The sequence below is a fragment of the Nostoc sp. LEGE 12447 genome, from assembly GCF_015206985.1.
GTDB lineage: Bacteria > Cyanobacteriota > Cyanobacteriia > Cyanobacteriales > Nostocaceae > Nostoc.
The window spans coordinates 1-57,671 of record NZ_JADEXT010000022.1 but is presented as its reverse complement, the minus strand read 5'-3'; the positions used below and the strand labels follow the sequence as shown (position 1 = coordinate 57,671).

Genomic DNA, 57,671 nt, shown 5'->3' with positions numbered 1-57,671 from the left:
CGGTAAAATGTTGTGCCGATGATTTCTGGAAACACTTCCCAGATGTTTTTACCCAGAAGTTCATTTTGTTTTTTTCGCAACAACCGTTCTGCTTGACCATTAATGTAGGTGAATCGCGACTTTTTATCCAGGGCAAAAAACCCATCAGTGATGCTTTCAAGAAGATTATTGATGCGGGTTCTCGCAGCTTCAGACTGGACGCGGGCTTCTTGCTCTTGGGTCATGAGTTTTTCAGTAACTTGAGATACCTCAGTTACATAACGCCTAAGTTCTAGTTGGTCGATTACCAAACGACTCAGAGCTACAAGCGCCTCCACTTGTTTTTGGCTTAATTCTTTGGGAACTTGGTCAATTACACACAGAGTTCCCAGCATATCTCCTCTGGGAGTAATTAAGGGTACACCTGCATAAAAGCGTACATAAGGATAGCCAGTTACTACCGGATTATTTGCCAATTTTTCATCAGCTAGGGTATCAGGAACCACCACAACATTACGCCGCTCTTGGCAAAGGTAAGATAACCCAATACTCCGGGGCATTTCTGATACATCTAAACCTACTTTTGCCTTAAACCATTGACGGTTTTCATCAATAAAATTTACCAAAGAGATAGAAGTACCACAAATAAATGCTGCTAACTGAGCAAGATTGTCGTAAGCTTCTTCAGGTTCGGTGTCAAGAATTTGATACTGGCGGAGGGCTTCTAGCCGCGCCATTTCTGTATCAATTTGTCCAGCTTTCATTAATTTTTATTAAAAAATCTAAATGTAATATTGTCAGTCAACAGCGTAGCTATCTCAAGAGTAGCTTAACTTTTGTTAACAATTCTTAGTCATTTCCCCGCCTCTGGCTGTTCAGGAAATTCTGTTTCAATTTTGTCGTACTTCTACGGCAGGCGGGTACGCCATCGCACTAATCCTAGTGTAAACAAATTTAGTCTGCATGATGAGATTTAATTGTTGCAGACTATCTACTAGTCATTTGTCACTACGCAGAAATCGACAAACCCCTCCGTGCTTGAACTTTCTTTCAAGTTTTTCCCTCTCCGAGTCGGAGAGGGACGGTTTTAGGTAGTAAAACCAGGGAGAGGTTTCAATATTTACGCTAATTAGGCGGTTACTAGACAATCAGTCAAATTCACGTTGCTCTAGCCTACGCTGTGAATTGATTTTATAACTGTAGCGTAGAGCGATCGCTACTCTGAAACTAATAACTGTTAAACCTCTACCAAAACAGCTTCCCGCAGCTTGGCAATTACATCACTGACATTACCTGTATTCATCCGGTAACTCAGAGGATGGGCAATCAACCGCGCCGTGCTTTCATACAGAGTAGCGATTTCAATTAAACCATTTTCGCGCATAGTCCGCCCTGTAGAAACCAAATCCACGATCGCTTCTGACATTCCAGTAATCGGGCCTAATTCCACTGAACCATACAACGGTACGATTTCCACGGGTAAATCTAGACTGTGGAAATATTCACGAGCGCAATTTACATATTTTGAAGCAACTCTACCATGCGGTGGTAAATCTAAAGGCGATCGGTAAGAACTCGATGCTTTTACCGCCACTGACATCCGACAATACCCAAACTGCAAATCTACCAAGTGGGCAACTTGCGGCTGCTTCTCCCGCAGCACATCGTAACCAACAACACCCAGTTGTGCTTGACCATATTCTACATAGACAGGCACATCCTGCGCCCGCACCAACAAAGCTTTTGCAAGTCCCTTAGTATCAGGAATTTGAAGTTGGCGAGTTCCTGAATCTAAAAAAGCGCTAAAATCTAATCCCACAGATTGTAGCAAGCGGATGCTATTTTTAAGGAGTTCCCCTTTTGGTAATGCAACAGTCAGCATTCTTTTTCTTAATATCCTTGGCGATCCAGCAGTTGAATAATATCTCTATATGCTTACCACAGCAGCATGAGAATTTTATTAGTTGATGATGAAGTTGAACTAACTGAACCCTTGAGTCGCTTGTTAACTCGTGAGGGTTATATTGTTGATGCCGCTTTCGATGGCACAATTGGCAGCGAATATGCACAAGCAGGCAGTTATGACCTACTAATTTTAGATTGGATGCTGCCAGGAAAAACGGGGTTAGAGATTTGTCAGCAATTGCGACGACAAGGCAAAACCACTCCTGTGCTGTTTCTCACAGCCAAAGATACTCTCGATGACCGCGTACAAGGTTTAGATGCTGGCGCTGATGACTATTTAGTTAAACCTTTTGAACTGCGTGAGTTACTCGCCAGAGTCCGTGCTTTATTGCGTCGTTCTGGCTCTCAAACCTATGAAACCACCACCGGACGTTTAACTGTCGCTGATTTAGAACTAGATTGTGAAAATCAAGTCGCCTATCGCCAAGGACGAATAATTGAGTTATCGCAAAAAGAAAGCCAGTTGCTGCAATATTTTATGGAACACACTGGACAACTAATGACTCATGCCCAAATTATGGAAAATTTGTGGCAAGAGTCAGAACAACCCAGTAGTAATGTGATTGCAGCATTAATTCGTTTGTTGCGTCGTAAGATTGAGGTAGGTAGAGAAACAGCACTGATTCACACAGTCTACGGCAAAGGCTATCGTTTCGGTGCTTCTTCAGTGGAGTCAGTTTAGCTGTCTGTTTCCAACTCATTTCTAAAAATTAATTATGCGTTACCTGAAACCACTGTAGAGAAGTTCCATTGCAACATCTATAAATTCTTTTTCACCAGATATCTATTGGTAGGAAAATCATAGTTTTGCCAAAATTTCTTCCCACTCAGAGGGCGAGAGGGGTTGTAACTCTATCTGCATATTAAAACAATCACTAGCTGCGGTGATTAAATCTGCAATAATCTTTTCCACACTCAGACTTTGAGGCAGTTGTACAGTCGTAAAAGATTCTGCACCAAATACTTGAGCAAACAGTTCAGCATCGGGTTGCAAACGGATGGAACCATGTTGCAAAATTGCTCCACTACGTCGCAGTTGAGCGCTACCAATGAGTTTGGCACCATCTGGCAAAACTAAATCTGCACTGGTTGCTGTGCCAAAACAGTTAGGGTTGTGGATGTAACCTCGCCCTTCTGTACCGTAATGTAATTCTACGCCGAGCGATCGCCACCCTTGAATCAAAAACTCACAAATTTTTTCGTACACCTGGAGGCGACTACCCGTAATTCCAGATGTGACTACAGCGTAAGTTAAATCACCTTGGTGTAATACTGCCCGTCCACCAGTAGGACGTTGCACTAAATCCAATTTCTGCCCTTGCCAAGTCAAATTTTGCCAATATTCAGGGTATTGTCGTTGATGATAGCCAAGAGAAATGGCAGATGGCGACCAGGTATAAAAGCGCAAAGTGGAGGGATGTTTTCCAGACTGGTGCTGTTCTAGTAACCAGTTGTCAATGGCCATTTGCACATTCCCAGTCGCCTCTAGCAAAGGAATTAGTCGCCACACCTGCTTGCTATACATCTAATGCAGTATAAGCCCAATCCAAAATCCAAAATTCCTTAAGTTGCACCAAATTCAGTTTGTAAAGCTTCATCGTTGTTATCAGCGATGGTTGCCACAATCGTAATCAGCCGAGACACTTCGCCGGGAGATAACTCCGCTAAGGTGCGTGTTGAAATTACGACCACTTTGTTTTCTATAATACCAAAACGCGCTTCAAAAGTGCTGGAGCAGTTCAACTCCAACAGATAACGCAGCAATCTGGGTTCATCTTTAGCAGGTAAATTTAGCACCGCAGACCAAACCGTTATGGTGTCTTCATCGGTTGTACCGTTGAGTTGGACATATACCTGCACACTTCCGTACTTAAACTTCCAGAGATAGCCACCCTCTGGAGTATGACTAACCATCGCACTATCATCTTGTTCCAAAGAGTCGATGACATTTTCAATCACCTCCAGATGGTTAATGCCTGTTGTCTCGGCGATTAGCTCATTAATGGATTCGTCACTAGTTACGGTTTCTTGGTAGCTTGCCATACAGATTTTTTTCTCAATATACTCGCTGTTTCATCTACACATACTTTATAACTTGTGGAGGCAGTTAGTTTGAGCTTCCTTTTGGGTCTACTTTCCAAATAGCCTGGAATATAGCAAGAATTTTTTCACCTTGGAACTGGTACTTGATTAATTACCGACGCAATTACCGCATCCATTTGTAAACCATCCAGCATTGCTTCTGGTTTCAAAATGAGGCGATGACGCAGCAGTGGCGATGCAACTGCTTTCACATCATCTGGCGTGACAAAATCTCTGCCAGCTAACCACGCTAATGCTTGAGATGTCTGCAACCAAGCACCGGCGGCGCGAGGCGATGCACCCAAAGTTAAATCGGGATATTGACGCGATATTCTCACCAAGGCTAACAAATAATCAACGATCGCTTCTGATACTTTAACTTCTTTAACTGCTTGTCGTGCTTGTAAGATGTCGGCTACTGTTGCTATCGGTTTCAAACGGCTAATATCCAAACGCCTTGCTGAAAACCCAGCCTGACGATTGAGTAACATTTGCTTTTCCGCTGCTTGATCTGGGTAATCTACCACTAACTTAAATAAAAATCTATCCAATTGGGCTTCTGGTAAAGGATAAGTCCCCTCAAATTCCAGTGGGTTTTGGGTTGCAATCACCCAAAATAAATCTGGTAAGGGCAAACTTTCACCATCCAATGTTACCTGCATCTCTTCCATCGCTTCTAGCAGTGCTGCTTGTGTCTTGGGAGGAGTACGGTTGATTTCGTCTGCTAACAGGACTTCGGTAAATATTGGCCCTTTTTTCAAAGTGAAATTGCGGCTATTCAAGTCAAAAATATTTGTCCCAGTAATATCTGAAGGTAAGACATCTGGTGTTAGTTGAATTCGGCGAAAATCCCCTTGAATTAACTGTGCTAATACTTTTACCAGGAGAGTTTTACCAGTTCCTGGTACTCCTTCTAAAATTACGTGTCCACCCGCTAGTAGTGCTACTAAAAGTTGTTGTATTAGGCTCGATTGACCAACAATTACTTGATTAAGACCTTGACCAAGGTGAATTAAGATAGGATGAGTTTCGCTCATTTTTTTGCTTATAAATAATTTACTCAGAAATACTCAGGTACAGAAATATTATGCACAGCTTCAAAAAAATAATTACGAATTACGAATTTTCCTAATATTTCGCCATTTGCCCAACCAGCTTAACAGTTCTCGCTCACTGATAGGTTGTTTGTGGGATTGTAGCTTTAAAACTGCATCCAGTTCTGCTGCACTTGTGCCTGTTTTTTCTTTCCAGAAATTGATTAAGACTTGAGGTTCTAAAAGTACTTGTCCTAATCCCAAGGCTTTTTGTAGTTGGAGTTGTTCTTGTTTACCCACCATCTCGACAACAAAGTCGGTGGTATCAGCTTTCTGCAAGACTCCCGCTAAAGCTTGGATGTATGCTTCGCTATTATCTGTAACTGGTGTATTTAAAGCTACTGGCTTCCCAAAGCGGCGATTCTGGGCCCAAGTTAGCACCAATAGCAGAATACCTACCTGTACTAATATTGGAAATAAAGGAGTTTTAGCAAAAAAGCTAGATAAATCACCTTCGCTTTCTTTTTTTCTGACATCAGCATCTTTATAGCCGTGGATGTATTCATCGACAAATACAGTGTTACTATTTTCAGTTACTAAACTAGCTAAATACTTGAAATTACTTAAATAGTCTTGATAAGCGTTGGCGGCCAAATAAGGAGTAGTAGAAAAAATTACCTTTCCCTGGTTATAATTTTTTTCCCAGACAACAGCACCAAAGCGATCGCCTAAATCAACTTGCTTGGAGTTAGCTTTCTGATATCGTCTACGTGTATCAATTTTGATATCGCCTTGAGGAGATTTTTGCATAGTGCTAAACTCCGCTTCTGTAACCCGCGCCCCTGCACCTAAAATTACCAAAGTATTACCTTTTTCTACCCATTCCCGCTCTTGACTATCCAATGCTGTCTCCCTTGGATAGGCGCTTACCTGTAGAAAGGTAACTGGGCTATTTTCTGCTTGAATATCACTAAAAGGTTTTTGCCAACGCTTGATAGAAATTCCTTTCTGTTGCATAAAAGCATACCAAGCACCATATCCATCAGAGGCGCGGTTATAAGTAGAGCCAGTGCTAATTTTTGTATTATTGGGAGCCACTAACAAAGTAAGCAAAACGATCGCAGCTAGTGCGATCGCTCCCATCCAAGCAAGGCGATTTGAACGTTTCATCTTCGACTTTCACAATAATCACTTCGTTTGAGAATCAATAGTGCTAATACTTACTTATTTTTCAGGTAAAGTCAAAAATATAATTAAGTGACTTCATTTTCTCCAAGCGATCGCCTGCTTGATGAATGTTTCTAAGTTTTGGGTAGCAGTGGGATTGTCAAACAGAACGTTGGTTGAGAGTTTTAGAGCTTCACGGACTGAGAATCGCCAACCAATATCTGTTGCTAATCGCACTGCAATCTTGATATATTGCGAGGCATCATCGGCAATCGTCTCTGTTATACCCATAGTTTGCAAGAAACCATAAGAGTGCCGTCCTCGCATAAACTCACCAGGACAAGTAACAATTGGTAAATGGCAAGCGATCGCATCCAATGTTGTATTCCCACCCGCCCAGTCGAAAGTATCTAAATAAATGTCTGCCAAAGAAAGCAAGTCAAAGTAATCATCACGCGGTAAGACAGGCGAGAATACACAATAATCAAGACTATCTAACCCTACAGCCCCAAATGCCTGTTTCAGACGTTCTTGAGAAATCCCAGAGCGAAGGAACATAAACTGAGCATTGGGAACTTGAAGGGCAATTTCTGCATAAATGTAATCGTGCTGTGGTAGATATTTATAGCCAGCTTGACTAGAGATGTAGACGATAGCATCTTCTCGTAATCCAAAAAATAATCGGTTGCGGCGGATTGAGTCAACTTTGATAGCAGGATAGGAAATCCCCACACCAGGCAAACGGACAAGGGTTTCGGTGTAGTGATCTTGCCCATTCACTGGCTCCATCAGTTCGCTAGATAAGAAATAGTCAATGGTGGGCAATCCAGAAGTTACAGGTTGTCCCCAAGCCATACATTGAATCGGTGCTAAACGAAGTCCAGCAATACATAGTGTTGTAGCATCCATTCCTAATTCTGGAAAAATTAACACATCAAGGCTGTCATCAATAATTTGTTGACAAACCTGTTCTAAATTATTCGGTAAATGATAGAACTTTGTACTATAGGACTGAAATAATTGAGTGGCAGCATCAATTTGATGCCCTATATGATATGAATAAATTTCAAAATTTTGATTATCTGCATATTTCAGCCAGTTTAAGAATAAAACTGTTCCGCTCCAGCCACACAAAAAATAGGAAAGATATCCAATTTTAATTCGCTGATTGCTCCTAATAGAAGAAATCGGACGTTCCTGAATCCATTGAGGATAATTTATCGCCATAGTTTGGTGAACTAGCTGCCCATATTTTTGCTGTAGCAACACATCATTTTTTGCCTGATATGCAAGAAAAAAGTTCGTATGATTCATGATTCCTGTTAAAGCTTTTTTCTGCTCCTCAAGGCTCTTTATCCTGATTTCTTCAATTAGTTTTTCTAGCCCATGCTGAAACCCTGCTCGGTAAGTATCAATCTCATCAGGAGTATGATAAATTTCTGGCAGCATAAGATGGCTTAACATTTTAAATATATAGTTTTCAGGAAACTTATCCGTAACCTGTTGAGCGAAGTTACGAGCTTCTAAATAATTGTGACTTTGCTTGAGGCGAATAATCAACCAGAAATACAGTTCTTCTGCTTGAGGGCAATAGCTAATACCGTTGTGTAATGTTAGGATAGCCCCTTGCATCTGACCAGTTTTATAGAAAATATTACTTAGCTTCAGATAATAGTCAATCTGGTGTGGACAACTGGATAAATAGTTGCTGTAATATGGGATAGCGTTTTCGGGCGATTCACTGTCTGCGAAATAGTCACCCCATCTTTGCCAAGATTCTAGCCGAGCAGCTTCATAAACAGTTTGCTGGCAAATTTCTGATAACTCACATATCGGAATTTGTACAATTTCTGGCTGCTGGGTAATGTAGCGATATTGGTTGTTAATTGGAATGCGAAAGTTAATGAATGATTTAATAACAGACCATTCTTGTGTAGTTAAATGACCTGTAATCCCTACATTGAGGTCTTCACAGACAATTCCTTCTAAGCTCAGGGTAAAAGCAGTCTCAAAAAGCAATGAGTTAGCATTATCTTGTAATTCATTCGATAAACTTTGGCTATCAATTAGCAATGTTATATTTTGTCTAGCTGGATGTGTAAAAAGAGTTTTGAGAACATTTGTTAAATCTTCTGCAATTGCTGTTTCTAAATTAGACCAGTCAGGAAAAATAATAAAATTAATATCTCTTAATTCATTAATTAACATAGTGTTGCATTTACTAATGTCAAGTCTCCTTACATATAGGCACTACTATATATGTTTTTACAACAATGTCACCAGTAACTAAAAGATAAAAATCCGTGCAGGAGTTATGAAGCAAAAGAACCTTGACTTCTTCAAGAAGCCGGGGTTATAAACCTCTCGGTTTTTCTAAATCTAATAGGGTTCCAAGGCTCTTGAAGCGGACATGATATCACTCAAATTGCATGAGCGATCGCTCCCATCCAAGCAAGGCGATTTGAACGTTTTATCTTCAACTTTCACAATCATCGCTTTTTTTCTGTATCGTCAGTGTTAATACTTAGTTGTTTTTCAGGGAAAGTCAAAAATATTATTACTTTTCTTAAACCTGATTAAAACACCTGTAGTAACAAACGATACAAAATATTCCAGTAATAATTCTCTGATTTGGAAGTCGTAAAAAACCCCACCTCTTTTACGGGGTGGGGTTAGTATACTGACTAAGGCTATTTAAGCTCACATAATATCATTCAAATTGCACGAGCGATCGCCCCGATACAACAATAAAACCGACAGAATCAAGCCTAATCTGGGGCTGGCGAATCCCTTCTAGAATGGCTGCATTTAAAGCAGTTTCTATTTTCAATTCTTCAGCGAGGGCATTATCCCAACTTTGTTGGTTTAGACGCAGGCGTAATTGCTCTACTCTATTGGCTAATTTCTTTTCGGCGACTTTAGCACAACTTTGGCACAAGTCAATAAAATCGGGACGATTTGAAAGTAATTCCGCAGAAGTGTTACGTACTTGATAGCAGAAATTTTGCCATTTACTAGGGTCAACAAAATCGTCAATAATTCCTAAGCGCTCTTTTGCCAGATTGTAATCTCGTCCTTGATTATTGTTTTTATCTTTATATGAACGTTGCAGAATACTTAAGAGAGCTTTATCTTCAACAACGCGGATTGGCTCATTGCGACCATCAACATAGATAGTTTCTATAATTGGCGGAAATAGAGCATCAACACGTCGTTGCAAGTTTTTGAATTGAGAACTATCGAGTTTGTTATCTAGTAAAACTTGTTTGGCAATTCTTAAATTTGCCTCGACTACATAATTGCATTGGAAACCGAACCACTCCTTCCCTTCTTTTGCATCCCAAGATGAATCAGTGCGCCACATTGCAAAGGCTTCACCTCGGTCATCCCAGTTTATATAGTTCCAGAGTGCTTCGACAAATCCTTCCCCAACTCGAAAGAGTTTAATCCCAGGATTCTGGTTTGCCACCCTGCGATTATAAGTACCAAATTGGTCTAGGTAACTATCAGCAAAACGGTTTTTTAACTCATTTATGGGAACCAATGTCCGCGTTGACGGTTGATAACGTCGCATTTCTGATGAGTCGGGGTTATTGAGTCCTCTAAATCCCAACGCCTCACAAATCCAGCCTTCAATTGCTCGTTTCATTTCTAGATGACAAGCATCGTAATTATCGAGGTCTTGAAAATACTCGGTGGCAATCTCATCGTTAGCGTCAATTTCATCTAAAGCATTTTGTTCGCTAATTTTTGCGATTTCGGCTTCAATTTGCTCTTGAATTGGTAAAATCATCTCTAACAATCCAGCAGCACTTGATTGAAACAAAGCTGTTTCTAATTCTGCAAGTTTATCATCTACATAAAACTGTAAACTCGCAATTGATTGCTGGAAAATCCCAAATCCATCTTTTAATACTTGATACCAAGCATTGTGAGGGCTATCTTCTAAATAGGGACCAATCAAAACACAAGATTGGACTCCAATTTTGCTGCCAATGCGGTCAAGTCTGCCAAGTCTTTGCTCTAATTGATTCGGCGACCAAGGAAGGTCAAAATGAATTAACCAATCAGCAAATTGGAGGTTAAGCCCTTCTTCTCCTGAGCGATCGCATACTAGAATAAAGCAGTTTGGGTTATTCCTAAACTTATTTAAGCCTTCCTCAACTTTGTCTGGTGATTCTCCAAATTGATGTTTGGCGATTGTCTCTGCACCAAAGGTATCAGACAAATACCGGACTATTTCGCTACAACTTTGGACAAAACTGGTGAATACAATAAATTTTGGCAGAATATCGCCAGTAATTGGTCTCTTGATTCTCTGCTGTATTCTCGTGATGAATTCTTTTTGATTCTTCCGAACGTTTGCGGGAATTTTGAAGTATGTACCTAGCTGATTCAGCAGTACAGTTTTCAAATTTTCCGTCCGTCCTCCATCTTCTTGGGGTTGACGAATAATTTTCAGGAAGGATTGCAGAATCTCTTCTTCCCCAGAAAACTTGGGGGTTGTAGTTAAGAGGCGAAGATCATCTTCTTTAAACTCCTGGATGAGTTTAGCATGAGGCTTACCAGTTAAACGGGCGGTAATTACCTGCTCTAAAATGCCTAACCAAGTACCAGCCGCTAGAAATAACAGCAGAAAAATTCGCTGATATGGCTGTTCAGCAGGAGCAACACTACGCCATTGATTCAGCAGTTCGTGGATATCAGGCGATCGCTCGTCTAAATCGTACTCTTCTTTGGGTGTAAAATTGCGGTCAAATATCACATCTTCTACCGCCGCGCGACGGTTGCGAAGCATTCGGCGGTGTAGTCGATAGATATCGCTGACGTGAGTACGAATCGCTTGGACGATTTGGTCTTGTTCTGGAGAATTTGTTTGTAAACAATTTTCTAAATCATCCGCCAGCTTCAGGAAATACTCATCCTCAGCTAAGAGGTTTCGTAGTTGCTGCAAGTTGCTTTTGAGAACAACGGGTTCAGCATCTTCTTTGAAAGAAAGCAGAAGTCTACCAATTTCCTGACGGCTTTCAACTTTGGCGCGAAAACCTGCTAAATCACCAATTTTATAGGTTGCTGGGTCGAGCAAGTGCAACATTGCCAAGAAATCTTGCTCATGATTGAGAACAGGAGTGGCAGATAATAAAAGTAAGCGATCGCTTTTATGAGCAAGTTCTTTACAAGTCTGAAAACGCTGGCGCACTGTTGCATCCTTAGAAGTCGCCATTGCTGCGATATGATGAGCTTCATCTAAAATTAAGCAGCCTATCCTCGCCTTCAGGTTGATTTTATGGATATCTTCAACCGCTAGCACCGCTACCCGTTTGCCAAAATGGGAAATGTAAAATTTGTTTTCTAACTCAGTCCGCCATTGTTTGAGTAAATATTGCGGAACTAATACCACTGCACCCTTTTTCGGTTCATCCAAGAGGAATTGACGCAGAATCGCACCCGCTTCGATGGTTTTTCCAAGTCCCACCTCGTCTGCTAGCAAGTAGCGTTGAATTGGGTCTTCCAGTACCCGCCGCACTACTTCAACTTGGTGAGGATAAAGATTAATATTTGCCGAAATCAGTCCTGTCATCCCGCGACTGACAGCGCGTTGCTTAATCAAGGATTTGACGAAAGCCAATCTTTTGTCGTGGAAGTAAGGCGTTTCGTGACCCTTCATCGCTAGAGTTTCGATGGGGTCTGTGTTTGGGAGATTACAACGAACGTAAATGTCTTCTTCAGTAGCGATCGCAGTTTTCTTATCTGGTAAATCAATTTGATACATTTCTGTATCTTCATCCCAAATGAAAACTCTCCCAACTATCCATTTATCCTGAGTTTGGTACTTAATATAGCATCGAGCCTGTGGTTCAAGTCTGACCTCAGAGAGCGAACTTAAAGGTAAAGTTTTTTGAAGACGTTGCCCTATAGAGCAAAAATACTCAACGTTTGCATTGGTATCAGATATTTCCGTAACTTTGCCGATACCCAAAGAGTTATTCTGGGACTGTACCAATAAACCGAGCTTAATCATAGATCCAGTCCCCTGAACACACTAAAAGAACCTTCCAGACTAGTTTTTTCACCTATATCTGGTAGTTTTGTCGATCAACATTATAGATAATAAACTGGCATTACTGTTTTTCGTTTTAGCGATGTCTACGACGGGCTACGCCTACGCTCCACCAGACCTAACTAGTAAAATCAGCCTAAAGGTTGATTTGCGTTTTAATTGGGTTCTTGGCAACTTTTGGTGATGATGAAAGGTTACGCGCTTTAAGGCAGAAGGCAGGAGGCAGGAGGCAGAAGGGTTTTAAGATTTTGCCTGTCGTCGTAGAACTTGTGACAAAGATCCAGATCCAACCTGAAGACTGTTCTTGTAATGTAGAGATTCTGTAACCCTTATACCACAAGGCTTTCTATAATTTTATTCTTTCTTCCTTCTGCCCTCTGCCCTCAGCATAGATGCCTAAACCAGCCCACTATATGATCGCCAAAAGCTGACAAGAACCTTTAATTGCATCAGGACGCATTGGCATTGCCAGACGACGCATTGGCATTGTCAGAGGACGCATTGCATTGCCAGACGACGCATTGGCATGTCAGAGGACGTATTGGCATTGTCAGACGACGCATTGGCATTGCAGGGTATTACCAAATTAATTTGCTACGAATTAATGAAATGCTGTACTTAGGTGATTATGTGGCGCAATAGATTCACGCTTTACCCCGATCGCACCACGATACAATTAAGATGATGTAGTTTTATTTACTATGAAGAAAATCCGAGACAACACAATTAAGTTAAATCAATATTTAAAGTTGATGGGTATAGTGCCAACTGGAGGACAAGCCAAGCTAATGATTCAAGGTGGCGATGTCCAAGTAAACGGTATGCTAGAAACCCGACGAGGACGGCGACTAGTACCGGGTGATAAAGTGACAATAGAAGGAAAGACTTTAGAGGTGAATTTGGATAACAATGAAGACCAAAATGTAGTAACAGATTTTCCCCAACAAACCGAGTAAAAATTTTTATCCCAAATTGAAAAGTTCCTCTTTTGCCTTGTGAGCGATGCTGCAAATTTCCAACAAAGTTATAATCCCACAGAGTGATATTGAAATTAGTGCGATTCGTTCGCAAGGAGCAGGAGGCCAGAATGTAAATAAGGTTTCCACAGCGATTCACTTACGCTTCGATATTGTCGCTTCATCATTACCAGATTATTATAAAGAACAGCTTTTAAAGCTGAACGATCGACGCATTACCCAGGAAGGAGTTGTTGTCATCAAAGCACAGGAACACCGAAGCCAAGAAAATAATCGGGAATCAGCTTTGAAACGACTTCAAGAACTCATTCAGAGTGCAGTTATCGTACCAATAAAACGTAAACCCACGAAACCAACTCGCAGTTCTCAAAGAAAGCGCCTTGACTACAAAACTAAGCGCGGACAGGTTAAGTCTAACAGAGGACAGGTAACAGAATTTTAGATTTTAGGCTGAGGTGGATCTGCAAACAGAAATGTTATGAGAAATCAGTCTTAACGTTTAATTCCCTTAAACCGTTCTTGCGCCGCCTGAAACGCTTCTTGCATTACTAACTGAATTCTTTGGGGATCGGGTTTCTTACCTCCCATTAAATCACCAAAATAAACGCAGGCTGCTTCCCCTAGTGCCCAGGTGTAGGCGGCTGCCCAAGATGCTGCGATCGCACTCCCAAAACCTGGTATAAATTTAATTAATTCCCGTGCGATTGCCTGTGCTAAGAAACCCCCTGCGATCGCACTGACAACACCCCCTGCCTGTGATGGTGTAATTGTCTGTCCATATAATTTACCCAACAGACCCACCATTGATACTTGCAAGGCAGTTAGTACAGGCATTGTGGCAAAAGGCAGAGGTACAGCCGCAAGGGTGGCAGACATAATTGCAAATGGCAAAATATAACGGCGTGCTGCATCTCGGTAAAGGTTGCCAAGTTGCTTTCCGGCTTCTTCTCGATCTAATAGCTGATAAATCGCCTGCGCTTCTGCTTGTGGGAGTAGTTCTGCTAAAGAATCTCGTAGTGCTTCTAAGCCATAAAATACCGGATCGTAGCCATCTTCTTCCAGGGTAAAGTCAATTAGTACAGAGCGGTCAGTTATCCCGGCGAAGGCTTGCTGCATTGCCGCAAATGCGCGGTTGATTTCTTGATAATCTGGCGGATAGGCAGGATGATCGACAATATCAGCAGGATAAACCTCATGCAAGCAAGTAACTACTAGCAGACAGGGAATATTTGGATACTGCTGGCGTAACTTTTGAGCAATTTGTCGGAGTGTGTCAGTTGCAAAATCATTGATTTTGACCGTCAACAGGAGGATTCTGGCGGAACCAGTTTCCTTTTGTAAATCGCCAACTAACTCCTGAATAATTGTTTGGGTATCTTGGTTGACATCACCTAGTCCCACCGTATCAGTAAAAACTAGTAATGGCAGGTCATTGGAAGGATAAGCATAGCGCTGCGTGTGTTGCGTGTGCGGACGAAAACCCTGACCTATAATCTCAGCCGAAACCCCTGTTAATCCCCGCACAATTGAACTTTTTCCGGCTTGGGGTTTACCAATCAGTAGTGCTTCTGTGGTTGGCAATTCGGCTCGGATTTTCTCTAAAATCTCTGCAACTTGAGTTTCACTGACGCTAAACCATTCAACAACCGTTTGTGCCAGTTGTTCTACGGGTAGGAGTTTGGTTAAACGTGTTGTTGCTGTGTTCCAGACACCACCAATGCGGTTTGTCCAAGAATTATCGACCGACTTGGTAGTTGCTTTATCGGTCGGTTCACTCAATTGCTGAGAATCAGTTGTTGGTGAGTCAGCATCACGTTGCTCAATCATTTCTATTCAAATCTATTCAAACGTAGAAGACCCTTTTACTAATCTTATAGCGATTCTTAAAGTGATAACTAGTACCGTTAGTAGTGTTATGTAGCAGTTCTCGAATGGAAGCAATACACGCTTTGGGCACAGTAATGCTTATTTTATTGGTAACAATGCGATTGTTTCGGCTGAAAAATGCCATTGTTTCGACTTGCATTGTTAACGAGTTCTTGAGATACTAAGCGCCCAAAGAATTAATCCTTAACAAAAAAGTTTTTTTCGCCCACAAAACACTCGGTATGTACCAATGACTAATGACCAATAGACAGACATCTTGCAAAAGTAACTTTTGCAAGATGTCGGGGAAAGGTTAAAGGGTAAAGGGAAAGGGGAAACTTCATTCCTTTCCCCTTTCCCCTTTACCCCTTCCCCCACTTCTGCAAGAAGTCTAATGACTACTCAATCAAATCAACGATCGCTTTCACCAATACATCTGGATCTACTGGTTTAGAAATATGCATTTGAAATCCGGCTGCTAGTGCTTGCTGCTGATTCATTTCGCCTGCATAAGCTGTCAGAGCGATCGCTGGTACGCGTCCTCCTTCTTGCGGCGATCGCGATCGCACTTCCCGCATCAGCATATAACCGTCTGTCCTTGGCATTCCAATATCACTAATTAAAACATCTGGTATCGATTCAGATAGCGCTTGTAATGCTTCCTGTGCTGAGGATACAGCAGTTACTTGTACACCGTAGTCTTGCAAAATGAAACTCACCAAGTCGCGGATATCTGGTTCATCGTCCACCACTAAAACTTGAGTGTTCGAAAGGAGTGAGGATTCAGGCTGAGAATCTAAAGACTCATTCTCTTCCCGCCGAACTTGTTCACTTCTCACCAAAAGCGGTACTTCAACAGTGAAGGTTGCACCCAATCCTTCTCCAGCACTTTCGGCTTGAACTTTTCCCCCGTGCATTTCTACAACCTTACGCACGATCGCTAATCCTAAACCTAGTCCGCCAAATGTGCGTGTAGTAGTGCCATCAGCTTGGCGAAAGTAATCAAACACGAATGGCAAAAAGTCTGGGTTAATTCCCTTACCTGTATCGCTGACTTGAATTTGAATCTGATTACTAGCTTCCATGAGTCGAATTCCTACTCGTCCTCCGGTTGGTGTAAATTTTACCGCATTAGAAAGTAGATTCCACACAACTTGCTGGAGCCGATTTGGATCGCCCATAACTTGTCCTAAACTGGCATCAAATATGGTCTGAATTTCAATTGATTTAGCTTCTGCTGCTAGCCGTACCGTTTCTAGTGCTGCTTCAACTACCATTACCAAGTTCACTGGACAGATATTTAAGTTTAATTTTCCTTGGAGAATGCGAGACACATCCAACAAATCTTCAATTAACTGGGTTTGTAACTTGGCGTTGCGTTCAATGGTTTCCAAAGCGCGGTTAGTGGTTTGTTCATCAAACTTGCGAGTCCGTAACATTTTCGACCATCCCAGGATAGGGTTGAGTGGGGTTCGCAGTTCATGGGAGAGAACCGCCAGAAACTCATCTTTAATTTGGTTGGCGATCTCTGCTTCTTGGCGTGCTGTTCTTTCGCATTGGAGGAGGCGATCGCATTCTTTTTCAGCCAATTTGCGATCGGTAATATCTAGTACAAAAGCAACACCATGTTCTTGGGAGTCATTCAGCAAGGCTATGCCCAAAACAATTGGTACTCGCTTACCGTTGCGGTGGATGTACTCTTTCTCGTAAATTTTGGAGACTCCAGTGGTTTGCACCTCTAAAATGGCGCGATCGTCTAAATACTTGTATTCAATAGGAGTAAGTTCTCGCCAATTAACTTTACCTAAAACAGTGAACTCCTCATGAGTGTAGCCAGCTAGTTGAAGAAAGGCATCATTGGCATCAATAACGAAGCCATCCACATTCCAAAAAGCAACCCCGATTAGGTTAGACTCGAACAAACGCCGAAATCGAGCTTCACTTTCGCGTAATGATTTTTCTGCCCGTTTGTGTTCGGTAATATCACGAGAAACAGTAATTACACCTTCAATGCTTTGGTTTAAATTTCGTAATGGTGTCAGAATGTATTCATAATAATGCACTCCATCAGCAGTTACATATTTACACTCATCCTTAATTGGCTGCCCAGTTTTAATCACAGCTTTTAGTTGATTGTCTACCTGTTCTACAAGGTCTGTGGGTAAATCCAGTTCTTGCAAAGTTTTTCCGACAAGATCCTGGGGCTTAAAACCTAATATAGTAGCTGCATCACGACTAACATACTGATAGCAACCTTGGCGATTAAAGATATAAATGTGATCTACTGAAGCGGTGAGGATAGCATTTAAAATATTTGCCTGTTCTTGGACTTGTGTGGTTAGTTCGCGAGTACTTTCTTCTGCCTGTTTGCACACAGTTGTTTCCATACAAACACCGATCATTCGCACCGCTTTTCCCTGCTCGTCATAGATAAATTTTCCCTTGGCAGAAATCCAATGTACGCTTTGGTCTGAGCGAACTATCCGAAATTCATCGTTGTAGTCAGTTTTTTGTGCCAAAGCCTGGCCGATCCGTTGCATTACAGATTGCTTGTCTTCAGGATAAACACACTTCTGAAATGTTTCATAAGGACCATCAAAACTACTTGGAAGTAGACCAAAAAGTAGTTCATAATTTTCAGACCAGATGACTTGATTGGTTAAAATATTCCAGTCCCACAAGCCCATCTGAGAAACATCTAGAGCTAGCCTCAGCCGTTCTTCACTATCTTTCAGAATTACTTTTAACTGCTGTCGCTGTGCAATTTCTTGTTGGAGTTGCTCTAAAGTCACTGGCACATCTGTTGTCACATTAAAGCCTGTAGACTTCTCCTGCTCCAGATGGCATTCAATCTCATATTCTAAAACTGAAATATGCGAACTTTGTGCCGATGTTGCCAGTTTTCTTAATTGCTCTTCTAGTGCTACTTGCCTTTGTTGATAAAATATTTCTGCTTGCTCTAACTCAGCTACACGCTGCCGTAAAACTGCTAATTCATCAGTAAGGTTAGAATTGATTTTATCAACATTTGGCATTTTAATAAACCGCTAACAACTAAAAATAACACCGACTTGAAGAGTAGGCATACCCTAGTTTTAGCAGTATGAATTTTTAAGCTAAAAAATGCAATCCATCAAAAGGCACATAAGAGTTTTAACCAAAAGATATCCTCTGGTATTTAAGAGCCATGTCTAAAGATTAAGACAAATCAATTATCTCTTCAATCGTATGAAAGCCGCACCAATGAATAATCCCACAACCTGCCCCCAGAAGACAACACCCAATTGATTTACGCCAATGGGGGGAATATTTAAACTGCCGATACCATAAAATAACTGTTGCACAAACCACCAAAATATATAGACAAAGGCGGGAAGTTCGATAGGAATATACACAATAATTAACGGTAAAATGGTGTCAATTTTAGCTTTAGGAAACTTCATAATGTATGCCCCTAAAATAGCTGCGATCGCGCCATTGCCCCCAATTAATGGTACTGTCAAACTCGGTGCAGCTAGAATTTGTACGATCCCTGTTAAGATGCCAGCCGCCAGATAAAATCCAAGATAGCGTCTGTGTCCCAAGATATTTTCTATAGTTTTACCAAAAACCCACAGAAATAGTAGATTTCCCAATATCTGGCTAAAACTACCGTGCAAAAATATTCCAAAAAATAGTGAAAATACCCGCCAAATTACAATTATCCAAGCAGCAGAATTGTTATTAAATAATGCATTTGTAATTGCCCCACTAATCTGAGCTGGAATTACGCCCCAACTATTTACAAAATAGCCCAATGCATCACTAATTTCTAGTTTGATTTCCCATAAAAATACGGCAATATTAATGCCAATTAGCCAATAATTAATAATCGGCTTATTCCAACAACGAATATTATCACTAATAGGAATCATATAAATTTTTCATTGGTCACTTGTACTGAGTGCATCGCGACGAAAGCTCCACTAACGCATAACCTCTCATGGAGAAGTATTGGTCATTAGTTATTAGTTATTCTCCACCTGCCTCCCCTGCATCCCCTGCCTGCCCTTATTCCCCTATCCCCCTTAACGTGTGGCAAGATTGAAATCAGATCGCATCGCACTTAAGTAGGCAAACGAGATGCTAGGAAACACACTTGTTGGAAGATACCAAATTATTAGTAACTTGGGAGGAGGGGGTTTTGGTGAAACCTTTGTTGCTTATGATACTCAATTACCCGGTTCACCTCAATGTGTGGTCAAGAAACTCAAACCCCAAGCAAACGATCCGGTAACTTTAGAGACGGCTAGGCGTTTATTTGATACAGAAGCACAAGTTCTGTATAAATTAGGAACTCACGATCGCATTCCCCAACTTTTAGCTTATTTTGAGGAAGATGCCGAATTTTATCTCGTACAGGAATTGATCGAAGGTCATGACCTGAGTCAAGAATTAATACCAGGTAAAACCCTTAGCCAAGAGCAAGTAATTTCGCTTTTACAAGAACTTTTGACAATTCTAGAATTTGTCCATCAACAGAATGTAATTCACCGTGATGTTAATCCCCGAAATATCCTCAGACGACACCCGGATGGCAAATTAATCTTAATTGATTTTGGTGCGGTTAAACAAATTACTACTCAAGTAATTACTCCCGAAGGTTCAACAAAAGGTACTGTTGCCATAGGTACGCCTGGATATATTCCTGGAGAACAAGCTCATGGTACACCAAAATTAAGCAGTGATATTTATGCTACGGGAATCATTGCTATTCAAGCTCTCACTGGATTATTACCAGAGGAAATAGTAAAAGATGCTGAGACTAATGAAATTATCTGGCGCGATAAAGCCACAGTAACACCAGAATTTGCTCAATTCTTAGACAAAATGGTGTGCTACGACTTTCGACAACGCTATCCTTCGGCTACAGTAGCATTAAAAGCGCTGAAAGAGTTAACACTACCGCCGGCCGAAACAATAGCGTTAACTCCTATTTCTCTACCCAAAAATATAACCAAACCACAACCGAAAAAATTGGTTTTAGGCAAAGTTTTACTAACAATATTTTTAGTTGGGATCAGTGGAGTTGCATCAATATTTATTTTTAATCACATTAATTCAAATAACGCTATAGAATTATCCAAACAAGGAAATACACTTTTTGATTTGCAACGCTATCAAGACGCATTAGAAGTATATGAAAAAGCCGTTAATATTAGACCAGATTATGCTCAAGGATGGAATGGCCAAGGCAAAACGCTGTATAAATTAAAAAAATCTAAAGACGCATTAGCTGCGTATGATAGAGCAATCCAACTTAAGCCAGATTATTTTGAAGCTTGGAGTGGACGAGGCTTTGTCTTGGCAAGTCTACAGCGATATCAAGAAGCGATCGCATCTTTTGACAAAGCCTTACAATTAAATAATGAAAGCTCAGAAGTCTGGAATGCTAAGGGTGAAGCTTTTAGTAACTTAAAGCAATATGACCAAGCAATTAAAGCCTATGAAAAAGCGATTGAATTAAAATCAGATAATTATGAAGCTTGGTACAAGAAAGGATTAGCTTTACAGAATTCTAACCGATATGAAGAAGCGATCGCAGCATACCAAAAAGTTGTTGATTTAAAACCAGACTATGAGCAAGCTTGGTATAATTTAGGGAATGCATTAGTCAATTTGCAACGCTACCAAGATGCATTTGCAGCTTATGATAAGGCTGTACAGTACAAGTCAAATTATTATCAAGCCTGGTTTTCTAGAGGTAACACATTACTGAACCTACGACGTTACCCAGAAGCAATTGAATCTTTTAATCAAGTAATTAAATACAATCCTAGTAACTATCAAGCATGGTATAACTTGGGCTGGTCGCTGCATCAAAACCAACGCTATGAAGAAGCAATAAAATCTTATAATAAAGCCGCAACACTTAAGTCAAAAGATTATCAGCTCTGGTACAATCTGGGAAATTCACAATACATTCTGCAAAAATATGAAGATGCACTCGCATCTTATAATAAGGCCGTTCGTTATAAACCAGATCATTCTGAAAGCTGGTATAGCAGAGGCAATACTCTACTAAATTTGAAACGCTATCAGGATGCGATCGCGTCTTACGATCAAGCAATAAAATACAAGCCTAATTACCAACAAGCTATAGATGGCCGCAATCAAGCTCAGATTCAGCTGCAATCCGAGAAACCTAAGCCTATAATTGTGCCAGTTATTCCAGTTCCTAATCCTACAAATCCACCGCAGACGACACCCTAGTACCGCAAGGCGGAATTAAAAATTAAAAATTAAAAATGAATGAATACAATGTAAACGTTTCGTTCATTTGGAATGGGTGTTTTATTTATGCGGTGCTTTACGACTACATTAACAATTTGTAATTACAAATTGTTAATAACACTTTTTATAGCCAATAATTGGAATTTTAGTTGATTTTAAAGAATATTTTGAGATCGCAACTTATAATTCGTGGCATTACTATAAATTTATTGTTTATTTTACCAAAAGCTGTGAGCATCGGTAACTTCTTGGGCAATCTAAAGATAACCTAGAATTTTTTCTTACCGAACTATGCGATTAAGGAGCTAACCCTTGATACAAGCAAACTCCAGCCTATCAACAACTAATAAAGAAAATCATCTTTCACGAAATTTACTAATTCGATTTATTATTGGCGGTACTACCCTTGTAGTCAGTATTTCTGCCTATTTCAGCTATCAAGCCACTAGAAATCTGATGCTCAAAGATTTGAGACATAGCGCTTTTTTAGAGGTACAGAGAGGGGATAGTGAAATTGAAGAGTGGTTACATGTTCGCCAAGTGGAGGTACAAACCCTGGCGAATACTTTAACTGTACGCTCCTTAAACTGGTCTGTGGCAGAACCCTATTTAAAGGCAGAAGTCAAGCGGATAAATGAATTTTTCTTGTTCCAAATAGCTACCCCAGATGGTTCATATTCCAATACAAAAGTTGGTCGCTCAAATAAAAATATTCAGGATCGAGATTACTTTCAAAAAGCAATTGCGGGAAAGAGCAATATTTCCGATCCCTTCATTAGCCGTTCCACAGGAATTCCTTTAATTGCGATTTCCACCCCGATTTGGTCAAATTCTGCTAGCAGTAGTTCACCAATAGGGACTTTCCACGGTAATGTGAGAGTCGATCGCATTGCAAAGGTTGTTAACTCCTTACACTACGGCACGAACAGCTATGCTTTTGCTCTCAATTCCCAAGGACAAGCGATCGTTCACCCTAACTCGGCGTTAATCTCAACCGTAGAAAAACCTGCACCCAGCCTGCTGAAAATTGGCGATCGCAATTTAAATGCGATCGCTCAGAGGATGGTAAACAAACAACAGGGAATTGAGTTAATGGAAATTGACGGCACTAAACAGTATGTAGCTTATCTGCCGTTGCAAGCTGCTAATTGGTCTGTAGCTTTGGTGATTCCCCGCCAAAATATCGAATCTCGATTGCAATTCCTCGATTTCATTGCCTTAATTGTCGGTGGACTGACACTCACCATGATTACCGTCTTGTGGCAAGTGCAAGCATTTGAACAACGTGAACTGAAAAAATCGAAAGCTGCTGCTGATACAGCCAACCATGCTAAAAGCGAATTTTTAGCTAACATGAGTCATGAACTGCGAACACCTTTAAATGGCATTCTCGGTTGTGCCCAAATTTTGTTGCGTTCCCCAGCTTTACCTAAGCAAGAGCTATATCACGTCAATATTATTGAACAATGTGGCTCTCATCTGCTGACTTTAATTAATGACATTTTGGATCTCTCCAAAATTGAAGCGAAAAAACTAGAATTGCATCCTTATGATGTGCATTTCCCTTCCTTTCTTCAAGGAATTGTCGAAATATGTCACATTCGGGCAAAACAAAAGGGCATTTCGTTTATCTATAAACCTCCGATTAACTTGCCTACAGGGATTTATGTCGATGTCAAAAGATTACGTCAGGTACTATTGAATCTGCTGGGAAATGCCATCAAATTTACAGATGAAGGTCAGGTTACTTTCAATATTGAAGTAATCGATCAACCTCCCAATGATGGGCAGATCATAAAACATCGCCTTCGCTTTACTGTAGAAGACACAGGAATTGGGATAACTCCCGCAGAATTGAGCCAGATTTTCTTACCATTTGAACAAGTTGGTGAGAAAAAGCGCCAAGCTGAAGGTACAGGGCTGGGTTTAGCTATTACTCGGCAGTTGGTACAAATGATGGGTAGCGATATCCATGTTCAGAGTCAGATCGGTAAGGGGAGTAGCTTTTCGTTTGAGTTAGAGATACCCGAAGCGACTGACTGGGTACAATCTGCGATGACTGCCTCAGAGAAACAAATCATTGGCTTTGAGGGTGGCCCCTACACCATCCTGATGGTTGACGATCGCTGGGAGAATCGCACAGTGATTACAAACTTACTGCAACCACTAGGTTTTAATGTGGTTGAAGCCAGTAACGGTAAAGAAGGTTTAGAAAAAGCGATCGCCCTCAAGCCAAACTTAATCATCACAGATTTGCTGATGCCAGAAATGGATGGGTTTGAATTAATTAAACACCTGCGTCACACTCCAGAAATTCAGGATGTATTAATTATCGTTTCTTCAGCTAGTGTCTTTGAAGCCGACCAAAATCGCAGTCTGCAAGCTGGAGGTAATGCTTTCTTGAGCAAACCCATACAAGTAGATGAATTATTGCATCAACTAGAAAAATACTTAAATTTGGTATGGATTTACAAGCAATCTCAGCCTGATGGAAAAAAAGCCAAAGAAGCAACGACAGCAACTACTCAATTAACCTCTCCTTCTCCCCAGGTGTTGCAAGAACTAACCACCTTAGCCACTAAAGGTAACTTCAATGCCATTCTCAAGTGGGCCGATCAACTAGAAGAAACAGATACAAACTTTGCACCATTTGCTAACGAACTACGGCTGATGGCAAGGCAATTTGATGAAGATTTAATTATAAATTTTTTGACTAAATATGCGTTGGAAACGGTATGAAAACTATTATTGAAAACCAAAATAATTCTATCAATTATGCTCTTTCTAGGGGAATTGTTTTAGTTGTTGACGATAACCCTGCCAATTTACAAGTTTTATCCAGCTTTCTGGATCAGTCTAGCTTCGAAGTTTGGGCAGCCCGCAGTGGAGAGAAAGCCCTTCAGCGATTAGAAAATGGTGACTTACCTGATTTAATCTTGCTGGATGTAATGATGCCGGGTATAGATGGTTTTGAAACCTGTAAACAGCTAAAAAGCAATCCTCGTGTCCAAGATATTCCAGTCATTTTTATGACAGCCCTTTCAGAAACGGCTGATAAAGTCAAAGGTTTGCAATTGGGAGCCGTAGACTACATTACAAAACCTTTTCAGTATGAAGAAGTATTAGTGCGGATTGAAAATCACCTTAAACTGCGAAATTTGACAAAAAGCTTAATTGCTAAAAACACCGAATTACAACAAACTCAAACTCAACTGATTCAAGCAGAAAAAGTAGCAGCTTTAGGTCAACTAACAGCAGGAATTGCTCATGAAGTTAATAATCCCATCAACTTTATATCTGGCAACTTAAATTTTGTTGAAAAGTATGTAAAAGAAGTAGTTAGTTTATTGCATCTCTATCAAAAATATCTGCCCGATCCACCAGATGAACTTCAAACCGCAATTAAAAAAAGCGATCTTGAATTTTTGTTAGATGATTTATCTAAAATTATTAAATCCATGCAAGTTGGTACAGACCGCGTTACAGAAATTGTGTCATATTTGAACAATTTCTCGCGTCACAGAGAAGCTGGTAAAAAACTAGCTAACTTGCATGAAGGGTTAGAAAGTACATTACTCATTCTCGGACATCGGTTTAAGCGAAATGCTCATTACCCAGCTATAAAATTAGTTAAAGATTATGGAAATTTGCCACTTGTTGAGTGTTTTCCTAGCGAGATAAATCAGGTTTTTATGAATTTAGTTTGTAATGCAATCGATGCAATTGAAGAAGTAAATAAAAATAAAGATATTGATACAATTTCTAAGAATCCTGGGGTAATTAAAATCAAAACTGAGGCAATTGGAGAGCAAGTTATTTTAAGAGTTGCTGACAATGGCTCAGGTATAAAAAACGCAGATAAGACAAAAATATTCGATGCTTTTTACACAACAAAACCTGTGGGTAAAGGAACAGGGCTTGGTCTATCTATTGCTTACCAAATTGTGGTTAATAACCATCATGGCAAGCTCACATACGATTCCAAGCCAGGTGAAGGTGTAGAATTTATCATTGAACTACCCATTCGATAAATAAAAATCCTAAACTAAATAAAAGCAATCATCGCTTCTTTGTGTACCAATATGTTTAGTTAAAGATTTTTGTTAATGATTTTAGACCTGTAGAGACGCGTTAGCGTGGCGGGGCATTCGAAGCCAGCCCAGTACATTTTCGCATCTCTACTTAAAATTGCTCTATGTAACAAGTACATTTATCAAAAATCATGGTAACTATCGAATATTCACTTCTTGCAAATAATTTACTTGCTGAAGATATTCAATTTTAGTGTCTGAATTTTTAGAGACAAATGAATTTGTTCTTTTTGCAGAAGCTATCTTTTGATTGCCAGCCTGCACGTGTTGCTTTTGAGTATACTCATCCAATTTAACTTGAGCTTGAGCATAAACTAGAGCATCTTGGGGAATATTTCGGAGAAATTTCACAGCCCGATCAAAATCACCTACAGATGCTTTTTTGTAAGCATTCTGTAAAAAGTAAGCTGCTCTGATTTGGCGCTTTCGATTATACTCAGCCAGCTTTTCTTGAACTAAAGCCCCTGCACGACTTTCTTTAGGAATTTCCCGCAGATATTGTAATGCAGTAGAAAAATCTCTGATCTCGGCACTTTCGTAAGCTTTTGCTAATAAATCTTGTGTCTGTGCTTCAATGTTAACGTATGCTTGCTGAACTAGTTTATCTGTTTTAGATTGCCAATATGAAATATTTGGAATTTGAGAAACAGCATCAAGAACATCTGACCATCGGCTCTCATGAAAAGCTATTTGAGCTATTTGGTATTGTTGTGCAGCAACTTGCCATTGCTCTTGCCATTCTTCAATTGTGGCTTGTGCTTCTGGATAAACATTGCTGTGGGAGGGAATTGATTTAGCAAGTGCGATCGCTTCTTGCAAATCCCCAGCTTGATATTCTTTTTTTGCTTGATATAAAGTATCTGTTTCTGAGTATGCTGGTGCGGTATTAACTAAAGAATATACACCAAATCCCATCAATAAATAATTAGCTGCTAGCCCGACTTTCATTCCTGTCAATAACGGGGATGATGTGTCAGATGTAGGATTTTGAAAATCATTATCCTCAATCGCAACTTCTTCTAGAAAAAATTCAGAATCTTCCTCTAATATTTTTGGTGACTGATCCCATGTTATTTGTTTGAGTACCCGCAGTACCTCAGTCGCTGACTGGAAGCGATTTTGAGAATCGTAACGGATCATTTGGCTGAGAACAGCAGCTAGATAATCGTTAACTGGCGTGTTTGGAGAACGCCAAAAAATTTCATTAGTATGAGGATCAACTTTTAATTGTAGTGGTTCTAACCCAGTTAAAGCCTGGATAGCAATCATCCCCAAAGCATAAATATCGCTGTTGGGCTGTGTTTGTCCAATAAATTGCTCTGGCGGTATGTATCCCAATGAGGTGACGGGAATCCTATAAATCGGCAATTCCGCACCTATACCAAAATCGATAGACTGGATTGAGCCAAAGTCAATCAAAACTAACTTGCCATCGCTATTACGTCTAATCAAGTTTTCTGGTTTGATGTCACAATGGATCACGCCTTGAGAGTGAACAAATTCTAGAATACCTAAGACATCTATCAGGAATTTTACAACTTCCCTTTCACTCCACAGACACCCCCACTGTTGAGCAATGGGCAATTCCGCAGTCAGTGCATGTCCTTCAATTAGCTCTTGTACTAAATAAAACTGGCTGTTTTCTTCAAAACAGGCGATAAATTCAGGAATTTGTTGATGGCTTCCTAGAAGCTTGAGGGTTTCAGTTTCAGTTAGAAACATTAACCTCAGCATCTCCAAGTAGCCAGGTTCGGAACTGCTAACTTTTATCTGCTTAATAACACATTTAGGATTCTGTGGAAAATCTACGTCTACAGCTATATATGTTTGTCCAAATACCCCTGCACCCAGGCTTTGGACAATTTGATAACGCTCTTGTAATAATTTACCGATTATGTGGTTGGTCATGACCTGGTTACTCAGTAAGCCCTTATTATTTAGTTTTTCTGACATTCCCTCCTGTTTCCGGAATGCTTGAAAAATAGATTTACCGAACTTAACTACTTGGATATAACTTGATTTATTACAGTAATTTTACTTAAAAAAATTGGGTTTTAATTTATCAAACTCTATTAAACTTATTAAATATTAAAATCTTAATATATTTTTAAATGGTTAATGAAAAAATTCAAACCTACAAGCTATTTCTCATGTCTTTATAAAGGACTAGATGTAATTTAAAAGCAAAAACATGAAGAATTCATAAAAAATATATGAATTTTGTGTAAACTTTATATACTTTTGTGGGCAATAATAGTTTTTATACTATTATGCTAGCAACAGCATTGTTTGATTTAATACATAATTTACAGTGCTAATAAAACCCTAGTTCAATACTGAATTTTTAACTACGTTTAGTTACTCTGATTGTTGAGCAACTGCGTCTTTTTAAAAGCAGCGATTGTATAGGGAAATTTTTTGTGAATTTCATCTAAACAGGTTCAACTTTAGAAAGATATCGCATGAAAAATTGTTACAAATTAGCAATGACGGCTGCTATTGTTGGATTTGGATTAGGAATGCTGAACGTAGCGCAAGCAGCAACTGTTAGTTTGAGTAGTTCAAATCAAGGCTGGTGGAGTAAGACCGCTGGTAACAGCAACCAGAACGACAACTATATCACTGGAAATCTCGACGCGACCAATTATGCTAACTTTTTTACATTCGATCTTAACGATCTAGCTGGAGTCTCCACAGCAACTTTGCAAGTTAAACGGTTTCAAGGTGCAGGAAATCCAACAAAGACCCTAGGTTTTTTTGATGTTTCAACAGCCGCTGATGTACTTGCTCAAAAAGTTAACAATCCTAATGCTGTTATCTATAATGACTTGGTAAGTGGTAAAAATTACGGTACTTTTAATGTCAGCACTTTTGGCAATTCAGACGAAATCCTAAGTTTTGTCCTCAACTCGGACGCTATTGCAGATATTAACGCCAGCAGTGGACGATTTTTCTCAATTGGAGGTGCGCTTTTGGGCGATATTGGAATTGGAGAGCAGTATCTGTTTGGATTTAGTTTTGATTCATCTGCTACGCTTGTGCTAAATACCGATTTAGCTAGTGTTCCAGAACCTGGCATTCTTAACGGGGCAGTACTTGTTGGTATTACGGTTTTGTTGTTGAAGCGCAAGGGAAAAGCATTCTAAAATGTATAAGTTAATTTAATTTGATACTTATCGAACAAACTATTTTTTCCTAGAAAAATTTTAATGCTCTTGCTTTTTAGCAAGAGCATTTTTGACATTAACTAATAAAGTTAATAGTTATTAAGATTATTCTTCAATACGCTTGGGTTATGCTTTACTTAACCCAACAAAGCCACAGAAATATTGGGTTTCGTTCCTCAAACCAACCTACAAAGTTTAAGGTTTTTGGCGCTAACCTAAGCGTATTAGATTATTCTTTGCTTTCTTCTTCCTCGATCGCTTCAGATTTATCTTGTAACGGCTTCACTACCCGCGCGATCGCTTCTTGAATAAAAGCTTTAATAAATTCATCTCGGCGATTAATTTGAAACTGTTTCTGCACAACTTCCGTCATTCCCCCATCACCCCAATCTTGATCGTGACGAAAATATTCAATAAAACTTTTACCAGCAATTCGCGTTAAATAAGCTGCTGTCACACCTTGAATCGCCCTACCAATAAGAAAGGTAGCAACATTAAGTTGCAAGGCTGTAGATAATAATTGAATTGCTCCCTTGACAATGCCCAGACTAGCAATAGTTTTCGCTAAAGAAAGGGCTAACTCTCGTCCCCGTTCCATATTCAATTCACAGCCGTAGACTCTGCCAATTTCCACAACCATTTGAGCGTTGACTGCGGCTGTCGCCAATAAATCCACAACTGGTATTGGCGTGACTGACACCACACCAGCACCAATCCACTGAAACCGTTCTACGATTTTGTCAGCTTGACGACGACGCTGGCCATCGATGAGTTTTCGCGCCTCGTCTCCCAATCGCAGAGATTGCAAAAGAATGTTATCCGCCACCAAATCTTCACCTTCGGCGCGTAAAACAGCAGCCGTGCGTCGCAGTAAAGGGACAATATCGGGTTCCGGCTGGTAGGTTTCGCCAGTTTCTAGTTGTGCAGATTGGGGATTAGCTGCGATCGCCACCACATCATTAGTAGCAATAAATCCCCGTACCCGTTGACGCAACCTAGCCAGGATGGATTCTTTATCTTCATCTGTATATAAATCGGTTTTGTTCAGCACCAAAAGCGATCGCTTCCCAATTTCTGCTAATCCCCGCAACGGCTCATATTCTGAGCGTCGTAAGTCATTATCCACCACAAATAACAGTAAATCTGCTTCTGTTGCCAGTTCTCGCGCCATTTGTTCCCGTTCCGTTCCCGCCACCCCCGCTTCTAAAATCCCTGGCGTATCTGTAATTAAAATCTTGCGTTCTAATCCCTTCAACCGCAGACAATAGGTTTCTCCAACCTGGGTTGTACCCATCGGTGCATCCACTTGACCCACCATGCGTCCCATAATTGCATTCACTAGGGAAGTTTTGCCAGCACTCCCCGTACCAAATACCACTACTTGAATTTCACCCCGTGCTAAGTTCGCTTCAATCTCGCGCGATCGACTTAATAAAGCCTGACGTGTGACTTCATCTTGAATTTGCGCTACCTGTTGGCGCACAGCTTGGAGAGTTGTAGAAGCAGCGTCAGATTTAGCAGCAGGAATTTGCGCCGCAGTTACTCGCTTGGGGTTGCGGCGCGATCGCTTTTCTCCAGATTGGATTACCAATACATAATAGACAAAAGCCGCAACCAAGGCTCCTATAAGGACAATCAGCAGCAACAGCAGCAAATTGCCAAGCAACGGCGAATAGGACAATTGCCAATAGAGGCGTGATAGGGAATCAATTAGCCATAGGGCTAGCCCCAAAATGACTATCAGACCAACAATTAGCGTTACTATGCGCGACAGAGGCATGGCTAGGAAAGATTAGTGGGTATTTCAGTAGGTAGATGCTTCTGATCTTAATAGTTTCAGTCTTTCTTACCAGAGTAGTAAGAAGCAGCTTTTGCAAAATTTGAACCTTTGACGGTGAAACTTAAGCGCAATGCTGTACCCCACAATAAATCATTCTATATGTCAATACGCTTGGGTTCAGCCTTTTTCTCCCCTCTGCTTCCCCTCCTCTGTTTTATCAACATTCAGTAGGCAGATACTTCTAATCTTCATAGTTTCAGTATTTTTGACCAGGGTAGAAAAAAGCCCCTTTTGATAAACTGAGAGCGCATTTTGTATCAAATGTGTTCCCACTTGCGGCTGGATTTCTTGTTTTTGATGAAAAACCACTTAGTAAAAAAATTCAATAGCGAGTAATACCATGACTGCGATACCTAAATTAAAATACTTTAACTGGGTTCAACAAAGATTCCATCGCCTTAGTATTCGGCAAAAAATTTTTTATGGATACGGTTTGGCTTTGGGAGTTGCAGTTTTAGGAACGACAGCAGGGTTGGTAATAGGCGATCGCTACTTTCAACAAGCTAGACAAGAGATGATCTTAGTAGATGAAGAAGCAAACTTGTTAAGTAGTTTGCAAGGTGAACTGTTAGAAATACAGATCAACCAGCAAGAAATAGTGCCTTCTATACAGCATTTGCAAGCGTTGCAAAGACGAATTTCTGATTTCAAAAGCGATATGGCAGAGGCTGAAACGTTGCTTTCTCAAGCACAGGAATTTAGTCAAACCAATTCGCAAGGGGATTTACAAACTCTGCTGACAAAGCATAACAGTACAATAAGCGGATATTTTGAACAACTCAGGGCACTGATTCAACAAATTTTGCCATTAAGTTCACAGCCAGAGGGAGCTATAAAAGCACAGCAATTAATCTTGAAATTTAGTCAAGGTCAGAATGCTCTGAAGTTTTATCAATTTGCCCATGAGTTAACCGACTTTGCTAAAACACTTCAAGAACGCCAACAGGAAGGAGATGTAGCCCAAAAACAAGCTGCGCTTATCCAAGCCCAAATTATTATTGCTAGTATGCTGCTGTCAGTAGCGATCGCTGCTATCCTGGCTTTCTACACCAGTACAATCATTGCCTATCCGATTAAAGCGGTGACAGATATCGCCCAAAAAGTTAGCCAAGAAGCCAATTTTGACTTGCAAGCGCCCGTAATTACTCAAGATGAAGTTGGGGCTTTAACTAATTCCCTTAACCAGCTAATTCGACAGGTGAAGCACCTTTTAGAAGAACAACAGGCTGAGTCCCAAGTCCGACTAATTCAAAGTGAAAAAATGTCTAGTTTAGGAAGAATGCTGGCTGGTGTTGCCCACGAAATTAATAATCCTGTAAATTTCATTTCTGGCAACCTCGTACACGCGAAAACCTATACTGACGATTTATTAGCATTACTGCAAGTATATAAAGCCGAAGTTCCTCAGCCTTCCACTGCCGTGCAAACTCTCGCAGAAGAAATTGATTTGGAGTTTCTAGAAGTCGATTTGCCAAAGCTCTTTAATTCAATGAAAGTTGGTGCTGAACGCACGCGAGAAATTGTCCGAAGTTTGAAAGATTTCTCTCGTTTAGACGATGGAGAAGCACAGTTAGTCGACATACACGCTTGTCTAGATAGTACATTATTGATTCTGAATAATCGCCTGAAAAATGGCATTAACCTTGTTCGTAGCTATGGAGAAATTCCAGAGGTTCCAGGTTATACAGGTTTACTTTATCAAGTATTTATGAATCTTCTCAGCAACGCACTTGATGCTTTAGAGCAAAAATCAGCTGAAAATCCCGAATTTCTCCCTGAAATCACTATTATTACAGAATGCTGGGAGAATAATTTGGTGATAGTGCGAATTGCCGACAATGGCCCTGGTATTTCACCAGAAAATCAGAAAAAGATATTTGAAACATTTTTTACCACCAAACCACGAGGCATTGGTACTGGTTTAGGGCTAGCGATCGCATATCAAATTGTGGTAGAAAAACATCAAGGTAAGATTACCTGCCAATCTGAGTTAGATAAAGGTACAGAGTTTGCGTTGGCTCTGCCCATCGCAGGTATCGCTCTGCCCATTTCTCATCCTTGAGTTAGTAGCTTTTCAAAGTTAATTTTTTCATAATAATTAACAGCAAGTATAAGGTTGCGTGTTTAAATCTTTTAGTGGACTGACGAAAGTTTGCCTACACAAACACTTCAAGCCAGTTTTGGCAAGCTTTTTGAGAACAAAGGGAGAAATAAATTTATGGGACTTTTCGATCAAATTCTTGGTGCAGTTGCTAATCCCAATCAACAGGGAAGCTTAGGGCAACTGGGAGGAATTATTAACACTGTACAACAATTAAGCCAAAGTACTGGTGCAGACCCTTCTACCATTCAATCAGTTTTGTCAATTGTGGGTGGTCAAGTGCGTTCTGCTTTACAAGACAAGCAAGCCACAGATGGTAATGAAGCCGCGCAAAGTTTAGTGAATCAATATGCTGGGACTTCACCTAACCCCCAAGCCGTCAATTCGCTGTTTTCTCCTCAGATACAACAACAGGTAGCTCAGGTTGCTGCCCAGCGCACTGGATTGGATGCTGGTATAGTTCAACAATTGCTACCTTTAGCAGTACCTTTAGTCCTGAATTTTTTGCAATCAGGTGCAAATGCTCAAAATCCCCAAGCTGGCGGGAATCCTGTACTGAATTCCTTCTTGGATGCTGACGGCGATGGTGATGTAGATATCGCTGATGCCATCCAAATGGCTAGTCGGTATATGAGGCAGTAAGTAAGTTGGCACAATAAAATCAAACTTATGTAAATAAAAAGGAACTAGGCTAAAACCCTTATGCCTATTGCTTATTTCCTTATCCCAAAGATAATTATTTACGCCCACTTACTTAATACTTTTCCTAACTCCAAACTCCCATTTGCTCAGACATCGGCAATTGGGCCTTGCTAGATATTTAGCTAAGGCATAGGCTGAGAAGATGAGAAATTTGTATGTGAATATAAATCAGACAGTCTATGTCTAAACTTTTTGACTGTATTACAGACGAACTGCAAGACTTTATTGCAGCCCAACACCTTTTCTTTGTTGGCTCTGCACCCTTGAGTCCTACGGGTCATGTTAATCTATCTCCTAAAGGTTTAGGATGCTTTCGCGTTCTCTCTCCCAAGCAAGTAGGTTACGTAGACCTTACAGGCAGTGGTAATGAAACCTCAGCCCATTTGCAAGAAAATGGGCGAATAACCTTCATGTTTTGCGCCTTTGAAGAACCCGCATCTATTCTGCGTCTTTACGGTCAAGGAAAGACGATTTTACCGAATTCTCCAGACTGGGACTCTCTGTACTCTCTGTTTTTACCAATGCCTGGAACTCGCCAAATTATCGTTGCTGATATTGAAAAAGTACAGACTTCTTGTGGTTTTGGCGTACCACTTTATGAATATCGGGGTCAGCGCCAGACTTTAGTAAACTGGGCTAGTAAAAAAGGTGAAGAGGGAGTTCGAGAATATCAACAGAAGAAAAATCTTGTCAGCATTGACGGTTTACCAACACCGCTAAGTAAATTATCCTAAATTTTACAAAAGCGGACTTTAGGGCATGAGTTATGGATTATTCTATTCGTCCATTGACACAGGAAGATGAGCCTTTTCTCTGGCTTATGCTTTATGAAGCAGCGCATCTAGAAAAAGAAGGTAATCTGACAGTGCAGGATGCCATAAATAATCCTGATTTGGCAAAATATGTTAAAAATTGGGGAAGTAAAGATGATAGCGGCTTTATCGCTATTCTAGAAACTAGTAATCAGCCAGTAGGATCTGCATGGCTGCGTCTATTGACAGGTGAAAATAAAGGATATGGCTATGTTGACGATCAAACTCCTGAACTAGCTATTGCCATTCTTCCCCAACATAGAAATAAAGGTATAGGAACGCAGTTACTCACACATTTGTTAGCAGCAGCCCAAACATCTTATTCATCAATATCACTTAGTATCAGATCGACAAATCCAGCCTTGAGTTTATATAAAAGGTTTGGCTTTGAAGTCGTTCTTGGTAGCGAAATAATCAACCGAGTTGGTAGCATCTCTTTTAAGATGAAAATTGATTTTTGAAATAGTTTTAAAATCCTCCCTTTATTTTGATTTTGCTTTTAGGGAACTCCAAAAAATAAATTATCCAATCTCTGCACTTCACTACGATTTTCCCTCCCCCTGCTCCCTGCTTCCTGCCCTTAAAGCGATGGGATATTTTTTTATTTGGAAGTCCCTTATGACCCTTTTGGGTTAGTGTCACCAGCAATTATTGCTTGAAATAAGTTTCCAAGTAAAGAGAAAAATGCCGAAACTAACACTACCAGCATCAAACTAGCAAGGGCAGCAAAGGGAGAAATGATGAATAAGAGTAACAGTGCAAGCATCAAAATCGTTAGTAATGTCTTATTCATCTTTTTCATCTTTACATAGTTGCTATTCTCAATTTAACCAACTAATCTATGAACTTGACCACAGTCAATAGAAAGAATTAGTCTTATTTCTCTGGTAAGAATTTGCAAACTAATTGAATGCCAAAGTTTAATTTATAAACCAAAAATCGAGCCACTATAGTTTTGCAGTCATAGCAATTTCTGATTTTCTAGCACAGCAGTTACAAAAAATTCTCTTACACCTTCTCCTTTGCTGCTGGCACAATGCCCAACTTATTTAAACCTGCATCGATTTCCCTAAGTGCTTTAAAATCCTCCTCTGGTAAAGGATAGCTGCTACTGCTGAATAAACCCCCACTAACAGCAGGCTGCTTTTCCAAAAAAGAGAAAGCTTGACGAAACTGATACGCTTGGGCTTTTATCGGTGCATCAAAGTGGCAGGGAATAATCCACTCGAAGTCCCAACTAGCAACTTTATCAGCCCAGTCAATAGTTTCTTGTGGTGCGCGGTTGAGAATCAACGTCTGTAAAATTGGTGCAACAAACAACCGCCCATTACCTCGCAGGGCATCAAACGATCGCAGCCAATCTGGATTCCATTGAAAGGGGTACAATCCAAAATAAGCTTTCCTTGAGCGTTCTGGGGCTTTCAAGGCATCTTGCAACACCTGATTCCATTGGGGTATATTTAGTGCGCTTGGTTGAAAGTACAAAGCAAACAGACAGATACGCTGCCAACCCTTACGGCGATTTACCTGAATGTCTGCAACAATATCAGAAGCACAATCCTTGGCATGGAATAGTAGGGGATATGGATCTAATAAAACGATCGCAGGTGGATCGTCTGGGATAGAGAGTACAGAATCTGTTACTAAAAGAGTATGCGATCGCTTGTGGAAAAAAGCAACTTCTGCAAATCGACCAGGGCCAAGGTCGATGGGGCCCAGCATCGCATAATCAAACTCGTCAGCAAAGGGTGTTTTGCTACTATCTTCTGGGAGTACCTGAGTCCGTTTTGGGGGTAAACCAAGCCAGCTAAGAGGCAGATTTAGCGGGAAACTCCATTGATGGGGAGCCACAAATACCTGTGCAGTCGGAAAATATCTGGCGAAGGGGCCAACAAAGACTTTGTGTTCTATACCGGAAATAGTCGGCAGAATAATGTACTTAACATTACCGTGTTCCGCCACCAACTCATTCACAAGCCTGATGCACTCTGGGGTTGGTGCAACAGGCGCATAGATAAGAAGACCTCCCGCTTCGAGTTTAACTACAGTCATGCGAATCGGCACAACAACGTAGAAAATGCCCTGAATCTGGTCAAAATTCCAGATTGTGTCCTTAACCACTTCTTTGCGGATTGTCTGCCGCCTGCCATAAGGGTAGAGTGGCAGAACAGGCCATAATCCCCATGAAAAGTCTTTTGGATTTATCTGTTGTGCATTGACTATGCGTTCATCATCAGCCACTCTGCAACCCCCTCCAAATTCCCTGCTCAAATTGTTTTTATTTACTATCCCCAAAGTTGGAGTTTAGCAAATTGTTGAGATCATCAGCTCAATTCTTAATTCTTAATTGTAATTCGTAATATTTACTGCGTAGTTCATTACCGATAAAATTATGCGTAAATATAGAATTTTAAAACCCGATCAAAGTTACACTTTTACTCAATACTTTTTGTTACCTAATCCAACAATAGATGTAGTAGCTGAGTTTGAGTACAGTTACGAACGCACAGAGCTAAAATTACCAATATACTTTGCTGAAGTTAGCTATTTAGAATTTTTACAAAATATTCAAGCTTCTCAATGTCAGTTTAAGCTGATTTTTGCACGGTGTAATTATGCAAGTCTACGCGATCCCCTCATAGAAAAAATTACGTCAATTTTGTGAATTTGATATTAAAGTTTTCCATCTAATTGAATCAGAAATTGATCTTTATAACGTCATTCTTGAAGAATCCAATGATGGGGTAAAAGTCTTAATGATTCTAGGTTTGGAATCCTTATACAATCTACCTCAATTTTGGACTTCTGCTAATTATATGCACAAGGAGTTTTTCAATAATTTTTCTTTTCCTTTAGTGCTGTGGCTCAATAACGATGTTTATCAGCAGATGATGCAGTTAGCTCCAGATTTTGAGAATTGGGCGACTACGATAACTTTCCTATCCTATCTATTTCAATCAAGCTCATTACTCCGATTTAGAGTTCTCTGTACAATTTCTTGTAGTTCTAGCGAAGTTAGTGGAGCCAAGTAATCAAAAATTTTCTTATTACGAACAAATTCATTACTATGAAAAAAAGCATTATTGCAAGCATAAGCAGATAGATTTAAAGGAAATTCATCTGGATCTGAGCCTCTAATGTTGACATCTGCGCCAGCCTTAACTAGCAATTTAACTATATCTAGAGATTCTTCAAAAACTGCATACATTAAAGGAGTCCAATAAAGTTCACTACTGTCTCTAGAATTGATATTTTGCTGAACGGAAATAAGAGCTTGAACTTCTTCCAAGTAATGAAAGCGAATTGCTCGAATCAGTGCTTCGGCAAAATCTTCATCAGGTATAATGTAGTCTCCATACATTATTTTTTCCTCCTGCTAGTTTTTAGAATTATTTAGTACAAGTAAGTGAGCGTAAGTAAATAATTAAAGCTTTGTAGTAAGCGGCTCTTGGTGATTTAGACATATTGCAAGAATAGCGATGACTCATTACATTTTAAAAGCTACTAAGGAAACCGTGCATCTGGGTGGTTTCTCCCATCTGCTAGAACCAGCACTCACTATTGATTCTGGTGATACAGTTGATGTGGAAACTTATACTGGTTACTACGTTTACGATAAAGCACCACCTGAATTTATCACGCCAGAATTTCTCGATATCTGCCAAAATCTTTTACCAGAACGCAAGATTGCTGGGGGGCCGCATTTACTCACAGGGCCAATTTATGTGCGTGATGCCGAACCAGGGGATGTTTTAGAAGTACAATTAGATGCGATCGCACCTAGTGTACCCGTTGGCTTTAATGCCATTCGTACAGGTTGGGGAGCTTTACCACATCAGTTTCCTCAACCTGCGTTGAGATTCATTCCTCTAGATTTAGTCAACAATATCGCTGAATTTCCGGCGGGTGCTGGCATAAAAATTCCCCTCAAACCGTTTTTTGGAATTCTTGGTGTCGCTACCCCAGAAACTTCTCGAACTTCTGTCCCACCAGGTTCTTACGGTGGTAATATCGACAACCGGGAATTACTAGCTGGTTCTCGTTTATTTTTGCCGATTTTCGTACCAGGTGCATTATTTTCTATTGGTGATGGGCATTCTGCACAGGGAGATGGCGAAGTAAATGTCACTGCCATTGAAACTTCCATGAATGGTAGAATTACCCTCAAACTTCGCAAGGATTTACAGCTAACAACACCAATTGCCGAAACTCCAACTCATATCATTACAATGGGGTTTGCCCAAACCTTAGATGAAGCCTTAGAATTGGCTTTAAAAAATATGATTGATTTTCTGGAACGCTTTGCAAATTTATCGCCAGAAGATGCTTATGTATTGTGTAGTTTAGCTGTAAATTTTCACATTACTCAAGTTGTGAACAGTCCTCAAAAAGGCGTGCATGGAATGCTACCCAAATCTATTTTGTCTAATACGGTAAATTTGTAATTTGCAATATATCAACCATTTTTATGTCTAATATCTCGATCCAACTGTTGTTAATCGGTTTAGTTTCTGGCATTGCTGGTGGAATGTTTGGTATCGGTGGCGGTGCAATTATGATTCCGGCAATGGTGTTAGTAATTGGTTTGGATCAGAAGTTAGCTACAGGAACATCTGTGGCTGCTCAAATTTTGCCAATCGGGATTTTAGCAGCCTTAGTTTACCATCGCAACGGTAATCTTAATATCAAATATGCCCTGATTATTGCAGTTGGTTTAATCGTGGGTAACTTCTTCGGGGCATTGTTTGCAAATCAGCCGTTTATTAGCAGTGAGTTGATGAAAAAGCTGTATGGCATCTTTGTGCTAATGATAGGTATTCGCTATCTACTATCAAATTGAAGAATTTAATTAAGCTTCAGCAATATCTTTGTTAAGTCATCGCCTAGCTTTTCAATAGATTGTTGCTGTTTAGGATCTTTTAACGTGCCATCAGGATTAAAGGCTTCGTAAGCTTTGGGTACGGCTAACTGGTCAGGAAGTACCAAAACTTTGATGTTTCCCAAAATAGAGCGCAAGTGAACCAACCCCCGCAAACCACCAAGAGCGCCTGGGGAAGCGCTCATAATACTAGCAACCTTCCCTGCAAAAGCAGCCAATGGTGCTTCATTTGGGGCTGGACGGGATGCCCAGTCAATGGCGTTCTTCAAAACTGCTGTGAGTGAACTGTTATATTCCGGCGAAGCAATCAACAATCCTTGATGAGAAATCATCAAGTCCTTAAACGTGCGGGCGTTGGCTGGTAGTCCTTTTTGAGCTTCCAAGTCTTCATCAAACAGAGGTAGGGGCAAATCGCGGAGGTCTATGTAAGTCACTTCTGCGCCTGCTGCCTTAGCGCCAGCCGCCGCGATTTTTACCAGTTTTTTGTTGTAAGAATCAATCCGGGTGCTGCCAGCAAAGGCGAGGATTTTCGGTGGAGATGCCATAATTCTAGGTTGAATGGGAATAATTAACCTGTTCAGCTGCATTATCCTGTTTTCAGGCGATCGCTATTTGCTACCTTTAGAGTTTCTTTACAAACTTTCTCGTTATGGCGAATTGGTCAGACTCTTATCTCGGCAAGTTACGACAAGTTGTAGGCGATCGCCTACTTCTATTATTTGGCGCACGTGTGATTATCGAGGATAATTTGGGGCGCGTTTTGTTGCAAAAGCGGAGTGATTTCAAACTTTGGGGACTACCTGGTGGCTGTCCAGAGGTCGGTGAATCTGCCGAAGAATGTTCAGCGCGAGAGGTTTTTGAAGAAACTGGTTTAACGGTTAAGCGTTTTGCAGCTGTGGGGTTTTCTTCCAATCCAGCCTTTGAAACTGTAACTTATCCCAATGGCGATCGCGTCCAAACCTTCATTTTAATTTTGCGAGCCGTTGAATGGTCAGGCAGCCTCGCTTGCTTAGATGGAGAATCGCTGGCGCTGGAATTTTTTGATTTGGCGGACTTACCGACGTTAATGCCAAACGATCGCCCCGTTTTAGAAAAGTTTCAAGAATACAAAAAAAGCGGCGAATTTCTGATGTTCTAAAGCATTTTTTCTAAGAACTGCTTGGCGCGATCGCACTGAGGATTTTGGAAAAACTCGCCAGGAGTAGTATCTTCTGCTAGAATCCCCTGGTCGAGGAACATAATTCGATTGGCAACAACTCTTGCAAACCCCATTTCATGAGTAACGATCGCCATTGTCATTCCAGATAATGCTAAAGCTTTCATCACTTCCAGCACATCTTTGACCATTTCGGGATCTAGTGCAGAGGTGGGTTCATCAAACAAAATCATCTCTGGTTCCATTGCTAATGCACGAGCGATCGCTACTCGCTGTTTTTGTCCCCCAGATAGTTTGGATGGGTACACAGACACTTTTTCTTCTAAACCTACCTTAGCAAGCAATTCTAAGCCATATTCTTCTGCTTTTTGCTTGTTTATTCCTTTCACCTTTATGGGTGCATAGGTGACATTTTCCAGCACATTCATGTGGGGAAACAAATTAAAATGTTGAAATACCATCATCAAATGCTGCCGTACTTTAGCGATGTTTACCTTGGGATTGGTAATTTCTTGGTCGTGAAAATAGATTCTTCCTCTGGTGGGTTGTTCTAGCAAGTTTATGCATCGCAAAAAGGTAGACTTACCTGAACCAGAAGGGCCTAATATGGCAACCACTTCGCCTTGGTAAAACTCAGTGGAAATATCTTTGAGTACATCCAGTTTGCCAAAGGATTTACATAAGAATTCCGTGCGAATTACTACATTACTCACTTTCGCGTAACCTCCTTTCTAAAGCCGATGCACCCAAAGTCATCCCCATTACCAAAACATAGTAGATTAACCCTGCAAATAGCAGTGGTTCAAAATAAATATATTTGTTTGCACCAACGATTTGGGCGCTACGTAATATTTCCACTACCCCAATCGTTGACACCAGCGCAGAATCTTTAAGCAATCCGATAGTTTCATTCACCAATGCTGGGAGAATGTTCTTCAATGCTTGGGGTAAAATCACATCCCACATCATCAACCAATAGGGAACACCCATAGACATCGCTGCTTCACTTTGTCCTTTATCCACCGCTTGAATCCCACCTCTGATGGTTTCCGACATATAAGCGCCAGAATTCAGCGTAAAAGTTAGCACCCCAGCCTCCAATGCAGAAATGTCATAGCCTGTAAGCTGTGGCGTTGCGTAGTAAACTAATGCCAACTGTAATAACAAAGGTGTACCTCGAAAAACAGAGGTGTAGGCATTAGCAACCCAGGTAAGCGGCTTGATGCCGAGAATTTTTAATAGAGACAGGATTGTTCCCCAAATTAACCCCAAGGTTACAGATAATAGGGTAAACAACAAAGTTAAAGGGATTCCCCGCAGAATAAAAGGAATATCTGGAAGAATTCTGGTGAAGTCGAGATTTAATCCGCCTTTGACAGGAGTTGAGGATGCAGGGTTAGCGGTGGTGTTCTCTGAAAACCATTTGGTTACTAGTTTAGCCAATGTGCCATCGTCCTTCATTTGTTGAAGAACTTTGTTAAACGGTTCTACAAAAGAAGAACCTTTAGGAAAAGCGATCGCCGAGCCACTTGCTTCCTCTGACGGAATAGTATTAAATTCTAAATCTGGGTTAGCTTGGGCAAATCCCTTAGCGACGGTATCCTCAACAATTGCAGCATCAATTCGCCCAGATTTGATTTCCTGAACTACTTCCGGCACTTTATTAAGTTGCTTTAACTGAATACCCGCAACTTTTTTAGCAATTTTCTGAGCATTTTGTTCTTGTATGGTTCCTAGTTGTACCCCAAGCTTTTTTCCTGATAAGTCTTGGGGTTGCTTCAGGTTGCTACCTTTAGGAGCGACAATCGTATCTTTAGCTTCGTAATAAATAATTGAAAAATCAATATTTTTTTGACGTTCTGGAGTCGGAGTCATCCCAGCCATTACAAAGTCAGCGCGATTTGCTTGGAGTGCAGGGATTAATCCATTAAAATCGGATTCCATTATTTTAAGTTTAAACCCTAGTTTTTCAGCAAGGGTTTTGGCAATATCTATATCAAAGCCAACGATTTGGCGATCGCCTCCTTTAGTATCATAAAACTCATAAGGAGGATAATCTGGGGAAGTAATCATCGTTAGCGTGTCTTTACCTAACGATGAGACAGCTTTTAAAGAATTACTATGTCCTGTAATGATGCTGATTCCTACTACTGCTACAACCAGTGTTGTTAATAGCCATGCTTTCTTTTTCTTCATAAACTTGATAATTATATAATCGGTATTCTGCACCTGAAACTGTCACATAAATCAAGCAGATAATACCTGTAACACCAAAATCCTCTCTATTCCTCCTCACTCTGTGTTCTCTGCGTCTCTGTGGTTCGTCAAATTCTCACTTTTGTTGCCTCCAGCAACTTAACGCTGGCATAAATAGCATCAATATAAGGCGTGGGAATTTGAGTCAGTTTTCCCAATTCTGCCACCGCGCCAACAATAGCGTCTATCTCCGTAGCGCGTCCTGATTCAATATCTTGTAACATCGAGGTTTTATGGGCACCAACATTTTCTGCCCCATTAATTCGCTGCTCTAAACTAATACCAAACTTTATACCCAAATTTTCTGCGATCGCTTGAGTTTCTGTCATCATTTGTCGCGCTAGTTCGCGGGTGAGGGGATAGCGGCAAATATCCTCCAAAGTAGCACCAGTCAGGGCACTGATCGGATTAAACGCCACATTACCCCACAACTTAATCCAAATTTCCGTGCGAATTTGATTGCGGATTGGTGCTTTGAATCCTGCCTGTTTTAAAGCCTGTGCCAATAATTGGATGCGATCGCTTTTACTACCATCGATTTCACCAAGAGTAAAGCGATCGCCTTCAATATGTTTGATCACACCCGGTTCAATTATCTCTGTTGCCGGATAAACCACACAACCAATAGCGCGTTCAGCACCGATACTAGCTTCAATAATCCCATCTGGATCGACAGATTGAATCCGCGTACCTTCATACTCACTGCCATGTTGACGAAAGTACCACCAAGGAACGCCATTTTGGGCTGTCACCACCATTGTGTGCGGATTGTAGAGTGCAGGGAGAAAGGGTGCGATCGCAGGCACACTGTGAGCCTTAACAGTTAGAATTACTACATCCTGTGGCCCCGCTTCCTGAATATTGCTAGTTGCCAAAAACGGAGTAGCAATTTGGCTAGAACCGTCTGCCATCAGCAACTTCAGCCCATTTTTTTGAATCGCCTCTAAATGGGAACCACGTGCAATTAGCGTCACTGCTTCACCTGCCAGTGCCAGTTTTGCCCCTAAATATCCACCGATTGCACCTGCGCCAACAATACAGATTTTCATTTTGCTTAGGGATAGTTAGCAAATAATTAACTACTTATTTACCCTCAAACAGCTAGGCCTTGCACAGCTTTCACTAAATCTTGATGAACAGATTTTGAGGCAGCTATTATCAATCCAGGCAGACTATAGTTTTGACAAGTATGCAATGGCGGTAAAGTCGAACCGTCCAGAGTAGTTACAATCCAACCAGCCTCTTTCACAATAAAAGCGAGTGCAGCAACATCAATAAATTTACCCGATTTAATCACTGCTCCACTCAAATCACCAGTGAGAATACCATTAAGATTAGGAATTTGAATATCACTAGAGTAATCAGTTGCTATATCGATTACTTGATATTGATCTTTTAGTAAATGTCCAATAGAATTCATTGCCCATCCCAACAAAATAGCAGGTTTGGCAGATGTTATATGTAATGGGGCACAGGCTTCTAGGCTCATGTCCAGAGTCCCTTTAAAAGCACCTTCACCTCGAAGGGCATAAAAATAAATGTTTTGGGCAGGAGAAATGGCGATTACGGCCTCAAAGTCATCTGCATTTAGAATACTGAGAATAATTTGGTAATTAGAATGTCCATCCATGTAAAACTTTGTACCATCGATTGGGTCGAGTGTGACTAAGTAATCACCTTCTGAACCGAGTTTGGTAGCACGAAAATACTTGGTGTTGTTAGAACTTGCATACTCTTCTCCATAAAAGCGAATATCTGGAAAAGTGCCCAGTAATACCACTTCTACTAGATTTTGAATAGCCACATCCGCATCAGTAAGTGCAGCACTAAAAAAGTTGTTTCCTTCCCCTTTAGCAGGAAGTGCAGCAATTTTTGGTTGAAGAAAATGGGCATAAGCTGCTGCTACTTTCAGATGGGGGAGTAAAGTCTCCAAAATTAGTCGAGTAGTTGGTGTTGTGGACATTGCAGCAAACTCCTTTCAGAAATAATCTACCGTTGGCAGAGCGATAGAATTCTATATCTAGACAAAATTACGGTATCATTGTGGTGCAATGATACCACAATCTTTACCAATCTACCGGACGTTCAAGGAACTACGGCACTGATTGGAGAAACTGCTAGTTAATGCCTATAAATGTAAAAGCTGTTGCTGCTTCAGCAGGATTTGTGGAATTGGGGGTGGCTGTTTTTTATCTAACTTCTGAAAATAATTCCAAAAGTTCCTGGCAACTTCTACTGAATTACAAGAAGATGCAAATGATGATGTTCTAAATGCAACATTAACCAGTTTCTAATTATCTGAAATGGGTACAAAAATTATTGGCATTGCTGAATTAAGGGATGATTCTTCTTGTGGGGTGGGCATCCTGCCCGCCTGGAAATACAATGAACGGGCAAGATACCCCATCCCACAAAAATGGTAAAACCATACCGCAAATATGCAACGCCGAATTATTGAATGCTATTAGCAAAGTCGTATTTGCCCCCACGTTCAAGAGCGCGTTTGTAAGCAGGCCGCGCATGGATGCGCTCGATAAATTGTTTAATTTTCGGTCGGCTTGAGATGAGTTCGGCTTCCATAGCGACTATTTCCAAAGGAAAGCTCATTTGGATATCGGCGGCGGTGAATTCTTCGCCTACAAACCATGTACTTTTACGAAGTTCACCTTCTATATAGTCAAAGTGAAGCTTAATCTGGGGTGCGATAAATCCTTCGTTTACGCTGTCTCCTACACCAAAACGGTTAAAGACGAGATTCATTACCAGAGGTGGCATTGCAGAGCCTTCGGCATAATGCAGCCAATAAGTGTAGCGCAGACGCTCTGGTGTACCAGATGGCGGGATTAGCTGACCATTGCTATAGCGATCGACGATGTATTCAATTATAGCGCCCGACTCAGCAACAGTATTTCCTGCATCTGTGATTACTGGTGACTTGCCGAGGGGATGGACTTCACGCAGGGATGTCGGTGCCAGCATCGTCTTCTGGTCGCGTTCGTAGAACTTAATTTCATAATCGATCCCTAATTCTTCAAGCAGCCATAGCACGCGCTGCGATCGCGAGTTGTTAAGATGATGGACAACAATCATAATAGCTACTTTTTTACAATGGAGTTATTACTGACTTTTCATCATCTGAAACTACCATCAGCTGACTAATTCTTCATCTATCTAATGGTTTGTTTTGCGTAGAGCTAAATCAAGCACTGATTTCTGGATTCGGAATTCTTCTTCAATTTCCTCCTACTGTGATTCAACAATTCGTGGGAAAAAATAACCACTACCTCTTGCTGTGATAATCAACTCTGGTAAGTTGGGGTCATCTTCTACCTTTGTCCGCAACCGGGAGATATGCACATCTACTACACGGGTGTCTAAATGAAGTCCTGGTACGCAACCCCACAATAGTTGCAACATTTCTAATCGGGAAAAAACTTTTCCAGAATTGTTCACTAACAACTCTAGTAAGCTAAATTCCACACCTGTCAGGCGAATGCGTTGCTCATTTTTATAGACTTGCCGCTTATTTGTATCAATTTTGAGATTGCCCACATGGATGATCGTGGAATTAGGAGTGGTATTGACACTAGTTTTATGGAAGCATCGCCTTAGTATGCAGGCAATCCGAGCTTCTAGCTCCTTGGGAGAGAAAGGCTTTGTCATGTAGTCATCAGCACCTAACTCTAGCCCAGTAATCCTATCGGCTACGTTTCCCAAGGCTGTAAGCATAATAATTGGTACATCTGACTCTTTCCGTAATTCTTGGCATACACCGTAGCCATCGAGCTTTGGCATCATCACATCCAAAACTATTAAGTCAGGAGTGGATACACGAAAAGTTGACAAAGCTTCTTCACCATCGCTAGCTGTGACGACATCATAGCCAATCATGGAAAGACGCGTCTCTAAAATCCGACGTATGCTCGCTTCGTCGTCTACTACCAGGATTTTTCCTTTATGACCTGACAAGTTTCTCAATGCTCCTTTACAGCGAGAACTCTTAACCCTCTATTATCAGGCTTGATTGAGTCTAAAACACAAAACGGCCTTGGACTTACTCTAAAGCAGTAGTGTAAATTGCTCAAACCATCTGTGCAAAATTATGCTAAGGCATCTGCACGAAAAAGAGATTTGCACTCAATTAAGAAATTCCTCAGCAGGGGACTCGTATTTTCCATAGATTTAGTGTATCTTGTTTATTCCGTGCAATTATTAACACTCATTTTACCCACGACTTTTTACAACTCTGTTGTCATCCGACTTTTCAGCCAATTCTATGGCTTTGATATTCAGTGAATGAAAACTTTTAATTAATAGATATGAAGATCATCAAAAAATCTGACACGCTGACCCTGAAGAAAATGATGGAAATCCAAGACGCTGAAGACCAAAATCTTCAAGCTGATACCGTCAATTTTTCACCCCCTGTGGTTGATGAGCAACCAGTAGCGATTCCAGAGCCGAGAGAACCCGACTACATTCCATTGCGCGATAATCCCATAGTCCAATCTGTTGGCAATTCCGGCTGGCAGATTTCTGATATTTGGCGGGATATCCGCGTAGATGATTTTTGTAATTTTGGATAACTGTCAACTGTGCTTGTTGAAACTGCTATAAAGCTTTTAACGTATAGGTACTTTGTCAACCTCAAGACTTTAAGGTAATTCCGAATTTATCTTTGATTTTGACTTGGATTGATTGGATCTATAGGTGGTTTATCCATCTTTTAGTCAAGTTAACTGTATTTCTGGCGTAATCGCCCGGCTCAAAGCTAGCAATTATTTACGAGATTCATTCAATACTGTTTTGAAACAGCTTATGGCTTGGGAATCTTGCCCGTTAAAAGACGGGCGAGATACCTATGCTTTTTCTATACAAATAAGGGATTGTATAGTATATATGTGTTTTACTCTTATAGTTTGGTTGAAAATTTGACTTTGCGCTAAGTAATTCCTAAGCATATATTAACTATTTGTTATCTGCTTCATCTTCAAGCAATATTGTATTAAGAAGATTTAATTCACTGGATGCCATAAAGTAGCGATCGCTAAAAACTGTTTCTAGTTGTGTATAAATTCGTCGACCTGCTACAGCTACCCAAGGAAATTCTCGATACTGCGCTACCACAGGTATAATCAAGCCTTGAGGGTTTAGGGAGCGTCCTAAAGCATTTCTCCAAGTTAGGGGGTCTTCTAATTCCTGTTGACGAATGTTGTCTTCTGAGTGTTCATTCCAGAAGTGCGGATAATCTAGAGGTAAGCCAACAACTATGTTTTTAGTTCTTAACGCTTGAAGTGTTGAATATTCAAGAACAGATTCCTCCTGTTTCCGAATCAATAGCCTATAGAGTTCCTTTGCCGGACGTTTGAGTTTTGGTGGAAACTTGTTATCTTCATAAATTCGTTGTAGTAGTCCTAAAAGATTACTGCTATTTTGTTGAATATAAGATTTCCATCCCTCAAAGCTAAATCTTTCCTCAGTTTGGCGATCGCTCCAATCTTCTATCCAGAAAGGGCCAATACAAGTTAATCCATCTGGTATTTGTAGTTCGTGGTTATCTAAAGATGGCAATAACCGACTCGACATCCTAGAAACAGTTTTGACTAATGCTTCCAGGGTTTGGTAATTCGCATAGGATTTAGCATTCCGGTCTGATGCTTGTCCTGTCAAATTCAAGTGCTTAAAAATTTGTTCTGTTAAGTTGGCTGCTTTGATCGCAATAGCTTTTGCTTCTTGAGAGTAATTATCGCGGATAAAAACTTTGGTTTCATGGAGGAAATCTAAGACCTCATCAGACATTAATCTCAACAATTCCTCATCTCCAATTAATCCCACTGGAACAAATGCGATTCGCTTGTACTTGAGTCCAGCATCTCCTTTAATACGAGTGTGAATTGTAGAGCGCAGCATTACCAGCAAAGTCAATAAATCGCTTGACTGACGCAACCATAATCGTTTGCGGTCAATGTCTTCTCCTTCAATGATGAAATCATTGATTAGCATGACCAACCGTCTATCTTTGTAATCTCCAGAAACTTGCATTCCGGTTTCTGGATCTGTATACATTCCTCGACCCCGATAAATTAATTGCGCGACTTCCATTAAAGCGGCTTCAATATTAAATCGGGGAATTGCTGCAATAATCCAATCTGTTTTTGGGAAAGAAACACCTCTTGCTCCTGAAGAAGTCATCAAGAAAACTCGGATTTGATCGCGTTGTGGTTCTTTTACTAATTCCAATCGCTTATTAGCTGGGACGCTTTGATCCAAAACTGCTACCTGTCCCTTGTTTACCAGAGCATCTTTACCACTGGTCAATTTCTCTTGCAAGTGACGTAAGAAAGCTTTGTCTTGAGCAAAGAAAATTAGCTGCTCCGCTCCCTGTTGTAACCCGCGTTCGATTTCCAAGTAGGCATTCATTAGCAACTGGTCTTCTAATTGCTCTCGAATGGCTTGTCGAATTGTCTGTTTTGTCCCATCACTAGTTAATCCTGGTGTAACGGGAGACAGCCTAATACTATAGTCAATATCGAGTTTTTTAGCGGGGTAACTATTTGTCATAACGTGGAGCGTTGGGTGCTTTCTGGGGCCTACTTTGGTATAAGTGCCTGTCACCCGAAATGGTGCTTCACCTTGACTTTGACTAATTAACACCTTGTCAGGGGCGCGATCACCTGAACTTAAAAAACTATTCAACACAACCTCATTACTCAGTGAGGCATCGGCAACAATCAGAATAATCCTAAACGGAGACGGCGTTGTTTCAAACGGATCGAGAAACTGCTGGTGCAACCATTCTGCTAACTTATGGACAAAGGGCGCTCCTGCACCATCGCCCGCCAGTTCATCTACCATGACGATAATAGTAGGAATTCTGGCGGCAAATGCTGAACGTTCATTCTTTCCTGGCTTGGTATTAGCTGGCTTTGAAAACAACTTGCTCAAGGCATCAACTGTAGTTGATTCGTTAAGCGTTCGATAACCTTGAATGGCAGCAGTCATAACTAAGCGATTAACTCGCGGATTAGCTTCTAGTAATTTTCGAGCAGAGTTTGCTAGGGTACGTAGTACACCGGGACGTTTGGGAGATTCTACGCTATCTTCGCGTTCGTTGAGAGAACGTTTAGACCGAGTAGAGGCGACTACATTGCAATCAATCTCCTGTTCTTGTTCTGGAGTGAGGAAAAGAATACTGCAATCAGGATGGTTGAGCCTTTCAAAGCCATCGACAACAACGGCACTATCAACACGGCGAGGTTGAGAGCCATTTTGCTTGGCCTGTTGCTCGTACCACTTAGGTGCTGAAACAATCAAATTGGCATTACTAGTGAGGGTCAATATTCCAGTAGCATTACCGTTGTTTCTGGCAATTTTGTCAGTAACATCCCGATTAATTACCACTCGTGGACTCAAATAAAGAAACAAAAAGCCTTGAGAATGTTGCTGAAGAAATTGCATCACAGCAGTGGTTTTACCAATCCCAGGATTTCCTTCCAAAGCTATGACATTGATTCTACCTAGTTGAGCAGCATTCAGCCCTGCGATAACTGCTGCTTGGTGAACCTGTCGCAAAGGAATTTTTTCGTTGTGTGGATTGACTTGATTAAGAGCTTGTTCGATTTGTGATTGAGGATTTTCGCCAAAAAAGTCAAATAATGCTTCGTTCTCTTCAACAGCAGCGATCGCCTCAGCCTTACTCACTTCATCCATTGGGTTGTAGAATCCTTTCACATTCTCCTGAAATAGAAAGTGAAGATGTCCTCCTGGAGTTGGGTTCTCAGCAAGACGCTTTGCTTGCGTTTTGAAATCAGAGGGTAGTGAGCGCACTAGCTTATTGAACACCAAACGAATCTCTGTTTCAAGTTCATTGGGTGCATCATCGCTGAGTTTGCGAGCTTGGCGATATGATTCTCCTAATGATTTCATCAGCTTGGCTCTAGGATCTGATTCTGGTTCCATATCCAGAAAGTGAGCGGCAAGACTTTCAAGACCATTGGATGTTACAGCGATCGCTCTACCACTACAACTTCCTTTTAAGCGCTGATGCGAGTACAACAAACGAATCAAGCGCTCAGTGTAAGATGATCCCTGACAGAGCTTGAATAATGGTTTATCTTTACCACTAAATGCTGATAGATGACTTTTCAGCTTTGATGAAGGCAAAAACTCTTCACCCTCAACCTCTGCACAAACTCTAGAAAAGACACCCCGTGATTCAATGTAACGGTAATAGCGATTCATTTCCTCTCGATGAGGGGCTTCGGTTCTAAAATCTGCTAGTTTGATCGGTGCGTTATAAGAAAATTCCAGACAAAGAATTAAGTTATCGATTTTTTTGGGTTTGAGGTCTTTTGATTTGGAGAATAAACTTTTATCTGGTTTAGAAAGTATCAAATCCTCTGTTCGTCTATGGGAAATAGATTCGTCCGATAGCCATAAGATAAAATCGGCTCTGGCGGGTTGTCCTCGGTTTACCAAGTTCTCGTCTGGTTGTCCTGGTAAATTGAAAGCTGCTTGAAATGCTTTTGCTGTCTCTTCTTTTTCCTCATCCCGTTGCATTTCCTGTGTTGGCAATGTCAACGGACACCAAATTGCTTCTAGCTTTGCTTTACGAATTCCACTCTTTTTGATGTGTTTGAGACACTCTCGCATTGTTGTCCAACCTAAACCATAGCCGAGTACTAGCAGATGACGCAGCATCGTCTCTACCCATTCTTTTGTATTCGGATCTGTCAGTTTGAGTGCTTTTACCAGTTGGTGGTAGACATCTGCATTCTTTACGGATTGCCAAGGTTGCAGAACCGGATGATCGTCCAAGACCAATTTTTGCTGAATTAAGTGTTGCAGAACACCGCGTTTGACAGCAATTTCAAATACCTGCCCCCAAATGGAAGCCTGTTCTAAAAAAGACAAATCCATCACTTCCTCCGGCGCAGAACTTGAGAAACGTGGGTGAGTAAGGCAGGATAATTGAGTAATACCTGTCCTTTGCGACGATTATGTAAGACTTTAACCTCCCCAGCCCCTTCAACTGTGGTAGGTGAAATCCAGTTGAAGGGGTCAAGGACTGGGATAAGTTGACCTTTTTCAGCTTCGATAAAATGCAATCCCCGCAATACAGCTATTAAGCAGGGATGAATAGGAGAATTATGTTCTGGATTTATCAAATGTTGACGAGCGCGTTCAGTCCAGTTGATATCGCGGACTTGCCCATCTGATACTAGGAAATAGATGCAAAAACCAGATTGTGGGCGCTGTGTTTCTTGAACAGCAAAAAGGGTGGCAAAAGTATAAACCGGAATCAAATCACGAAAGTATTCTGCGGTAACGGAGCGTTGGAAATCTGTATGATCTCCAGCTTGCAAAATCTCAAACGCCGCCTCATTATAACCGCGCTTATGCAAACGAGTAGCAGGAAATACATCCCGCACCATTGAGTAAATATTGAGATTGGGAAAAGTTTCAAAAACTTGTTCTAAAAATTCTTTAGATATCAAAGAAGAATTGTAATCTGCGGCTCGATTAATTCGGCGATCGCCATAGGCATGAGCCAATAAAATAATGTGTTGGCAACCAAGGCTTTCTAGGTAACTAATTTCTTCTTGGAGTAAGCGTTGCTTTTTCAACCCTTTTGAAGAATCCAGTACATCAGACTTCATCCGTTCTCTTTTCAGTTCATAGCCTAAAAATGGTTGATTAACTGCTGTCGCAACATAACTTTGAGTGAGAAAAAGATAGCCCTTTTCACCTTTGTCCAGAAAAGTTTCTTCATCACAAGGACGACTGGCATAGGAAATTAAACCAATCTTGGGTGCTGAATTAGCGCTTGGGGTGCTGATGAAGAGTGGAAATGCACTTAACAGAGCATTAAAAGTGCCGGATTTTGTAAATTTTGCTTTTTGGTCTTGTTGGGCAATATTTTCTAGAGCCAGCCCTTGCATTCTGATAGGAGTATCTTCAGCCAGTATTGCTTCTAAAGTTTGGGCTGCTGCATATATATAAGCATCACCGCTACTGTCATCACTTTGTTTGCCAAATTCTTGCAGCCTCAGCATTAAAGTTGTGAAATCAACCGATTTGCCGTTATCACCTTGTTGCAATCGTTTGATGATACGCCACAAACAGCAGTAAACTAGCACAGCAAAGGCAGTAACTCCAGCCGCATGATACTGCTTACTTTCTTCAGAACCTTTTGTATCTGGTCGCCGCTTTACGGTCTCAACATCGTATTCCACTATAATTGCGGCTGATAATACCCATCCTGCTGCTTTAGAAGCATTTCTCGAATATTCATAAGTCCATTGACGGTTTTGATCCTTGCGAAAAGAACGAGGAACCCAACAAATTTGCAGAAGTCGCTCTGGTAATGAACGTTTTGCCTCTAATTTACTTGCTGCGCCTTGAGTTGTTAAGTCATATTCCGAAAGCTCGGCAGTAACTTTAACCGAGAACAGTAATCCGAATGTGTCTGGTTGATCGCAAATTTCAATATGTTTGAACCATTCCACCTGTTCGCGGGAACTTTGTTGTGACCCCACAAGTAAATCTCTTACGCCTTCTTCTGCTCCTATTAGTCGCGTCCACTGAAAGATACCTCTTTTCACACAGATAAACTGTTGGGAGGAACGATGCTGAACTTGAGAAATTACTTTTTGACTCTTGTCACGGACTACGTTCATTAGTGCCGTTGCAATGGAATTCATGACTTTGGCGCGTTCCCGTAATTCCTGTAAAGTTTGGCTAATAGCTGCCTGTTTGCCCGATTTCAGAGTTTCGATGAGTTGAACTACTTTATTAGTTAGTGATTCTGGAGTTAGCGATTCTTCAGCATCTTTGGGAACAACAATGTCTAAAAAGATAAGTTCAGCTAAACGACGACATATCAACCAAGGTTTTTGTAGGGAAGATTGATCGTTACTTAGTAAGGCTTCTGCAATTTGATCCAGTCGCACTTCAAAAGCGGGTTTGCCCAATTCTGGATTTTGTCCATTGACTCGAAAACGATAGCTTACCTCACGGTCAACTTGATTTTTAGTCTTTTGCTCGAAGATTTGGGTTTTCCACTCAGGCCAAACAGGTAGACAAGAATAGAATATTACTTTGCTCAGTTCATCTGACAAATCAAACTCCACAGCACTATTAGCGAAATGAGCAGTTAAATCAACGGTATAGCCATGTTCTTTAGAGGACGTAACCAAAACAAGTACTCGATTGACATATTCTGCCAAAAGTTTGTACTCTAGTTGATCTTTTGAGCGGGCATTGTCTGCGATCGCTTCCATAATCCGAAAGGTAATAGTCAATCGGACTCTAGACAAGGCTTCATCGTCTAAAAAATTCAAAAAACGCTGGATTTGGCTATATTCTCTGTCTCTCTCGGCTTCCAATGTTGCGATCGCTGAATCAATATCATCTTCATCGCAGTCATACTGATTTTCCAAATGCTCGGCAACTGCACTACACATTTGGTCAAAATAATCAGTTCCTTCTACTCGTTCACGCGCAGAAATAACTTTGGCAACAACTTTGTCAGACTTGCTAGGCTTGGTATCTCCTGCTTGAAATTTTATCGGTACGAGGTTAGCAGTGTTAGTTAAATTCTGAAACTTAGTACCTGCATGTGTAGCAAGTTGTTTGAGTTGCTTATCGGGATCATCTAACAGCAATGTCAATAATGAAGTATCAGAAGGTAATGCAGTATCTAATGCTTGGTCGATAGCAGCAATTAATTTGTCTATTGCACCGGGTAACTTTATTGCATTGCCAACACTCAAACAGCCACCAATGCGCGACCTATTCCCGAATGCTGGCATTGGCAAGTTTTGAATAAACCCACCGCCTCTAGCTGGGTTGAAAGCTTCTTGGAAGTCAGGCTGTGTAAATAACCGACGCAGAACAGCTGAAGTATTTATTCTCAGGCGTTTATTTTGTTTGTCATCAAATTCAAACAGCGGCATCCCTTTAGGATTTGGCTGGTCAGTATTTGCCTGATTACTGTTGGGAGGAATAGCTTTAGTGAGTAATTCTATGGGTGTAGCAAGGTCAATAGACGGCTTCGGAGACCGTGCATCAACTTGAGCGCCAGTTTCTTTTGAAGGCATATTTTTTCCTTAATTTTCAGTCTTATGACTGCTTCATCTGCTTTAACTTCACAGTCTGGGCAGATGGATTCATTTCTTTTGATAGCTTGAATGTGTCATATCTGTCAAGCTCCCCATAGTTCACACTTATAATTAATGGTTCACTTCAACTTTTTGCACAAGCAGCATTGAAAAGTTAATTTATTTGCTGGTATTAGCAGTATTGAAGTAAACCAAGGCTTATGCAAAACTTGAGATCCTTTGCTTCACAACCTAACATCTGAGGAATTGATCAATGGCGCGTCTAGCCCTGCTGAGTGTATCTAACAAAACTGGTATAATTGACCTAGCCCGTAGCTTGGTTGAAGAATTCGACTTTGATTTAATCAGCAGTGGGGGAACAGCCCAAGCACTCAAAGATGCGGGACTCCCTGTCACCAAAGTTGCAGATTACACAGGTTCTCCAGAAATTTTAGGTGGTCGAGTCAAAACCCTACATCCCCGAATTCATGGCGGAATTTTGGCGCGGCGAGATGTTCCCCAAGATATTACAGATTTAGAAAATAACCAAATTCGCCCGATTGATTTAGTGGTAGTGAATCTTTATCCCTTTGAGGAAACGATCGCTAAACCAGGGGTGACATTATTAGAAGCTGTTGAACAAATTGATATCGGTGGCCCTGCTATGTTACGGGCATCATCGAAAAACTTCGCTCATCTGGCTGTATTATGCGATCCGGCACAGTATGACGAGTATTTGGAGGAATTGCGGCAAAATAACGGCGTAGCATCCCTAGAGTTTCGGCAAAAGGCAGCTTTAAAAGGATTTTCGCATACAGCTAGTTACGATCAAGCGATCGCATCTTATCTCGCAGAAGCACAGCAGTACACCCTTAGCGGCACACAATTACAATCTCTGCGTTACGGCGAGAACCCACATCAACCCGCCACCTGGTATCAAACTGGTACTACTCCAACGGGATGGGCAGCTGCAACGAAACTTCAAGGCAAAGAACTTAGTTACAATAACTTAGTTGATTTAGAAGCTGCACGCCGAATTATTGCTGAGTTCACAGATACCCCAGCAGCAACGATTATCAAACATACGAATCCCTGTGGTACGGCATTGGGAAGCAGTATTTTTGAAGCGTATCAAAAAGCTTTCAATGCTGATTCTACTTCTGCCTTTGGTGGAATTGTCGCACTCAACCGTCCGATTGATGCAGCTACAGCTAGCGAATTAACCAAAACATTTTTAGAATGTGTGGTTGCACCAAGTTGTGAAGCCGAAGCTCAAGAAATCCTGGCTAAGAAATCTAACGTGCGGGTTTTGACTCTAGCTGATTTGAGCAGTGGTCCTAATGATACAGTGAAAGCGATTGCAGGTGGTTTTCTTGTCCAAGCTAGCGATGATATAATTGCTGACACCAATCAATGGCAAGTAGTCACTGAACGTCAACCCACCGACAGCGAATTAGCCGAACTGCTGTTTGCGTGGAAAGTTTGCAAACACGTTAAATCTAATGCCATTGTTGTGACAAGCGATCGCACTACACTAGGAGTAGGTGCTGGTCAAATGAACCGCGTCGGCTCAGTTAAAATTGCCTTAGAACAAGCTGGAGAAAAAGCCAAAGGTGCAACTCTCGCCAGCGATGGATTCTTCCCCTTCGATGATTCCGTCAAAACAGCCGCAGCCGCAGGAATTACAGCCATTGTCCAACCAGGGGGAAGTCTGCGCGATAAAGATTCAATCAAAGCTGCTAACGAATTGGGTTTGCTGATGGTTTTAACTGGTGTACGTCACTTTTTACACTAAATCATTGCTTATTGAGTGTGCGGTTTACAAAGTGTCACACTATATACTTTCTTTATGATTGAAGCAATGATATTATCTAATCGTGTGTGAGGAGCAAGTTAAAAATAAAAAGCGTTTGGGGTGGAAACACGGCAACACTCCCAAGCGCTTTTTAATTGTTCAGAAATTGGATTGCTTGTGCAGTTTTAAAAATGTCACTCAATATACTTGCCATCAGATAGAAGTAGTGATATTGTTTATTTGTGTGTGAGGAGCAAGTTGAGAATAAAAAATGCCTGGGGTGGAAACACGGCAACACTCCCGGGCATTTTTTAATTTATATATAAAAAATTGGATTGTTGGTACGGTTTTAAAAGTGTCACTGACTTTAATCGCCTTTTCATTGAACCAGTGATAGTATTTAGCTGTGTGAGGAGCAAGTTAAAAATAAAGAGCGCCTGGGGTGGAAACACGGCAACACTCCCAGGCGTTTTTTAATTGGTATGTAAAAACGATCACTTGCAGATCCTCTGGAATTATTGAGATAATCAGCTACAGTCTGAAATCCAGTAAACCTCACACCAAATCAGAAATTCAGGTGCAAATCAATCGGCTGACTCAACAAATTCAATTCATCATCGAAATTGATCGATTGAAGCATATAATGCGGCAAACCCTACTTATGGATGGGTCACGCCGAGAAAATAGTGCAGAACACTCTTGGCATTTAGCTGTAATGGCGATCGCCTTAGTAGATTATGCCCCAGAGGGTGTTGAGATATTCCATGCCATCAAAATGCTGCTAATCCACGATTTGGTAGAAATTGATGCAGGTGACACCTTTTGTTACGATATGCAGGGTAACGACAGCAAAGCAGTAAGAGAAGCACAAGCAGCATTGCGTTTATTCGGACTTTTGCCAGCAGACCAAGGTAACGAGTTGCGTTTACTCTGGGATGAGTTTGAAGCAGGAGAAACAACCACCGCCAAATTTGCCGCAGCCTTAGACCGTATACAGCCTTTGCTGCATAATCAGCAAACTCAGGGTGGGACTTGGCGTATTCATGGCATTAGCCGCAATCAGGTGATGAAACGGGTAGCACCAGTAGAAACAGGTGCGCCGGAACTGTGGCCCTTTGTCCTGCAATTGATTGATGATTGTGTGACAGCAGGATATCTTAAAGATGATGCTGCCCTAATTACTCAAGATTTTCGCGCTGAAAATTATTAGATTTTTTCTAAGCCTAAATATATAAACATATTTATGTTGGGTTACGCTATCGCTGCACCCAACCTTGTATCTTAGAAATAGTAGTAGACCGTCCCAACCTTGGTCATCATAGACCGCTTCGTAGCATGGGTCACTACAAAAATCTCTTTGACAGAAC

General features: G+C 40.9%; 44 protein-coding genes (1 of these 44 running past the window's edge). 19 read left to right on the top strand and 25 right to left on the bottom strand.

Going from position 1 to position 57,671, the window contains the following annotated elements; genetic code table 11:
• Both IQ274_RS21265 and hisG read right to left on the bottom strand, forming a co-directional pair.
• On the bottom strand, positions 1-743 hold the 5' portion of the coding sequence (locus IQ274_RS21265; RefSeq protein ID WP_163929222.1) for a GAF domain-containing protein. It extends 1,819 nt beyond the left edge of the window; the window shows 743 of its 2,562 coding nt (coding positions 1-743); it begins with the start codon at positions 741-743; the stop codon falls past the left edge of the window.
• Between the two features lie 473 nt (positions 744-1,216).
• On the bottom strand, positions 1,217-1,861 hold the full coding sequence (hisG, locus tag IQ274_RS21260; protein ID WP_163929221.1) for an ATP phosphoribosyltransferase: 645 nt from the start codon (positions 1,859-1,861) through the stop codon (positions 1,217-1,219).
• A gap of 66 nt (positions 1,862-1,927) precedes the next feature.
• On the opposite strand from hisG, the gene rppA reads away from it, so the two are divergent.
• Entirely contained in the window at positions 1,928-2,626 is a 699-nt protein-coding gene (rppA, locus tag IQ274_RS21255; protein WP_163929220.1) for a two-component system response regulator RppA, read from the top strand.
• A 117-nt stretch (positions 2,627-2,743) separates the two neighbouring features.
• On the opposite strand, the gene IQ274_RS21250 is transcribed toward rppA, so the two are convergent.
• The 6 genes from IQ274_RS21250 to dpdE form a co-directional block, all read right to left on the bottom strand.
• Entirely contained in the window at positions 2,744-3,469 is a 726-nt protein-coding gene (locus IQ274_RS21250) for a lipoate--protein ligase family protein (protein ID WP_194143342.1), read from the bottom strand.
• A gap of 38 nt (positions 3,470-3,507) precedes the next feature.
• A complete protein-coding gene (locus tag IQ274_RS21245; protein ID WP_190935596.1) occupies positions 3,508-3,987 on the bottom strand; it encodes a YbjN domain-containing protein in 480 nt (159 codons plus the stop codon).
• Between the two features lie 125 nt (positions 3,988-4,112).
• Positions 4,113-5,063: an AAA family ATPase gene (locus IQ274_RS21240; protein ID WP_194143341.1), complete on the bottom strand. Its 951-nt coding sequence runs from the start codon at positions 5,061-5,063 to the stop codon at positions 4,113-4,115.
• 72 nt (positions 5,064-5,135) lie between these two features.
• On the bottom strand, positions 5,136-6,230 hold the full coding sequence (locus tag IQ274_RS21235) for a DUF4350 domain-containing protein (protein WP_194143340.1): 1,095 nt from the start codon (positions 6,228-6,230) through the stop codon (positions 5,136-5,138).
• Between the two features lie 93 nt (positions 6,231-6,323).
• A complete protein-coding gene (locus IQ274_RS21230; RefSeq protein ID WP_163929216.1) occupies positions 6,324-8,435 on the bottom strand; it encodes a hypothetical protein in 2,112 nt (703 codons plus the stop codon).
• Between the two features lie 502 nt (positions 8,436-8,937).
• Complete coding sequence (gene dpdE, locus IQ274_RS21225; RefSeq protein ID WP_194143339.1) at positions 8,938-12,249, bottom strand: protein DpdE; 3,312 nt, start codon at positions 12,247-12,249, stop codon at positions 8,938-8,940.
• Between the two features lie 483 nt (positions 12,250-12,732).
• On the opposite strand from dpdE, the gene IQ274_RS21220 reads away from it, so the two are divergent.
• The 3 genes from IQ274_RS21220 to arfB are packed head-to-tail and all read left to right on the top strand — an operon-like array spanning position 12,733 to position 13,707.
• On the top strand, positions 12,733-12,930 hold the full coding sequence (locus IQ274_RS21220) for a hypothetical protein (protein ID WP_228058288.1): 198 nt from the start codon (positions 12,733-12,735) through the stop codon (positions 12,928-12,930).
• 59 nt (positions 12,931-12,989) lie between these two features.
• Complete coding sequence (locus IQ274_RS21215; RefSeq protein WP_163929213.1) at positions 12,990-13,244, top strand: RNA-binding S4 domain-containing protein; 255 nt, start codon at positions 12,990-12,992, stop codon at positions 13,242-13,244.
• 46 nt (positions 13,245-13,290) lie between these two features.
• Complete coding sequence (gene arfB / locus IQ274_RS21210) at positions 13,291-13,707, top strand: alternative ribosome rescue aminoacyl-tRNA hydrolase ArfB (protein ID WP_194143337.1); 417 nt, start codon at positions 13,291-13,293, stop codon at positions 13,705-13,707.
• A gap of 50 nt (positions 13,708-13,757) precedes the next feature.
• Here arfB and IQ274_RS21205 read toward each other — a convergent pair whose 3' ends face one another.
• The 3 genes from IQ274_RS21205 to IQ274_RS21195 all read right to left on the bottom strand — a co-directional run bounded on the left by IQ274_RS21205 (position 13,758) and on the right by IQ274_RS21195 (position 19,045).
• Complete coding sequence (locus tag IQ274_RS21205; protein WP_163929212.1) at positions 13,758-15,092, bottom strand: GTPase family protein; 1,335 nt, start codon at positions 15,090-15,092, stop codon at positions 13,758-13,760.
• Positions 15,093-15,529: 437 nt separating this feature from the next.
• Positions 15,530-18,166, bottom strand: coding sequence for a PAS domain S-box protein (locus tag IQ274_RS21200; protein ID WP_194143336.1), 2,637 nt, complete (start codon positions 18,164-18,166; stop codon positions 15,530-15,532).
• Positions 18,167-18,343: 177 nt separating this feature from the next.
• Positions 18,344-19,045 carry a rhomboid family intramembrane serine protease gene (locus IQ274_RS21195; protein ID WP_194143335.1) on the bottom strand — a complete coding sequence of 234 codons (702 nt, stop codon included), beginning with the start codon at positions 19,043-19,045 and terminating at the stop codon, positions 18,344-18,346.
• A gap of 208 nt (positions 19,046-19,253) precedes the next feature.
• Between IQ274_RS21195 and IQ274_RS21190 the strand changes: the two genes are divergently transcribed.
• The 3 genes from IQ274_RS21190 (at position 19,254) to IQ274_RS21180 (ending at position 25,435) form a co-directional block, all read left to right on the top strand.
• Positions 19,254-21,383: a tetratricopeptide repeat protein gene (locus IQ274_RS21190; RefSeq protein ID WP_194143334.1), complete on the top strand. Its 2,130-nt coding sequence runs from the start codon at positions 19,254-19,256 to the stop codon at positions 21,381-21,383.
• A gap of 333 nt (positions 21,384-21,716) precedes the next feature.
• Positions 21,717-24,143 (top strand): hybrid sensor histidine kinase/response regulator, encoded by a 2,427-nt coding sequence (locus IQ274_RS21185; protein WP_194143333.1) that lies wholly within the window; start codon positions 21,717-21,719, stop codon positions 24,141-24,143.
• Complete coding sequence (locus IQ274_RS21180; protein ID WP_194143332.1) at positions 24,140-25,435, top strand: response regulator; 1,296 nt, start codon at positions 24,140-24,142, stop codon at positions 25,433-25,435. The genes IQ274_RS21185 and IQ274_RS21180 overlap by 4 nt, the downstream gene beginning before the upstream one ends.
• A 198-nt stretch (positions 25,436-25,633) precedes the next feature.
• Here IQ274_RS21180 and IQ274_RS21175 read toward each other — a convergent pair whose 3' ends face one another.
• A complete protein-coding gene (locus IQ274_RS21175; RefSeq protein ID WP_228058287.1) occupies positions 25,634-27,403 on the bottom strand; it encodes a serine/threonine-protein kinase in 1,770 nt (589 codons plus the stop codon).
• Positions 27,404-27,957: 554 nt separating this feature from the next.
• Between IQ274_RS21175 and IQ274_RS21170 the strand changes: the two genes are divergently transcribed.
• A complete protein-coding gene (locus tag IQ274_RS21170) occupies positions 27,958-28,641 on the top strand; it encodes a hypothetical protein (RefSeq protein WP_163927312.1) in 684 nt (227 codons plus the stop codon).
• A 250-nt stretch (positions 28,642-28,891) separates the two neighbouring features.
• Here IQ274_RS21170 and IQ274_RS21165 read toward each other — a convergent pair whose 3' ends face one another.
• Positions 28,892-30,442 (bottom strand): YcjF family protein, encoded by a 1,551-nt coding sequence (locus IQ274_RS21165; RefSeq protein WP_163927310.1) that lies wholly within the window; start codon positions 30,440-30,442, stop codon positions 28,892-28,894.
• Between the two features lie 400 nt (positions 30,443-30,842).
• On the opposite strand from IQ274_RS21165, the gene IQ274_RS21160 reads away from it, so the two are divergent.
• The 4 genes from IQ274_RS21160 to IQ274_RS21145 all read left to right on the top strand — a co-directional run bounded on the left by IQ274_RS21160 (position 30,843) and on the right by IQ274_RS21145 (position 34,578).
• Entirely contained in the window at positions 30,843-32,564 is a 1,722-nt protein-coding gene (locus IQ274_RS21160; protein WP_163927308.1) for an ATP-binding protein, read from the top strand.
• A gap of 156 nt (positions 32,565-32,720) precedes the next feature.
• Positions 32,721-33,245: a DUF937 domain-containing protein gene (locus tag IQ274_RS21155; RefSeq protein WP_012412549.1), complete on the top strand. Its 525-nt coding sequence runs from the start codon at positions 32,721-32,723 to the stop codon at positions 33,243-33,245.
• Between the two features lie 239 nt (positions 33,246-33,484).
• Positions 33,485-34,039 (top strand): pyridoxamine 5'-phosphate oxidase family protein, encoded by a 555-nt coding sequence (locus tag IQ274_RS21150; RefSeq protein ID WP_163927306.1) that lies wholly within the window; start codon positions 33,485-33,487, stop codon positions 34,037-34,039.
• Between the two features lie 32 nt (positions 34,040-34,071).
• Positions 34,072-34,578 (top strand): GNAT family N-acetyltransferase, encoded by a 507-nt coding sequence (locus IQ274_RS21145; protein WP_194143330.1) that lies wholly within the window; start codon positions 34,072-34,074, stop codon positions 34,576-34,578.
• Between the two features lie 155 nt (positions 34,579-34,733).
• Here the strand turns inward: IQ274_RS21145 and IQ274_RS21140 are convergent, their stop codons facing one another.
• Positions 34,734-34,910, bottom strand: coding sequence for a hypothetical protein (locus tag IQ274_RS21140; protein WP_179072574.1), 177 nt, complete (start codon positions 34,908-34,910; stop codon positions 34,734-34,736).
• 215 nt (positions 34,911-35,125) lie between these two features.
• Positions 35,126-36,358, bottom strand: coding sequence for a DUF4336 domain-containing protein (locus IQ274_RS21135; protein WP_194143329.1), 1,233 nt, complete (start codon positions 36,356-36,358; stop codon positions 35,126-35,128).
• A gap of 151 nt (positions 36,359-36,509) precedes the next feature.
• Between IQ274_RS21135 and IQ274_RS21130 the strand changes: the two genes are divergently transcribed.
• The gene (locus tag IQ274_RS21130) at positions 36,510-36,782 is read left to right on the top strand and encodes a hypothetical protein (RefSeq protein ID WP_163927197.1); all 273 of its coding nucleotides are present in this window, start codon (positions 36,510-36,512) and stop codon (positions 36,780-36,782) included.
• 288 nt (positions 36,783-37,070) lie between these two features.
• On the opposite strand, the gene IQ274_RS21125 is transcribed toward IQ274_RS21130, so the two are convergent.
• Positions 37,071-37,478, bottom strand: coding sequence for an ankyrin repeat domain-containing protein (locus tag IQ274_RS21125; RefSeq protein ID WP_163927300.1), 408 nt, complete (start codon positions 37,476-37,478; stop codon positions 37,071-37,073).
• A gap of 118 nt (positions 37,479-37,596) precedes the next feature.
• On the opposite strand from IQ274_RS21125, the gene IQ274_RS21120 reads away from it, so the two are divergent.
• Positions 37,597-38,562, top strand: a complete 966-nt coding sequence (locus IQ274_RS21120) for an acetamidase/formamidase family protein (protein WP_163927298.1) — start codon at positions 37,597-37,599, stop codon at positions 38,560-38,562.
• A 23-nt stretch (positions 38,563-38,585) separates the two neighbouring features.
• A complete protein-coding gene (locus tag IQ274_RS21115) occupies positions 38,586-38,957 on the top strand; it encodes a TSUP family transporter (protein ID WP_012412541.1) in 372 nt (123 codons plus the stop codon).
• Between the two features lie 5 nt (positions 38,958-38,962).
• On the opposite strand, the gene IQ274_RS21110 is transcribed toward IQ274_RS21115, so the two are convergent.
• Positions 38,963-39,583, bottom strand: a complete 621-nt coding sequence (locus IQ274_RS21110) for an NADPH-dependent FMN reductase (RefSeq protein WP_202985782.1) — start codon at positions 39,581-39,583, stop codon at positions 38,963-38,965.
• Between the two features lie 62 nt (positions 39,584-39,645).
• On the opposite strand from IQ274_RS21110, the gene IQ274_RS21105 reads away from it, so the two are divergent.
• Positions 39,646-40,134, top strand: a complete 489-nt coding sequence (locus tag IQ274_RS21105; protein ID WP_194143328.1) for an NUDIX hydrolase — start codon at positions 39,646-39,648, stop codon at positions 40,132-40,134.
• Here IQ274_RS21105 and IQ274_RS21100 read toward each other — a convergent pair.
• The 6 genes from IQ274_RS21100 to rpaB all read right to left on the bottom strand — a co-directional run bounded on the left by IQ274_RS21100 (position 40,131) and on the right by rpaB (position 46,377).
• On the bottom strand, positions 40,131-40,865 hold the full coding sequence (locus tag IQ274_RS21100; RefSeq protein WP_163927294.1) for an ATP-binding cassette domain-containing protein: 735 nt from the start codon (positions 40,863-40,865) through the stop codon (positions 40,131-40,133). The genes IQ274_RS21105 and IQ274_RS21100 overlap by 4 nt on opposite strands.
• Complete coding sequence (locus IQ274_RS21095) at positions 40,858-42,348, bottom strand: ABC transporter permease subunit (protein ID WP_194143327.1); 1,491 nt, start codon at positions 42,346-42,348, stop codon at positions 40,858-40,860. The genes IQ274_RS21100 and IQ274_RS21095 overlap by 8 nt, the downstream gene beginning before the upstream one ends.
• A gap of 128 nt (positions 42,349-42,476) precedes the next feature.
• Complete coding sequence (locus IQ274_RS21090; protein ID WP_194143326.1) at positions 42,477-43,457, bottom strand: 2-dehydropantoate 2-reductase; 981 nt, start codon at positions 43,455-43,457, stop codon at positions 42,477-42,479.
• A gap of 44 nt (positions 43,458-43,501) precedes the next feature.
• Positions 43,502-44,371 (bottom strand): inositol monophosphatase family protein, encoded by an 870-nt coding sequence (locus tag IQ274_RS21085; protein ID WP_194143325.1) that lies wholly within the window; start codon positions 44,369-44,371, stop codon positions 43,502-43,504.
• A 488-nt stretch (positions 44,372-44,859) separates the two neighbouring features.
• Entirely contained in the window at positions 44,860-45,498 is a 639-nt protein-coding gene (locus tag IQ274_RS21080; RefSeq protein ID WP_194143324.1) for a glutathione S-transferase family protein, read from the bottom strand.
• A gap of 153 nt (positions 45,499-45,651) precedes the next feature.
• On the bottom strand, positions 45,652-46,377 hold the full coding sequence (gene rpaB / locus IQ274_RS21075; protein WP_190937321.1) for a response regulator transcription factor RpaB: 726 nt from the start codon (positions 46,375-46,377) through the stop codon (positions 45,652-45,654).
• A 350-nt stretch (positions 46,378-46,727) separates the two neighbouring features.
• On the opposite strand from rpaB, the gene IQ274_RS21070 reads away from it, so the two are divergent.
• Positions 46,728-46,994: a hypothetical protein gene (locus IQ274_RS21070; RefSeq protein WP_175586497.1), complete on the top strand. Its 267-nt coding sequence runs from the start codon at positions 46,728-46,730 to the stop codon at positions 46,992-46,994.
• A 382-nt stretch (positions 46,995-47,376) separates the two neighbouring features.
• Here the strand turns inward: IQ274_RS21070 and IQ274_RS21065 are convergent, their stop codons facing one another.
• Both IQ274_RS21065 and IQ274_RS21060 read right to left on the bottom strand, forming a co-directional pair.
• Positions 47,377-51,327, bottom strand: coding sequence for a helicase-related protein (locus IQ274_RS21065; protein WP_194143323.1), 3,951 nt, complete (start codon positions 51,325-51,327; stop codon positions 47,377-47,379).
• Positions 51,327-54,509 carry a hypothetical protein gene (locus IQ274_RS21060; RefSeq protein WP_194143322.1) on the bottom strand — a complete coding sequence of 1,061 codons (3,183 nt, stop codon included), beginning with the start codon at positions 54,507-54,509 and terminating at the stop codon, positions 51,327-51,329. Before IQ274_RS21060 ends, IQ274_RS21065 begins: the two co-directional genes overlap by 1 nt.
• A 274-nt stretch (positions 54,510-54,783) precedes the next feature.
• Between IQ274_RS21060 and purH the strand changes: the two genes are divergently transcribed.
• The gene (gene purH, locus IQ274_RS21055; protein ID WP_194143321.1) at positions 54,784-56,304 is read left to right on the top strand and encodes a bifunctional phosphoribosylaminoimidazolecarboxamide formyltransferase/IMP cyclohydrolase; all 1,521 of its coding nucleotides are present in this window, start codon (positions 54,784-54,786) and stop codon (positions 56,302-56,304) included.
• Between the two features lie 577 nt (positions 56,305-56,881).
• On the top strand, positions 56,882-57,514 hold the full coding sequence (locus IQ274_RS21050) for an HD domain-containing protein (protein ID WP_163927323.1): 633 nt from the start codon (positions 56,882-56,884) through the stop codon (positions 57,512-57,514).
• The last annotated feature ends 157 nt before the right edge of the window (positions 57,515-57,671 follow it).

What these genes read in the sequence shown, in the direction of transcription:
- hisG (WP_163929221.1), bottom strand. Translation starts at nt 1,861, where the DNA reads ATGCTGACTGTTGCATTACCAAAAGGGGAACTCCTTAAAAATAGCATC.
- rppA (WP_163929220.1), top strand. Translation starts at nt 1,928, where the DNA reads ATGAGAATTTTATTAGTTGATGATGAAGTTGAACTAACTGAACCCTTG.
- IQ274_RS21250 (WP_194143342.1), bottom strand. Translation starts at nt 3,469, where the DNA reads ATGTATAGCAAGCAGGTGTGGCGACTAATTCCTTTGCTAGAGGCGACT.
- IQ274_RS21245 (WP_190935596.1), bottom strand. Translation starts at nt 3,987, where the DNA reads ATGGCAAGCTACCAAGAAACCGTAACTAGTGACGAATCCATTAATGAG.
- IQ274_RS21240 (WP_194143341.1), bottom strand. Translation starts at nt 5,063, where the DNA reads ATGAGCGAAACTCATCCTATCTTAATTCACCTTGGTCAAGGTCTTAAT.
- IQ274_RS21235 (WP_194143340.1), bottom strand. Translation starts at nt 6,230, where the DNA reads ATGAAACGTTCAAATCGCCTTGCTTGGATGGGAGCGATCGCACTAGCT.
- IQ274_RS21230 (WP_163929216.1), bottom strand. Translation starts at nt 8,435, where the DNA reads ATGTTAATTAATGAATTAAGAGATATTAATTTTATTATTTTTCCTGAC.
- dpdE (WP_194143339.1), bottom strand. Translation starts at nt 12,249, where the DNA reads ATGATTAAGCTCGGTTTATTGGTACAGTCCCAGAATAACTCTTTGGGT.
- IQ274_RS21215 (WP_163929213.1), top strand. Translation starts at nt 12,990, where the DNA reads ATGAAGAAAATCCGAGACAACACAATTAAGTTAAATCAATATTTAAAG.
- arfB (WP_194143337.1), top strand. Translation starts at nt 13,291, where the DNA reads ATGCTGCAAATTTCCAACAAAGTTATAATCCCACAGAGTGATATTGAA.
- IQ274_RS21205 (WP_163929212.1), bottom strand. Translation starts at nt 15,092, where the DNA reads ATGATTGAGCAACGTGATGCTGACTCACCAACAACTGATTCTCAGCAA.
- IQ274_RS21200 (WP_194143336.1), bottom strand. Translation starts at nt 18,166, where the DNA reads ATGCCAAATGTTGATAAAATCAATTCTAACCTTACTGATGAATTAGCA.
- IQ274_RS21195 (WP_194143335.1), bottom strand. Translation starts at nt 19,045, where the DNA reads ATGATTCCTATTAGTGATAATATTCGTTGTTGGAATAAGCCGATTATT.
- IQ274_RS21190 (WP_194143334.1), top strand. Translation starts at nt 19,254, where the DNA reads ATGCTAGGAAACACACTTGTTGGAAGATACCAAATTATTAGTAACTTG.
- IQ274_RS21180 (WP_194143332.1), top strand. Translation starts at nt 24,140, where the DNA reads ATGAAAACTATTATTGAAAACCAAAATAATTCTATCAATTATGCTCTT.
- IQ274_RS21175 (WP_228058287.1), bottom strand. Translation starts at nt 27,403, where the DNA reads ATGACCAACCACATAATCGGTAAATTATTACAAGAGCGTTATCAAATT.
- IQ274_RS21170 (WP_163927312.1), top strand. Translation starts at nt 27,958, where the DNA reads ATGAAAAATTGTTACAAATTAGCAATGACGGCTGCTATTGTTGGATTT.
- IQ274_RS21165 (WP_163927310.1), bottom strand. Translation starts at nt 30,442, where the DNA reads ATGCCTCTGTCGCGCATAGTAACGCTAATTGTTGGTCTGATAGTCATT.
- IQ274_RS21160 (WP_163927308.1), top strand. Translation starts at nt 30,843, where the DNA reads ATGACTGCGATACCTAAATTAAAATACTTTAACTGGGTTCAACAAAGA.
- IQ274_RS21155 (WP_012412549.1), top strand. Translation starts at nt 32,721, where the DNA reads ATGGGACTTTTCGATCAAATTCTTGGTGCAGTTGCTAATCCCAATCAA.
- IQ274_RS21150 (WP_163927306.1), top strand. Translation starts at nt 33,485, where the DNA reads ATGTCTAAACTTTTTGACTGTATTACAGACGAACTGCAAGACTTTATT.
- IQ274_RS21145 (WP_194143330.1), top strand. Translation starts at nt 34,072, where the DNA reads ATGGATTATTCTATTCGTCCATTGACACAGGAAGATGAGCCTTTTCTC.
- IQ274_RS21140 (WP_179072574.1), bottom strand. Translation starts at nt 34,910, where the DNA reads ATGAATAAGACATTACTAACGATTTTGATGCTTGCACTGTTACTCTTA.
- IQ274_RS21130 (WP_163927197.1), top strand. Translation starts at nt 36,510, where the DNA reads ATGCGTAAATATAGAATTTTAAAACCCGATCAAAGTTACACTTTTACT.
- IQ274_RS21125 (WP_163927300.1), bottom strand. Translation starts at nt 37,478, where the DNA reads ATGTATGGAGACTACATTATACCTGATGAAGATTTTGCCGAAGCACTG.
- IQ274_RS21120 (WP_163927298.1), top strand. Translation starts at nt 37,597, where the DNA reads ATGACTCATTACATTTTAAAAGCTACTAAGGAAACCGTGCATCTGGGT.
- IQ274_RS21115 (WP_012412541.1), top strand. Translation starts at nt 38,586, where the DNA reads ATGTCTAATATCTCGATCCAACTGTTGTTAATCGGTTTAGTTTCTGGC.
- IQ274_RS21110 (WP_202985782.1), bottom strand. Translation starts at nt 39,583, where the DNA reads ATGCAGCTGAACAGGTTAATTATTCCCATTCAACCTAGAATTATGGCA.
- IQ274_RS21105 (WP_194143328.1), top strand. Translation starts at nt 39,646, where the DNA reads ATGGCGAATTGGTCAGACTCTTATCTCGGCAAGTTACGACAAGTTGTA.
- IQ274_RS21095 (WP_194143327.1), bottom strand. Translation starts at nt 42,348, where the DNA reads ATGAAGAAAAAGAAAGCATGGCTATTAACAACACTGGTTGTAGCAGTA.
- IQ274_RS21090 (WP_194143326.1), bottom strand. Translation starts at nt 43,457, where the DNA reads ATGAAAATCTGTATTGTTGGCGCAGGTGCAATCGGTGGATATTTAGGG.
- IQ274_RS21085 (WP_194143325.1), bottom strand. Translation starts at nt 44,371, where the DNA reads ATGTCCACAACACCAACTACTCGACTAATTTTGGAGACTTTACTCCCC.
- IQ274_RS21080 (WP_194143324.1), bottom strand. Translation starts at nt 45,498, where the DNA reads ATGATTGTTGTCCATCATCTTAACAACTCGCGATCGCAGCGCGTGCTA.
- IQ274_RS21070 (WP_175586497.1), top strand. Translation starts at nt 46,728, where the DNA reads ATGAAGATCATCAAAAAATCTGACACGCTGACCCTGAAGAAAATGATG.
- IQ274_RS21065 (WP_194143323.1), bottom strand. Translation starts at nt 51,327, where the DNA reads ATGGATTTGTCTTTTTTAGAACAGGCTTCCATTTGGGGGCAGGTATTT.
- IQ274_RS21060 (WP_194143322.1), bottom strand. Translation starts at nt 54,509, where the DNA reads ATGCCTTCAAAAGAAACTGGCGCTCAAGTTGATGCACGGTCTCCGAAG.
- purH (WP_194143321.1), top strand. Translation starts at nt 54,784, where the DNA reads ATGGCGCGTCTAGCCCTGCTGAGTGTATCTAACAAAACTGGTATAATT.